Origin of the sequence: Bacteroides sp. ET489, assembly GCF_030518095.1 — a bacterium.
GTDB classification, from domain to species: domain Bacteria; phylum Bacteroidota; class Bacteroidia; order Bacteroidales; family Bacteroidaceae; genus Bacteroides; species Bacteroides ndongoniae.
This window is the reverse complement of record NZ_JAULLJ010000014.1, coordinates 57,672-106,202: the sequence shown is the minus strand read 5'-3', so window position 1 is coordinate 106,202 and position 48,531 is coordinate 57,672. Positions and strand designations below refer to the sequence as shown.

Annotated in this window: 36 protein-coding genes, 1 tRNA gene and 1 riboswitch (1 of these 38 cut by a window edge); of the genes, 28 read left to right on the top strand and 9 right to left on the bottom strand. The window is 49.2% G+C overall.

Annotation, left to right across the window (positions count from 1 at the left end):
* Positions 1-618: 618 nt before the first annotated feature.
* From sppA to Q3C19_RS09845, 5 genes are all read left to right on the top strand, one after another.
* Entirely contained in the window at positions 619-2,403 is a 1,785-nt protein-coding gene (gene sppA, locus Q3C19_RS09865; RefSeq protein ID WP_302729012.1) for a signal peptide peptidase SppA, read from the top strand.
* A gap of 23 nt (positions 2,404-2,426) precedes the next feature.
* On the top strand, positions 2,427-3,539 hold the full coding sequence (gene lpxK, locus Q3C19_RS09860) for a tetraacyldisaccharide 4'-kinase (protein ID WP_277121387.1): 1,113 nt from the start codon (positions 2,427-2,429) through the stop codon (positions 3,537-3,539).
* Positions 3,496-4,305 carry a purine-nucleoside phosphorylase gene (locus Q3C19_RS09855; RefSeq protein ID WP_071148843.1) on the top strand — a complete coding sequence of 270 codons (810 nt, stop codon included), beginning with the start codon at positions 3,496-3,498 and terminating at the stop codon, positions 4,303-4,305. The genes lpxK and Q3C19_RS09855 overlap by 44 nt, the downstream gene beginning before the upstream one ends.
* Before the next feature lie 33 nt (positions 4,306-4,338).
* On the top strand, positions 4,339-5,406 hold the full coding sequence (gene thiL, locus Q3C19_RS09850) for a thiamine-phosphate kinase (RefSeq protein ID WP_302729009.1): 1,068 nt from the start codon (positions 4,339-4,341) through the stop codon (positions 5,404-5,406).
* A 153-nt stretch (positions 5,407-5,559) separates the two neighbouring features.
* Positions 5,560-5,635: transfer RNA gene (locus Q3C19_RS09845), tRNA-Phe, on the top strand.
* An 869-nt stretch (positions 5,636-6,504) separates the two neighbouring features.
* On the opposite strand, the gene nrdG is transcribed toward Q3C19_RS09845, so the two are convergent.
* A complete protein-coding gene (nrdG, locus tag Q3C19_RS09840; protein ID WP_071148841.1) occupies positions 6,505-6,987 on the bottom strand; it encodes an anaerobic ribonucleoside-triphosphate reductase activating protein in 483 nt (160 codons plus the stop codon).
* A 31-nt stretch (positions 6,988-7,018) separates the two neighbouring features.
* Positions 7,019-9,136, bottom strand: a complete 2,118-nt coding sequence (nrdD, locus tag Q3C19_RS09835) for an anaerobic ribonucleoside-triphosphate reductase (RefSeq protein ID WP_302729007.1) — start codon at positions 9,134-9,136, stop codon at positions 7,019-7,021.
* A 168-nt stretch (positions 9,137-9,304) separates the two neighbouring features.
* Positions 9,305-9,504: riboswitch (cobalamin riboswitch) on the bottom strand.
* 511 nt (positions 9,505-10,015) lie between these two features.
* Between nrdD and Q3C19_RS09830 the strand changes: the two genes are divergently transcribed.
* A complete protein-coding gene (locus tag Q3C19_RS09830) occupies positions 10,016-10,336 on the top strand; it encodes a hypothetical protein (RefSeq protein WP_022164044.1) in 321 nt (106 codons plus the stop codon).
* A 58-nt stretch (positions 10,337-10,394) separates the two neighbouring features.
* Here the strand turns inward: Q3C19_RS09830 and Q3C19_RS09825 are convergent, their stop codons facing one another.
* Entirely contained in the window at positions 10,395-11,423 is a 1,029-nt protein-coding gene (locus Q3C19_RS09825) for an N-acetylmuramoyl-L-alanine amidase (protein ID WP_071148840.1), read from the bottom strand.
* Positions 11,424-11,567: 144 nt separating this feature from the next.
* Here Q3C19_RS09825 and Q3C19_RS09820 point away from each other — a divergent pair, with 144 nt between their 5' ends.
* The 4 genes from Q3C19_RS09820 (at position 11,568) to Q3C19_RS09805 (ending at position 18,406) form a co-directional block, all read left to right on the top strand.
* On the top strand, positions 11,568-12,848 hold the full coding sequence (locus Q3C19_RS09820; protein ID WP_022164042.1) for an O-acetylhomoserine aminocarboxypropyltransferase/cysteine synthase family protein: 1,281 nt from the start codon (positions 11,568-11,570) through the stop codon (positions 12,846-12,848).
* A 101-nt stretch (positions 12,849-12,949) separates the two neighbouring features.
* Complete coding sequence (locus Q3C19_RS09815; protein WP_071148839.1) at positions 12,950-15,238, top strand: NADP-dependent malic enzyme; 2,289 nt, start codon at positions 12,950-12,952, stop codon at positions 15,236-15,238.
* 365 nt (positions 15,239-15,603) lie between these two features.
* On the top strand, positions 15,604-16,941 hold the full coding sequence (locus Q3C19_RS09810) for an NADP-specific glutamate dehydrogenase (RefSeq protein WP_071148838.1): 1,338 nt from the start codon (positions 15,604-15,606) through the stop codon (positions 16,939-16,941).
* Between the two features lie 184 nt (positions 16,942-17,125).
* Complete coding sequence (locus Q3C19_RS09805) at positions 17,126-18,406, top strand: GTP-binding protein (protein WP_287642287.1); 1,281 nt, start codon at positions 17,126-17,128, stop codon at positions 18,404-18,406.
* Between the two features lie 491 nt (positions 18,407-18,897).
* On the opposite strand, the gene nadD is transcribed toward Q3C19_RS09805, so the two are convergent.
* The 4 genes from nadD to Q3C19_RS09785 all read right to left on the bottom strand — a co-directional run bounded on the left by nadD (position 18,898) and on the right by Q3C19_RS09785 (position 21,301).
* Positions 18,898-19,485, bottom strand: a complete 588-nt coding sequence (nadD, locus tag Q3C19_RS09800; protein WP_302729019.1) for a nicotinate (nicotinamide) nucleotide adenylyltransferase — start codon at positions 19,483-19,485, stop codon at positions 18,898-18,900.
* A gap of 49 nt (positions 19,486-19,534) precedes the next feature.
* A complete protein-coding gene (locus tag Q3C19_RS09795) occupies positions 19,535-19,774 on the bottom strand; it encodes a hypothetical protein (protein WP_302729002.1) in 240 nt (79 codons plus the stop codon).
* On the bottom strand, positions 19,771-20,334 hold the full coding sequence (gene gmk, locus Q3C19_RS09790) for a guanylate kinase (RefSeq protein ID WP_277121383.1): 564 nt from the start codon (positions 20,332-20,334) through the stop codon (positions 19,771-19,773). Before gmk ends, Q3C19_RS09795 begins: the two co-directional genes overlap by 4 nt.
* Before the next feature lie 88 nt (positions 20,335-20,422).
* Positions 20,423-21,301 (bottom strand): YicC/YloC family endoribonuclease, encoded by an 879-nt coding sequence (locus tag Q3C19_RS09785; protein ID WP_277121382.1) that lies wholly within the window; start codon positions 21,299-21,301, stop codon positions 20,423-20,425.
* A 93-nt stretch (positions 21,302-21,394) separates the two neighbouring features.
* Here Q3C19_RS09785 and tsaB point away from each other — a divergent pair, with 93 nt between their 5' ends.
* From tsaB to Q3C19_RS09705, 16 genes are all read left to right on the top strand, one after another.
* Complete coding sequence (gene tsaB, locus Q3C19_RS09780) at positions 21,395-22,087, top strand: tRNA (adenosine(37)-N6)-threonylcarbamoyltransferase complex dimerization subunit type 1 TsaB (RefSeq protein ID WP_022164032.1); 693 nt, start codon at positions 21,395-21,397, stop codon at positions 22,085-22,087.
* Between the two features lie 54 nt (positions 22,088-22,141).
* Positions 22,142-22,774 carry a DUF4290 domain-containing protein gene (locus Q3C19_RS09775; RefSeq protein ID WP_022164031.1) on the top strand — a complete coding sequence of 211 codons (633 nt, stop codon included), beginning with the start codon at positions 22,142-22,144 and terminating at the stop codon, positions 22,772-22,774.
* A 15-nt stretch (positions 22,775-22,789) separates the two neighbouring features.
* On the top strand, positions 22,790-24,094 hold the full coding sequence (gene murA / locus Q3C19_RS09770) for a UDP-N-acetylglucosamine 1-carboxyvinyltransferase (protein WP_071148831.1): 1,305 nt from the start codon (positions 22,790-22,792) through the stop codon (positions 24,092-24,094).
* Positions 24,095-24,099: 5 nt separating this feature from the next.
* The gene (gene rimM / locus Q3C19_RS09765) at positions 24,100-24,636 is read left to right on the top strand and encodes a ribosome maturation factor RimM (RefSeq protein ID WP_302728999.1); all 537 of its coding nucleotides are present in this window, start codon (positions 24,100-24,102) and stop codon (positions 24,634-24,636) included.
* Between the two features lie 54 nt (positions 24,637-24,690).
* Positions 24,691-25,557 (top strand): M23 family metallopeptidase, encoded by an 867-nt coding sequence (locus Q3C19_RS09760; protein WP_022164028.1) that lies wholly within the window; start codon positions 24,691-24,693, stop codon positions 25,555-25,557.
* 64 nt (positions 25,558-25,621) lie between these two features.
* Complete coding sequence (locus tag Q3C19_RS09755) at positions 25,622-26,779, top strand: 1-deoxy-D-xylulose-5-phosphate reductoisomerase (RefSeq protein ID WP_277121380.1); 1,158 nt, start codon at positions 25,622-25,624, stop codon at positions 26,777-26,779.
* Positions 26,780-26,825: 46 nt separating this feature from the next.
* Complete coding sequence (gene rseP / locus Q3C19_RS09750; RefSeq protein WP_022164026.1) at positions 26,826-28,160, top strand: RIP metalloprotease RseP; 1,335 nt, start codon at positions 26,826-26,828, stop codon at positions 28,158-28,160.
* A gap of 145 nt (positions 28,161-28,305) precedes the next feature.
* Positions 28,306-29,340: a two-component regulator propeller domain-containing protein gene (locus tag Q3C19_RS09745; protein WP_302728995.1), complete on the top strand. Its 1,035-nt coding sequence runs from the start codon at positions 28,306-28,308 to the stop codon at positions 29,338-29,340.
* The gene (locus Q3C19_RS09740) at positions 29,313-32,438 is read left to right on the top strand and encodes a response regulator (RefSeq protein ID WP_302728993.1); all 3,126 of its coding nucleotides are present in this window, start codon (positions 29,313-29,315) and stop codon (positions 32,436-32,438) included. Before Q3C19_RS09745 ends, Q3C19_RS09740 begins: the two co-directional genes overlap by 28 nt.
* A gap of 211 nt (positions 32,439-32,649) precedes the next feature.
* Entirely contained in the window at positions 32,650-35,709 is a 3,060-nt protein-coding gene (locus Q3C19_RS09735) for a TonB-dependent receptor (RefSeq protein WP_302728991.1), read from the top strand.
* A 19-nt stretch (positions 35,710-35,728) separates the two neighbouring features.
* Positions 35,729-37,336, top strand: coding sequence for a RagB/SusD family nutrient uptake outer membrane protein (locus Q3C19_RS09730; RefSeq protein WP_302728989.1), 1,608 nt, complete (start codon positions 35,729-35,731; stop codon positions 37,334-37,336).
* A 155-nt stretch (positions 37,337-37,491) separates the two neighbouring features.
* The gene (locus Q3C19_RS09725; protein WP_302728987.1) at positions 37,492-38,301 is read left to right on the top strand and encodes a glycoside hydrolase family 16 protein; all 810 of its coding nucleotides are present in this window, start codon (positions 37,492-37,494) and stop codon (positions 38,299-38,301) included.
* Between the two features lie 13 nt (positions 38,302-38,314).
* A complete protein-coding gene (locus Q3C19_RS09720; protein WP_302728985.1) occupies positions 38,315-39,826 on the top strand; it encodes a right-handed parallel beta-helix repeat-containing protein in 1,512 nt (503 codons plus the stop codon).
* A gap of 301 nt (positions 39,827-40,127) precedes the next feature.
* Positions 40,128-40,772: an HU family DNA-binding protein gene (locus Q3C19_RS09715; protein WP_277121374.1), complete on the top strand. Its 645-nt coding sequence runs from the start codon at positions 40,128-40,130 to the stop codon at positions 40,770-40,772.
* Between the two features lie 39 nt (positions 40,773-40,811).
* Entirely contained in the window at positions 40,812-42,791 is a 1,980-nt protein-coding gene (locus tag Q3C19_RS09710; protein WP_302728982.1) for a DUF3857 domain-containing protein, read from the top strand.
* A gap of 34 nt (positions 42,792-42,825) precedes the next feature.
* On the top strand, positions 42,826-44,457 hold the full coding sequence (locus Q3C19_RS09705) for a DUF3857 domain-containing protein (RefSeq protein ID WP_302728980.1): 1,632 nt from the start codon (positions 42,826-42,828) through the stop codon (positions 44,455-44,457).
* Between the two features lie 73 nt (positions 44,458-44,530).
* Here Q3C19_RS09705 and Q3C19_RS09700 read toward each other — a convergent pair whose 3' ends face one another.
* The gene (locus tag Q3C19_RS09700) at positions 44,531-45,430 is read right to left on the bottom strand and encodes a diaminopimelate dehydrogenase (protein ID WP_022163365.1); all 900 of its coding nucleotides are present in this window, start codon (positions 45,428-45,430) and stop codon (positions 44,531-44,533) included.
* 249 nt (positions 45,431-45,679) lie between these two features.
* Between Q3C19_RS09700 and ruvA the strand changes: the two genes are divergently transcribed.
* A complete protein-coding gene (gene ruvA / locus Q3C19_RS09695; protein ID WP_022163366.1) occupies positions 45,680-46,285 on the top strand; it encodes a Holliday junction branch migration protein RuvA in 606 nt (201 codons plus the stop codon).
* Between the two features lie 4 nt (positions 46,286-46,289).
* Positions 46,290-47,327 carry a DUF3843 family protein gene (locus Q3C19_RS09690; protein WP_302729017.1) on the top strand — a complete coding sequence of 346 codons (1,038 nt, stop codon included), beginning with the start codon at positions 46,290-46,292 and terminating at the stop codon, positions 47,325-47,327.
* A gap of 329 nt (positions 47,328-47,656) precedes the next feature.
* Here Q3C19_RS09690 and Q3C19_RS09685 read toward each other — a convergent pair whose 3' ends face one another.
* Positions 47,657-48,531: the 3' portion of a Xaa-Pro peptidase family protein gene (locus tag Q3C19_RS09685; RefSeq protein WP_302728978.1), read on the bottom strand. The gene runs 289 nt beyond the window's last position; only the last 875 of its 1,164 coding nucleotides appear in the window; its start codon lies off the right edge, out of view — the gene reads right to left on this strand; its stop codon occupies positions 47,657-47,659.

Sequence of the window (48,531 nt, the reverse complement as noted above, 5' to 3'; positions counted from 1 at the left end):
CATTTTCAGGGGTTCTTTGCGAAGCGTTGCTTGACAAAGATTACCGCCAAGCTTACTTTCCTTACAGAATGTAAGCAGAAAATGATCTCAAACTGCGAATCGTTTGTTCCGCATATCTCAGAATGTCATTTCGTCGCTGCTCTCGTTCTCGAAAGCGGGTGCAAAAGTAGTGGGTTTTTAATTATGCTCCAAATATATCCAGCACTTTTTTTCAACTTTTTGATGAAGTTTTTGCTAAATAGCTGATTTAGAGATATGTTGTAGAACATGTTTTTAAAGAAGGTATCGTAGGGAAAGGGAAAGGGGACACATTATATATTCACATGTGCGCGCGAAAGGAGAAAAAGATGCAGAAAAGGGATAAAAAGGGAAAAAGGGGGAAAGATAGGGACTAAAAGGCGCAAAGAAAAGGGCGAGGAAGGGAAAAGAAAACCTTAAAGCGGAGGAAAGGAGAGCTATCCATCGAAAGAAATAAAGACTTTACTCAAAAAGCATCAGTTAAAAACCGGAAACTCATTGTGACAAAACGAAAAAAGCGGCGACAGATATAGCAAATATCAATCCTATTATTTATCTTTGTTAGCTTAAAAAAGTTAGCAGTTTAAACGACTCAAAACAATGAAAGATTTTCTGAAATTTACATTAGCAACCATTACTGGTATTATTGTTTCAAGCGTGATACTGTTTTTTCTCAGTATTCTCGTGCTGTTCAGCATGGCTTCTACCACCGAATCGGAAACCATCGTAAAGAAGAACTCCATCATGATGCTCGATCTACAAGGGACACTATATGAGCGAAACCCGGAAGACCCTCTCAGTCTTCTGTTCAGTGATGACTATATCGTATATGGCCTGGACGACATTCTTTCGTCCATCAAGAAAGCCAAGGAAAACGAAAATATTAAAGGTATCTATATACAAGCCAACTACCTGACCTGCGGCTATTCTTCGCTGGAAGAAATAAGAGATGCCTTGCAAGACTTCAAAGAATCGGGCAAATTCATCGTTGCCTACGCCGATACCTATACACAAGGACTTTATTATCTGTCGAGCGTAGCAGACAAAGTACTGCTCAATCCTAAAGGTATGATTGAGTGGAAAGGCCTTGCCGCCTCCCCCATCTTCTATAAAGATCTGCTGGACAAAATCGGTGTCGAGATGCAGATATTTAAGGTAGGTACCTACAAATCGGCTGTCGAACCATTCATCGCTACTGAAATGAGTCCGGCCAACCGCGAGCAAATTACCGTCTACCTGAACTCTATCTGGGAACAGATAACCAAAGATGTAGCAGCTTCGCGCAACATCAGCGTCGACGAACTCAATGCCGCCGCCGACCGCATGATGCTCTTCCAACCTGCCGAAGAATCTGTCAAATGCGGTCTGGCCGACACCCTGATATACAAGAACGACGTACGCAACTACCTGAAACGTATGACTGGTATCGATGAAGACGATGATCTGCTCGTTCTGGGACTCGAAGCCATGACCAACGTCAAGAAAAACGTGCCGAAAGACAAAAGCGGTAACATCGTTGCCGTTTACTATGCAAGTGGTGAAATCATAGATTACGAAACTACTTCACCTCTGGCATCGGGAACCGAACCGATGATCGTAGCAAGCGAGGTTATCAAAGACCTTCGGAAACTGAAAGACGACAAGAACGTAAAGGCAGTCGTATTACGCGTCAACTCGCCCGGAGGAAGTGCCTACGGTTCTGAACAGATATGGTATGCCGTGAGCGAACTGAAAAAAGAGAAACCCGTCATCGTATCGATGGGCGACTATGCCGCATCCGGCGGTTACTACATCTCGTGCAATGCCGACACCATCGTAGCCGAGCCTACTACCCTGACCGGTTCGATAGGCATCTTCGGCATGTTCCCTAATGTAAAAGGACTGACCGACAAAATCGGACTGAAATTTGATGTCGTAAAAACAAATCAATATGCCGACTTCGGAGCATTGGGCCGCCCCATGAACGACGGAGAGAAAAGTCTGATGCAAATGTATGTGAATCAAGGATATGATCTCTTCCTGACACGTTGCTCCGACGGACGCGACATTAACAAAGAGGACTTGGACAAAATAGCCCAAGGCCGTGTTTGGACTGGTAGTACAGCCAAAGAACTGGGACTGGTTGACGAACTGGGCGGACTGGACAAAGCCCTCGAAATAGCCATCAATAAAGCCGGCATCGAAAGCGGTTACACCGTCATGTCTTATCCCGCCCCAAAAGGATTTTTCGAAAGCCTGATGGAAACCCGTCCGGACAATTACGTCAAAGCCCGTATGCTGAACGGAAAAATTGGTGAATACTATAAGCCTTTCAGCGTATTGGAAAACTTCGACAAGTGCGAACGTATCCAAGCACGTATTCCATTCGAGCTGAACATTCAATAATTCAACAGAGGCAACAAGAAAGCATGGAAGAAAGAACTACCCAAATAGATTACAAACTGCTTCCCCTATCATGGTTGTACAGAATGGGGACAGACATACGCAACAAACTCTTTGACTGGGGATGGCTCCAGTCAAAGAGTTTCGACTTGCCTGTAATCTGTATTGGGAATCTTTCGGTAGGAGGAACCGGAAAAACGCCGCATACCGAATACCTTATCAAGCTGTTGCAAAACGAAGGCTTTCACCCCGCTACGCTGAGCCGCGGCTACAAACGGCGCACAAAAGGCTATCTGCTTGCCTCGCCGAAAAGTACTGCCCAGCAGATAGGTGATGAGCCATGTCAGATGAAACAAAAGTTTCCCGACATACAGGTAGCAGTAGACGAAAACCGTTGCCACGGCATCGAACAGTTACTCAAACTGCAGTCACCGCCTGTCGATGTAATCCTTCTGGATGATGCTTTCCAACACCGCCATGTCAAAGCCGGACTTAACATTCTGTTGACAGACTATCACCGTCTGTTCTGCGATGACACGCTGTTACCCGCAGGACGTCTTCGCGAATCAGCCGACGGGAAAAGCCGGGCACAAATCGTTATCGTAACCAAATGTCCGGAAGACATCAAACCGATCGATTTCAACCTCATAGCCAAACGGTTGCATCTGTACCCTTACCAGCAGTTATATTTCTCTACTTTCCGCTACGGCATGCCTATGCCTCTTTTTCCGGAAGTAGCCAAAAGCCGCCAAACCCTTTCATCACTGACGGGAGCCGAACAAGTACTATTGGTAACAGGTATAGCCTCGCCTACCCCATTGCTGAACGAAGTGAAATCATACACACAGCATGTGCATCTGATGGCCTTTTCCGACCATCACGACTTCCGCTCGAAAGATTTGCAGGAAATCGTGGAAAAGTTCTATCAGTTAAAAGAATGGGAAAGGCTGATCATTACAACCGAGAAAGATGCTGTCCGACTGAAACATCATCCCGACTTGCCGGAAGAAATCAAACCCTACATTTATGTAGTACCGATAGAAATAGAGATTTTACAAAATCAACAACATAATTTTAATCAAAACATAATAGACTATGTTAGAGCGCATTCAAGAAACAGCAGCCTACCTGAAAGGTAAAATGCACACCCATCCGGAGACAGCAATCATCCTTGGCACAGGCCTTGGCAGTCTTGCAGAAGAAATCACCGAAAAATACGAAATAAAGTATGAGGAGATCCCCAATTTCCCCGTATCGACCGTAGAAGGCCATAGCGGCAAACTGATTTTCGGTAAACTGGGCAATAAAGACATTATGGCCATGCAAGGACGCTTCCACTACTACGAAGGATACTCTATGAAAGAAGTCACCTTCCCCGTACGGGTCATGCGCGAACTGGGCATCAAGACACTGTTTGTCTCCAATGCCAGCGGAGGAACCAATCCGGCATTCGAAATCGGCGACCTGATGATTATCACCGACCACATCAACTACTTCCCCGAACATCCGCTGCGTGGCAAAAACATTCCCTACGGCCCGCGTTTCCCGGACATGAGCGAAGCCTACGATAAAGAGTTAATTCGCAAGGCCGATGCCATCGCTGCCGAAAAAGGCATCAAGGTGCAGCACGGTGTCTACCTGGGAACCCAAGGCCCCACTTTCGAGACTCCGTCAGAATATAAATTGTTCCATATTCTGGGAGCCGATGCTGTCGGCATGTCTACCGTACCCGAAGTCATCGTTGCCAATCATTGCGGCATCAAAGTATTCGGCGTATCCGTCATCACCGACCTGGGCGTAGAAGGCAAGATCGTAGAAGTTTCGCACGAAGAGGTGCAGAAAGCAGCCGATGCCGCACAACCTCTTATGACTGAAATCATGCGCGAGCTTATCAACCGTGCCTGATGACATAAAAACAACCATTACATTGTATTAATAATGAGAACAGAAATAGCTACCCTCGGTGAGTTCGGACTGATAGACCACCTCACCGAAGGAATCGAACCTCAAAATGAATCTACACGGTACGGCATCGGCGACGATGCCGCCGTGCTGTCTTACCCGGCCGAGAAAGAAGTGTTGGTCACTACCGACTTGCTGCTCGAAGGCGTTCACTTCGACCTGACCTATGTTCCGCTGAAACACCTGGGCTACAAAGCTGCCGTAGTCAACTTCTCCGATATCTACGCCATGAACGGTACACCCAAGCAAATCACCGTATCACTGGGTCTGTCCAAACGCTTCAGTGTAGAAGACATGGAAGCACTCTATGCCGGCATCCGTCTGGCCTGCGAAGCCTACCATGTTGATATTGTCGGCGGCGATACCTGCTCTTCTTATACAGGGCTCACCATCAGTATCACTTGTATCGGCGAAGGGGAAAAAGGCAAGACCGTTTATCGGAACGGAGCCAAGGAAACCGACCTGATATGCGTCAGCGGTGACTTAGGTGCTGCCTACATGGGCCTCCAGCTGCTGGAACGTGAAAAGATTGCCCTCAAAGGTACCGACAAAGATGTGCAACCCGACTTTGCCGGCAAGGAATACCTGCTGGAACGCCAGCTCAAACCCGAAGCACGCCGGGACATCATCGAACGGCTGGCCGCCGCCGGCGTACAGCCCACAGCCATGATGGACATCTCCGACGGACTTTCGTCCGAACTGATGCACATCTGTAGCCAAAGCAAAGTCGGCTGCCGGGTCTACGAGGAACACATCCCCATCGACTATCAGACAGCTGTCATGGCCGAAGAGTTCAACATGAACCTGACCACCTGCGCACTGAACGGCGGAGAGGACTACGAACTGCTGTTTACCGTCCCCATAGCCGACCACGAAAAGGTGTCCGAAATGGAAGGTGTCAAACTGATAGGCCACATCACCAAACCCGAATTGGGTTGTGCCCTCATCACCCGCGACGGGCAGGAATTTGAGTTGAAAGCCCAAGGTTGGAATCCGTTAAAAGACGGCGGCAACACTACGCCTTCGTCCGAAACCGACATCTAAACAAAAGGTTTTCCTCCGAAAGTAACATTTATTTGACGTATAATAGACACTGATAATAAGGCACATACCTTTTTATCAGTGTTTTTTCTTTATTTTTCTCTTGCATAGTCCAAAACTTTCACTACCTTTGCAACCGCAAACCTCAAGAGAGATGGTGTCATAGCTCAGTTGGTAGAGCAAAGGACTGAAAATCCTTGTGTCCCCGGTTCGATTCCTGGTGGCACCACCAAAACAAATCGCTGACAGATACAAACAATCTGTTAGCGATTTTTCTTTTATCTAAATTCTGCCTTCACCCTGAATATTTTTCCAACCTTACTCTGCACATCCTCAACATGACGTTTCACCTCAACCTACTCAAAATAAACCAGTTACAGTGAAAGAAAACGATAAAACCGTCAGAAAAACAATATTATTGTCAGGGATTTGCCGGATGAAGTTTCACCATAAACTACTGAAGGTGAACAGATTGTGGTGAAAGATGAATACGCGGACTAAGCCGACAGGACGGATGAACGCGGATTTTTAAAGATTCTCTAAAATAAAGTGAAACTTTATCTTTCACCATATTCTACTGATTTTCAGTATAGAAAATTCCCGGTGAAAGCGTGAAGGCAATTTTCCCTTTTCTTCTTTTTATCCGTGTAAGTCCGTCTCTTCCGCTTAGTCCGCGTATCCATCTTTCACCCACTAAAGTCCCACATGGCGCCCATAATAACCTACTTTAGCAGCGTAACATTGATGGTTAGTCGGCGTAACAAGCAATGCTGCCGGGTATAACAAACAATATCGGCGAGATTTGAAAGCAATGCCGGCGGGTTTTGCCTGCAAAGTCCACGAGTTTTGCAAACAATTGCCTCGGGTTTCACAAGTAATTGCCCCGAGTTTTGCTTGCAACTCCCACGAGTATTGCTTGCATGGCTCGCGAGCCGTGCAAGTGTCGCTCACGAGCCACACAAGTGTTTCTCACGAGCCGTGCAAGCATCGCTCGCGAGTATTCCACACAGCAACTGCCGCCGGATTTTTTCCCAGTTAGGAAAAAAATATTGCCCAGTTAGGAAAAAATTATTGCCTAACTGGGAAAAAAATGGAGAAGAATTACCCGATGAGCCGGTTGCGATTCCAGAAGCAGGAAGTGATGTCTATCAATTCGTCGGCCGTACCTATCCTGTACAGGCGCTGATTGGTGGTAGGTTGGCGCAACCCTCCCAGATGCCGGATGTAGGGACCTATCTTGATATAGTCGAAACGGCTTCTGCAAATAGCTGGTGAAAGGATGGTGCGTCCGCTGTACCAGGCCACCTTCAGCTGCGGATAGCGTTGGCGCAGATAGCCCGCCAATCCGTTGACAGCAGCCGGATCGGAATCGCCTCCCATGAAACAGACACAGGTAATGTCCGAAGCATATTTCGCAAGAAACTCATCTAATGCCACAGGAGTCAGAGGTTTGCCGACATCGCCCCACAAGTACGAACTGTGACAACCCGGACAACGGCAAGGACAGTTGGACAGATTGATGGACAGCGTCACTTCATCGGGAATTTCCTGAAACACGATGCCGGCATTGACATACTTAAGCATAACTTATTTATTAACAACAAACTAAAAACTTTCAATCTAACTCGTTGCCGGCCACCGCATAGTAGCGCTGGGCGGCTTCGTGCTGACGGGCCTCGGAGAAATTGCTGACACGCTTCAGATAGCCGATGATGCGCGTCATGTAGTCTACGTTTCTGGAGTGGCAATGAGGACACTCGCGCAGGTAGCGCTTGTCGATGTAGCCACACTCGTTGCAGATTGTATTGGGGATGTTGAAGGTAAAGTAGTTGCATCCTTCTTCCGCCGCCACTTTCAGCAACTTCCGGTATTGTGCCTGCGAAAGGTACTCTTCGAGGTTCATATGCAGAGCCGAACCGCCCGTCAGGTGTTCGATGTAGGGAGCGCCGTGCAACCTGAACTTGTCGATGATGTTCAGCGAATCGTCCTCGACCACGTAAAAATAGCTGTTATAGCAGCTGCGGGGTACGAAATAGCCGTCTTCCAAGTCCCACTTGGCGTGCTTCACACCCACATTTTCGGCCGGAATCATCTCGCAGTTGAACAGGACATTCTTCGTCTGATACTCCTTGTTCTTCTTTTCGACCAGTCCGAGAATGGTCTGCACAAAACGCAGGTAATCGGGATTGTCGCTGATCTTGATTCCCATAAACTCGGCAGCCTCAACCAGACCGTTGACACCAATCGTCAGGTATTGCCGCCCCATATTGATGTAGCCGGCATCGAACAGGGGCAACATGCCATGTTCGTGCAACGCTTTCAGATTCTCGTTATAAGCCAGCTGCGCCCGGTGGCACAGGTCGATGACATCGGTCAGAAACGTTTTGTAGTCGAGCTGGTGATTGACGGCATACTGCACACAGCGGTTGATGTTCACCGTCAGCACGCTCTTCGAACCGGTCGAAACGCCACCCGCTCCCAAGGTGTAGCTGAAACCGTTGTCCTGTATCTCGTTGCGCAAGCGGCAGCAGCTGGACAGTGAGTCGGCACTGCTGCTCATATAGGTAAAGAAGGAATGCCCTTCGGCATACATTTCGGCTGTAAAATCGCCCCACTCCTGGTCCAGCACATCACCGTCCTTGCTCAGCAGAGCCACCGTCTCGACCGGAAAAGTCAGCACCGTCTTGGTACGTTCCCGGTTGAACCACTTCATAAACCGCTTTTGCAGCCAGTTCAGTCCCTCCCAGTCGGGCTTGCTTCCGTCGGGGAAAAAGAAGTCGCCGAACAGGCTTTCGAAATAGTAACGGTCGTAGTACGAAATGTTCCAGAAGACAGCCTGATAGTTGCGCGCTCCGGTAGGCTGATTGATGGAATAGACAATCTGTTCGAAGCAATCGGTAATGATTTTATCGACCGTACGCTGCTTCAGCGAAAGGTCCACCACCTTTTCCGGCTCCTTGTAATACTCGCGGCCGTACTCCAGCCCGATAAAATAGTTGAGATACATCAGAAACTCGGGCGTGGCACAAGCTCCGCTCAACATGCTCGAAACCATGAACACCATGTTGACGAAGCCCCCACAAAACGACTTCAGGTTGGTGGGTGCCGTCGAGTTGCCGCCTATCGACTTCGTACCGCCCGTCAGCCAGGGGTACATCGTGATGGAAGCACAATAATTGGCCAGACTCGTCTCGTCGTTCTTATATATAAAGTGGTGAGTCAGCAGGTCAAGGTACTGGTCCGCCAGTTCCTTGCCATACATTTTCTTCATCCGGTCGGTCAGCAACCGGCGGTTCAGGCGGATGAAGTTCGACTTGGGCAGTTCGCCAATCAGCGTGGCGATGTTTTTATGCTCCACATTGGCGTTGGCATCGTACTTCGAACCGGTAGCGGCATTGGTTGCCTCACAATAGTCAGACAAAAACTTCAGTTCGTCCATCACTTCGCGGTCCTCCGCATGGCGCTGCCGGTAGAGCATGAACGACTTTGCCACCCGATAATGCCCCTCGCGCATCAGGGCTTCCTCTACCAGATTCTGAATCTCTTCCACCTTGATGCCGTCGTACAGGTCGAGCCGGCTGATGATTTTCGAAACATTACTCAGGCTGACAGGCTCGTTCACCGAACGGAATGCCTTGATAATGGCATTCATTATCTTGTCGAGCGAGAAGCGGTCGGCCGATCCGTCCCGCTTCACAATTGTAAAGTCACTGGTTTCCTTCACTGTTTTCATTGTTTTTCCTGTTTTGTCCGGCCAATAAACCACTGTTCGCACACAATATGGCTTCCCGAAGGCTACAGCCGGCATTTTGCGGACACACCTCTTCCTCAGGTATGCCTTTCCCACAAAAAGTTTAATTACTGAATATTTTCGCACCGCTTTTCTATCCCACGAGTAAAAACGGCCTTTGATGAAAATGGCAGGTCTTCTGACTGACTCCCGCTCCGACACCTTCCCAGTTCAGTTGACCAGTGGCAAGAGTAATTGTCGGAACGTTGAATGGAGCTTCACAGCAGCGGGACTGTTCGGGACTTTCACCCGATTCCCTTTTAATTCACGAAGATGAATATCCGCATGAAACCAATTCGCGGCAAATATAGCAGAAAAAACAAAAAGGCAGAGAAAGAAACCGGAAGTTTTTTTCAGCCGAAAGATGGGAAACAAGGCGAAAGATACCGGCAAATGGGTAATTATTCCCCAACATTGTAGCACAAATTCTACAATATCCCCACTTCCAGTCAGCCAACCGTCTGCCCGATTTTTGCAGCAATATTGCTAACAAACGTAAGTACAGGCTAACATTTCTGAAAGCGATGCCCGAACTGCATATCCGGCACTGGAACACGCGGTATGGAAATAAAAAGAAAACATTTCTGCCCAGATAAGAGCCTAAAATGCCTGTTTTCAAACAATTCCCCTATCTTGTAAGAAACAACCCAAAAGGATTTTTATCATACAAACATACAACCGCATCGTCCAACAGAGCATAAACAGACATTAACAGACAAAATACAGTATGCCACAAATCGCTGTTTCTGTTGGCACTCCCTTTGCACTACAGTTTATGAGTGAGAAAATAAAACCTGAATATTCACCTAAACTTAAACGATTATGAAAAAGGTATTAGTAACAGTAGCGATGATTCTCGGAGTAAGCACTTTTGCAACGTTTGCACAAGAAGTAACCCCACCTGTAACAGAAAACGCAACGGAAGCTACCGCTCCGCAAGATGAGTTTGTAAAAATGGATCCTTCAGCACTGCCGCAATCCCTTGTCGAGAAACTGGCAGCAACAAACGAAGGCGCAAGTGTGAAAGAAGCCTATGTGAAAGAAACAGAAGGCAAGAAAATCTACAAGTTAGTTCTCGTCACGACAGACGAACAAGAGTTGACAGTCATTTTGGACGAAAATGGTGAGCCTGTCAAAGAATAAACTCTTCAGAATGTAAATACCCCTATTGGCAGTCCCGGTTCGCGATGAATCGGGATTGCTATTTCGAACGTTTGTAATCTGCGATAAAGCCTTCCATCATCCACTTGGCCAAAGCCTGACGGTTGGAACTAAGAACAAAACGACGCTGGTCGAAAGCATTCTGAATATTGCCCAGTTCGACAAACACGGCTGTCGGCGAAGCATTGAGCAGCACATACAGACGACGCGAGCTGACAGTACCTTCGAAACCACGGTTAGGCTGATGCCGGTCGTATTTCGATTCGAAAGTATTCTTCATCCCCGTAGCCAGCCGCTTACCCAGCGTGCTCTGCGGAGCATAATAAAAGAACACATCAGTCTGTGCACTCTTGCTACGGCTGTCTACATGCAGAAAAATTGCCCGGCAATATTTATACTTTTTACGATCCTTGCGATAGTATTCGTTGATTTTCGCACAACGTTGTTGCAGCCTTGCTACCTGGTTCAAAGGAATCGGATCGCCCATACAGGTCTCACGTTTGCTGTTCGACAGATAACGGTCGTTGCGGATACCGTCCTTGGCGTCTTGTATGATGATACGCACCTCGGCTCCTTCCTGCATCAGGTTGCGTGCCAGTCGCAGCGCTACATCGTATGCATACTCGTCCTCGTGCAGCTCGGTTTTCCCAATCCGACCTATCGCACCCGGATCAGGACCTCCGTGTCCACTCACTACATAGAAGCAGGCTCCTTGCAGACGGTTGCCTGTCACCTTTACATCCGCCAGTCTCTTCCCGAAAAGCGGCTCGTGAATCACACTTTTCCTGTTACCCGATTTCCGGTGCCTGCTATCTTCTCCTCCTCTGCTACCTTTTGCATGCAAAGGCGGCAACTGATATTTCACGCCCAGACGCAGCTCTTCCTTACCACGCAAGGCCTTTTTATTAAGTTCAAGAAATTCTTTATAATAACTTCTTCCCGGTCGGCCGTTGCGCTCAAGAAATGTCGAAATACCTTCACCAGCTTTCGGAGTGTCGCACTGCTCCTGCGCCGAAACCGCAAAAGAAAATACAACCAAAAGAAAGGATACGAACAGAATACGAATCATAAATCTACAATCAATATTTTGGAACGGTTGTGCACCAATAAATTATCATTTAACCTTCATTGCGGACAAAATTACATTATTTTCCTTACTTTTGCGAGCAGTTACATGTTAATTGATAAGAAACTAAAAAAAATAGATAGCATTATGGCAAAACAATTCAAGCCCGAGACCCTCTGCGTACAAGCCGGATGGTCTCCTAAAAAAGGAGAGCCGCGGGTGCTCCCTATCTACCAGAGTACAACCTTCAAATACGAAACCAGCGAGCAGATGGCGCGTTTGTTCGACCTCGAAGAAAGCGGATATTTCTATACCCGTCTGCAAAACCCTACCAACGATGCCGTTGCCGCCAAGATTGCTGCCCTTGAAGGAGGTGTAGCCGCCATGCTGACGTCCAGCGGACAGGCTGCCAACTATTATGCCATCTTCAACATCTGCGAAGCGGGCGATCACTTTGTCTGCTCGTCGGCCATCTATGGCGGTACATTCAACCTGTTTGGTGTCACCATGAAGAAGCAGGGTATTGACGTTACTTTTGTCAATCCAGATGCCAGCGAAGAAGAAATCTCCGCCGCTTTCCGTCCCAATACGAAAGCCCTGTTTGGCGAAACCATCTCGAACCCTGCTCTTGAGGTGCTCGACATAGAAAAGTTTGCCCGTATTGCACACAAACATGGTGTGCCCCTGATAGTGGACAACACCTTCCCTACTCCCATCAACTGCCGTCCGTTCGAATGGGGAGCCGACATCGTGGTTCACTCTACCACCAAGTACATGGACGGACATGCCACCAGCGTAGGCGGCTGTATCGTAGACAGTGGAAACTTCGACTGGGATGCCCATGCCGACAAGTTCCCCGGACTGTGTACGCCCGATGAATCGTATCACGGACTGACGTACACGAAAGCATTCGGCAAGATGGCCTACATCACCAAAGCCACTGCACAGCTGATGCGCGACCTGGGTAGCATCCAGTCGCCCGAAAATGCTTTCCTGCTGAACCTCGGTCTCGAAACCCTGCACCTGCGTATGCCCCAACACTGCAAAAACGCACAGGCCGTTGCCGAATACCTGCAAAAGAATGAAAAAGTGGCATGGGTGAACTATTGCGGCCTGCCCGACAACAAATACTACGAACTGGCACAGAAATACATGCCCAACGGTTCGTGCGGTGTTATCTCCTTCGGTCTGAAGGGTGGACGCGATGTAGCCATCCGGTTCATGGACAACCTGAAGTTGGCTGCTATCGTTACTCACGTAGCCGATGCACGTACCTGCGTGCTGCATCCTGCCAGCCATACACACCGCCAACTCACTGATGAGCAACTGATCGAAGCTGGCGTACGTCCTGACCTGATCCGTTTCTCGGTCGGAATAGAAAATGTGGACGATATTATCGCCGATATCGAACAGGCACTGAATGCCTGACATAACCCTCTTCCATCGGCATCGCATTTCAAAGCCATGCTGATGGAATAAATACAAATACAATTATACAATATTCATTATTCATCAACATCAATCAGACTATGGTAAAGATTACAAAAGAAGCTGCTTTGCTCTATCACTCGCAAGGCAAACCTGGAAAAATAGAAGTAGTCCCCACAAAGCCCTACAGTACACAGACCGACCTTTCGCTGGCCTATTCGCCCGGCGTAGCCGAACCCTGTCTGGAAATAGAGAAAAACCCGGAAGATGCTTATAAATATACAGCTAAAGGCAATCTGGTAGCTGTTATATCCAACGGTACAGCTGTGCTGGGACTGGGCGACATAGGCGCCTTGAGCGGTAAACCCGTTATGGAAGGAAAAGGACTGCTCTTCAAGATATATGCCGGTATCGATGTGTTCGACATCGAAGTAAACGAAAAAGATCCCGACAAGTTTGTAGAAGCTGTAAAAGCCATCGCACCGACTTTCGGCGGTATCAATCTGGAGGATATCAAAGCTCCCGAATGCTTCGAAATAGAACGCCGGCTGAAAGAAGAGCTGGACATCCCCGTCATGCACGACGACCAGCACGGTACAGCCATTATCTCCAGTGCCGGACTGCTGAACGCTCTGGAAGTGGCCGGGAAGAAGATTGAAGACGTGAAAATAGTAGTAAACGGTGCAGGTGCTTCGGCAACTTCGTGTACCAAACTGTACGAAGCACTCGGCGCACGTCGCGAAAACATCCTGATGCTGGACAGCAAAGGTGTCATCACCAGCGACCGCGAGAATCTGACCGAACAAAAACGTTACTTTGCCACCGACCGCCGCGACGTACACACCCTGGCCGAAGCCATCAAGGGAGCGGATGTATTCCTCGGACTTTCCAAAGGCAATGTGCTGACACAGGACATGGTACGCAGCATGGCCGACCACCCCATTGTGTTCGCTTTGGCCAATCCCACTCCGGAAATATCTTACGAGGATGCCATGGCTGCACGTCCCGACGTACTGATGTCAACCGGACGCAGTGACTATCCTAATCAGATAAATAACGTTATCGGTTTCCCTTACATCTTCCGCGGTGCACTCGATACACACGCCCGTGCCATCAACGAAGAAATGAAACTGGCTGCCGTACACGCCATAGCCGACCTGGCCAAACAGCCAGTACCCGACGTCGTAAACGAGGCTTACCATGTGAACAACTTTACTTTCGGTCCCGACTACTTCATCCCGAAACCGGTAGACCCGCGCCTCATCACCGAAGTATCGTGTGCCGTAGCACGCGCTGCCATGGAAAGCGGAGTAGCCCGCAAAAACATCGAAGACTGGGATGCCTACAAACTGCAACTGCGCGAACTGATGGGACAGGAAAGCAAACTGACCCGCCAGCTCTACGATACAGCCCGACGCAACCCGCAACGCGTAGTGTTTGCCGAAGGCATTCACCCCAACATGCTGAAGGCTGCCGTCGAAGCCAAGGCCGAAGGCATCTGCCATCCTATTATATTAGGTAACGACGAGGCTATCAAAAAACTCGCCAAGCAACTCGACCTCAGTCTGGAAGGTATCGAGATTGTCAACCTGCGCCATCCCGACGAAGCACCGCGCCGTGAACGTTATGCACGCATCCTGGCCGAAAAACGCGCACGCGAAGGTGTCACCTACGAGGAAGCCAACGACAAGATGTTCGAACGCAACTACTTCGGTATGATGATGGTAGAGACAGGCGAAGCCGACGCTTTCATCACCGGACTGTACACCAAATACAGCAATACCATCAAAGTGGCTAAAGAAGTCATCGGCATACAGCCCTGTTACTCCCACTTCGGCACCATGCACATACTGAACTCCAAGAAAGGTACTTACTTCCTGGCCGACACACTGATCAACCGCCATCCGGATGCCGAAACCCTGATAGACATCGCTCGTCTGGCCGACCAGACCGTACGTTTCTTCAACCACACTCCGGTGATGGCCATGTTGAGTTACTCGAACTTCGGTGCCGATCAGGAAGGAAGTCCGGTAAGCGTGCACCAGGCTGTAGACTACATGCAACAGCATTATCCCGATCTGGCTATCGACGGTGAAATGCAAGTTAATTTTGCCATGAACCGTACGCTGCGCGATGCCAAGTACCCGTTCACCCGACTGAAAGGCAAGGATGTCAACACACTTATCTTCCCCAACCTGAGTTCGGCCAATGCAGGCTATAAACTGTTGCAGGCCATGAACACGGAAATGGAACTGATAGGCCCGATACAGATGGGACTGAACAAGCCGATTCACTTCACCGACTTCGAAAGTTCTGTCCGCGACATCGTCAACATCACGGCAGTAGCCGTTATCGACGCCATCGTGGACAAAAAGAAAGCTTGCCAATGAGACGTCCGTTATCAAAAACACAAATAGTATGCATTGTGCTGCTTTGGGCAGCACTTTGCTACCTTGTTCTGGTATATGCCGAACGAATTGACGGTCCTGTAATCGTAACGCTTGCACTTTCGGCAGCGTTCGTATTCCTGCCTGTCTTTCAGTCTATCAAAAAGAATAAATAATATCTTTTTATTCCATTATGCGGGATAAAACAACAAAAATGTTGGTTTATCCCGCATTTTCTTTATAAAATGTTTGCAGGTTCCAATTTTATGTTTACTTTTGCAACTGCAATCAGCAATAAAGAAGAAGTTAGTAAGCAATATATTGTTTTAGGTAACATATAGTAAAAACCAATAAAAGAAAAATAGATTATGAATGCAGCTAAGGTATTAGAAGATCTGAAAAGACGTTTTCCCAACGAACCGGAGTATCATCAGGCAGTAGAAGAGGTACTGTCGACCATCGAAGAAGAATACAACAAACATCCCGAGTTCGACAAAGCTAATCTGATCGAACGTCTTTGCATCCCCGACCGCGTATATCAGTTCCGCGTAACGTGGGTTGACGACAAAGGCAACGTACAGACAAACATGGGTTATCGCGTACAGCACAACAACGCCATTGGCCCGTACAAAGGTGGTATCCGTTTCCATGCATCAGTCAATTTGGGTATTCTGAAATTCCTTGCTTTCGAACAGACATTCAAAAACTCACTGACTACACTGCCGATGGGTGGCGGTAAAGGTGGTTCCGACTTCTCACCGCGTGGCAAGTCAAATGCTGAGGTAATGCGTTTCTGCCAGGCATTCATGTTGGAACTGTGGCGCCACATTGGTCCCGATGTAGACGTACCGGCTGGTGATATCGGTGTAGGCGGCCGCGAAGTAGGCTTCATGTTCGGCATGTACAAGAAGCTGACACGTGAATTCAGCGGCGTGCTGACAGGTAAAGGCCGCGAATTCGGTGGTTCACTGATCCGTCCCGAGGCTACCGGTTACGGTAACGTATACTTCCTGATGGAAATGCTGAAGACCAAAGGCTGGGATCTGAAAGGCAAGTCTGTCCTCATCTCAGGTTCTGGAAACGTTGCCCAATATACAGCTGAAAAAGTACTGCAACTGGGTGGTAAAGTATTGACCATGTCCGATTCTGACGGTTATGTTTACGACCCCGAAGGTATCGACCGCGAGAAACTGGATTACATCATGGAACTGAAGAACCTCTACCGTGGACGTATCCGCGAGTATGCCGAACAATATCCGGGTGTGAAGTATGTAGAAGGCGCACGTCCTTGGGGCGAAAAAGCCGACATCGCACTTCCTTCGGCCACTCAGAACGAAATTGACGGCGACGATGCACGCAAGCTGATTGCCAACGGTGTGATTGCCGTATCCGAAGGTGCCAACATGCCTTCTACTCCGGAAGCTATCCGCGTATTCCAGGAAGCCAAGATTCTGTACGCTCCGGGTAAGGCTGCCAATGCAGGTGGTGTATCGGTATCGGGTCTGGAAATGACACAGAACTCCGAACGTCTGTCATGGAGCGCCGAAGAGGTAGACGCCAAACTGCACTACATCATGGAGAACATCCACGAGAACTGCGTGAAGTATGGTACCGAACCCGACGGCTACGTGAACTACGTGAAGGGTGCCAACGTGGCAGGCTTCATGAAGGTGGCTAACGCCATGATGGCTCAAGGCATTGTATAAGAAACAAACGCAGCCATAGATACTCAATACAACTAAAGAATCTCTTCTGTCGTGCATGCACGGCAGGAGAGATTTTCTTTTATACACCTTTCATCTACTTTACATCTTATTATCAGAGAAATCGGCTAATTTTGCGCCGCATTATTCAAACAATGGACAAAAGAAACTAAAAATAACAATCCTCATGAATACAAAAGAAGTTCCGGTACTGCTGCTCACCGGTTATCTGGGCAGTGGAAAGACCACACTGGTCAACCAGATTCTGGCCAACAAACGCGGCATCAAGTTTGCCGTCATCGTCAACGACATCGGCGAAGTAAATATCGACGCCGACCTCATCCAGAAAGGCGGCGTTGTAGGCAAGAAGGACGACAGCCTGGTAGCCCTGCAAAACGGCTGCATCTGCTGTACGCTGAAGATGGACCTGGTAGAACAGATAGGCGACATACTGAAGATGCAGCGCTTCGACTACATCGTCATCGAAGCAAGCGGCATCTGCGAGCCCGAGCCTATTGCCCAGACCATCTGCTCCATACCGACGATGGGCGGCATGTATACCCGATACGGCATCTGCCGGCTGGACAGCATCGTTACCGTAGTCGACGCCCTGCGCATGCAGAGCGAGTTTGCCTGCGGCGACAACCTGACGCGCAAGCACATCGACGAGGAGGATATCGAAAACCTTATCATCCAGCAAATCGAATTCTGCAACATCATTCTGCTGAACAAGGCTTCGGAAGTGAAACCCGAAGAACTGGGACGCATCAAGCAAATCATCAAGACCCTGCAGCCGGCTGCCGAAATCATCGAATGCGACTACGGACGCATCGACCTTGACCGCATCCTCAACACCCGTATGTTCAACTTCGAACGCGTGGCTACTTCTGCCGGATGGATACGCGAGATAGAACGTCAGGCCACTCCCGAAGAAGAACGGGAAGCCCACAGCTACGGCCACCACGACCACGAGGAGCACGAGCACCATCATGATGAAGAACATGAACATCACCACGACGAGCATGAACATCACCATGACGAGGCCGACGAGCACGGACACCATCACCACCATCATCACGACCACGAAGGCGGTGAGGTGGAAGAATATGGCATCCAGACGTTTGTCTACTACCGCCGACCGGCATTCAACATCCACAAGCTCGACCAGTTCATCGCTACCCGCTGGCCCCGCAACGTCATCCGTACCAAGGGCGTGTGCTACTTCAGCCACAACCGCGACATGTCGTACCTCTTCGAACAGGCCGGCGTGCAGAAGAAGCTGACCGAAGCCGGACTGTGGTATGCCACTGCTCCCGAAGAAGACCTCATCGAACTGATGAAACAGGAACCGGGACTAATGCGCGACTGGGACGAGAAGTATGGCGACCGGATGCAAAAGCTGGTCTTCATCGGTCAGCATCTGGACAAAGAACAGCTGACGCGCGACCTGGATGCCTGTCTGGAGTAACTAACATTTTGACACTTTGTATTTCACCTGCGGCGAGAATGCGATATTTCCGGCCGCAGGTGTTTTTGTTTCCATTTTGCGAAGCGTTTTTCCGCATCCGTCTCTTCTACAACACGATAGCGAAATATTGACATTCAGAATAGAAGAAAAACAATCCGCCCGACGGAGAAAAACCATGATTTCGGTTCCGAAACACCATGTTGACGAACGCAACAAGCAATGTTGGCGAGCCAAACAAGCATTCCACAGAAGCGGAACAAGCAATCTGCGAGAGCCGAACAAGCATTCCGGAAGCAGCAGACATGCATTTTCACCTCCAAAAGACACTATTTTCGACTATTATCTGCATATATATGCAATCCAAGGAAAGTTTTCTTCCGGTTCAACTTCTATTTCGAAAGTTTCAGAAAAAGACTGTGTCAGCCAATACGGCTTAATCTTATCATTTTGAAAGGAGAACAAGTGAAGAAGGCGTTCTTCTGTCACTCCAGCTACTCAGCTTGAGAAACCGCACGATTATCCTCTTTGCACAACGCCTCGTACACCCGCGGATGGAGGAAATAACGGATGTCGCGTCCCTCAGCAATGGCTTGCCGGATAAAGGTGGAGCTGATTTCGAAAACGGGAGCCGATGTCATCCTCACCGTCGGAGGAAGTGTCTGTGGGTCGACCGGATAGCCCGGACGCGGATATATGATGAGCGGAGTAGTGGCCAGAATACGTTCCGACTCGCGCCAGCGCGGGAACAGTAGCCAGTTGTCCGACCCGATAATCAGATGAAAGACGTGCTGAGGATAAGCACGCCGAAGCTCGTCGAGCGTATGCACCGTGTACGAAGGCCGCGGCAAACGAAACTCGAAGTCGGACACCCAAAACTTAGGATAGCCCTCGACGGCAAGCTGAACCAGCTTCAGACGCAACGAGTCGTCCATCAGTTCGTCGACCTCTTTCAGCGGATTGCGGGGGCTAACCATAAACCATACCTGGTCCAGTCCCTCGTACTCGCAAAGGTAGTTGGCCAAAGCCAGATGTCCGATATGAACGGGATTGAAGGAGCCGCTGAAAATGCCGATGTTCATCTGTTTCACTGAGATTAAAGATTTAAACAAGGATGTCCGTCACGATGCCCTATTTCTTCCTGCCACCACGCAAAGTGCGCCCCACCAAAAAGGCGTTATAGCCTGTAACAAGCGCCATGAGCAACATGCATACCGTCAGTTCGTAATCCGAATAACAGTAGTAGCCCACCGCCAGACCAATCGATGCAAGGCAGAGCACAATGTTGATAACCAATAACACCTTGTTCTGTTTCGGATGCTCCGATAAGGGCGCCGGCCGGTTGCCTGAACCTCCGATATACGGCTTCATGACTGCAGGAATTGAGTGATTACTTCCAAGGCTTCGGCTTTAGCCTTCTCCAAGTCGTCGTTCACAATCACCTTGTCGAACTTCGGAGCAAACGAAAGCTCGTACTGGGCCTTTGCCACGCGGTCTTCGATTACTTCGGGCGTATCGGTGCCCCGTCCTACAAGGCGGCGACGAAGTTCTTCCACCGAAGGCGGCTGGATGAATACCGACAAGGCACGGTCGCCATAGAACTTCTTGATGTTGCATCCGCCCACAACGTCGACGTCGAACACCACGTTCTGTCCGTCGGCCAGTTGCTTTTCGACCTGTGCTTTCAGCGTGCCGTAGAAGCGGTCGTGATAAACCTCCTCGTACTCCAGAAACTCATCGTCTGCAATACGACGGCGAAACTCTTCCGGCGTCAGGAAAAAGTATTCTACACCGTCGCGTTCGGTTCCACGCGGCGGACGGCTGGTAGCCGATATGGAAAAAGCCAGATTCAGGTTCTGTGTCAGCAAATAATTGATGATGGTTGACTTGCCCGAACCCGAGGGGGCTGAAAAGATAATCAGTTTAGCCACAACGATTCTATTAAGAATTAAAATATTTAAGTAGTTAAATTAAGAAAGGAAGAATTCTTCATTCCTCATTCTTCATTTTTCATTTCCATCACATCACGTTCAGGACCTGTTCCTTGATCTGCTCCAGTTCGTCCTTCATCTGAACGACAATCTTCTGCATCTCGGCATGGTTGGACTTGCTGCCCAGCGTATTGATTTCGCGTCCCATTTCCTGAGCGATGAATCCTAGCTTCTTGCCTTGTCCGCTGCCACTTTCCAGTGTGCTGATGAAGTATTTCAAGTGATTAGCCAGACGTTGTTTCTCTTCGTTGATGTCGAGCTTTTCGATGTAGTAGATAAGTTCCTGTTCCAGACGGTTCTTGTCGTAATCCACGCTTAACGTCTTTTCCAATGCCTCCGTAATGCGGTCCTTTATTTTAGCCACCCGTTCCTTCTCGTAAGGCTCTACAGTTTCGAGCAGATGAGTAATGTTAGCTATTTTCTCACGGAATTTCTTTTCGAGGGCGGCACCTTCCTGCTTGCGGAAGTCCACCAGATGCCCGATGGCATCGCGTACGGCGGCAGCTACCACGCTCCACTCCTCGTCGGTCACCTCGACCGTCTCGTTCTTGGTCATCACGTCCGGCATGCGAAGCAAAGCTGCAAACCAGTCTTCGGGCTCGGGAATACCCGTCGCAGCCGATATTTCCTTTATCCGATTGTAGTAAGCCGTCACCAGTTCCTGATTGATGGGAGTAGCCAGTTGTTCGGCATCTTTCTTCTCAATCCATAAGCTGAAATCCACCTTTCCGCGCTCCAGCGTCTTGGCTATTTCGTTACGGATTTCCATCTCTTTCTCTCGGTAAAGCGGGGCAATGCGTGTAGACAAATCCATTGCCTTGCTGTTAAGCGATTTTATCTCAACGTTCACTTTTTTATCGGGCAGTTCGACTGTTGCCTTGCCATAACCCGTCATTGACTGTATCATAATGCTTCTTAAGTTTTGCGCAAAATTACACGATTATTTTAAATACTGAAAATAATCATGTATTTTTGTCTGCTGATTAAAAGATTAGAAACTATGTCATGTATCTTACATATTGAGACGTCTACTTCCGCCTGCTCGGTGGCAGTCAGCGAAGACGGACAAAACGTATTTACAAAAGAAGACCTGAACGGCCCATCTCACGCCGTTTCATTGGGAGTATTTGTCGAAGAAGCCCTGTCGTTTGCCGACAGCCATGCCATGCCGCTCGATGCGGTAGCCGTCAGCTGTGGCCCGGGCTCGTACACCGGCCTGCGCATCGGTGTGTCCATGGCCAAAGGCGTGTGCTACGGACGCGACCTGAAACTCATCGGCCTGCCTACGCTGAAGGTGCTTAGTGTCCCCGTGCTGCTCTATCACGACGAGCTGCCCGACGATGCCCTGCTGTGCCCCATGATCGACGCCCGCCGCATGGAAGTTTATGCCGCCATCTACGACCGCGCCCTCAGACCCGTGCGCGACATTGCCGCCGACATTGTGGACGAAAACTCGTACACGGAATTTCTGAACGAACATCCCGTATACTTCTTCGGCGACGGAGCCGCCAAGTGCAAGGAGAAGATAACTCATCCCAACGCGCACTTCCTTGACGACATCCGTCCGCTGGCCAGCATGATGTTTCCGCTGGCCGAAAAAGCTATAGCCGAACAGGACTTCAAGGACGTAGCCTACTTCGAACCCTTCTACCTGAAAGAGTTCGTGGCCAGCATGCCCAAAAAGTTGTTGTAAGCCAACGCCGTGAAAGAAAAAGACATTACCCAACGTCAATTATCCATTAACAAAATGCAATATAACACTCAACAGAAACGGATGCCTCTTCCCGAATACGGACGCAGCATCCAAAACATGGTAGACCACGCTCTGACCATCGAGAACCGTGCCGAGCGCCAACGCTGTGCCAACACCATCATCAACATCATGGGAGGTATGTTCCCGCACTTGCGCGACGTGCCCGACTTCAAGCACAAGCTTTGGGATCACCTGGCCATCATGTCCGACTTCAAGCTCGACATCGACTATCCTTTCGAAGTCATCCGCAAGGACAAGCTGGACAACAAACCCGAGCCCGTTCCCTACCCCAACACCAAGATACGCTACCGCCACTACGGACGCACGCTGGAAATACTGATCCAGAAAGCTTGCGAATTTCCCGAAGGCGACGAGAAGCGCAATCTGGTAGCCCTGATCTGCAACCACATGAAGAAGGACTACATGACGTGGAACAAGGACACGGTAGACGACCGCAAGATAGCCGAAGATCTTTTAGAACTGTCGAACGGAAAACTGCAAATGACCGACGACATCGTACGCCTGATGGCCGAACGCATCGAGCAGAACTACCGTCCCAACAAGGCTAATAATAACAACAACCGGAACAACAATAACAACCGGAACAATAATAAACGGAAATACTAAATACCCTGCAACACCATGGCATCATTTGTAATAGAAGGAGGTCACAGACTTTCGGGCGACATCTATCCCCAGGGAGCCAAAAACGAGGTACTGGAGATTATCTGCGCCACTCTGCTCACACCCGAGGAAATCATCGTGCACAACGTCCCCGATATTCTGGACGTCAACAATCTGATTCAACTGATGCGCGACATGGGCGTCACCGTGTCCAAGCAAGGGATAGATACTTACAGCTTCAAAGCCGAGAACGTCGACTTAGACTATCTGGAAAGCGACGCCTTTCTGAAGAAATGCTCCAGTCTGCGTGGCTCTGTCATGCTGGTAGGTCCCATGGTGGCACGATTCGGCAGAGCGTTGATTTCCAAACCCGGAGGCGACAAGATAGGACGCCGCCGACTGGACACACACTTCATCGGCATACAGAACCTGGGCGCCGACTTCACCTATAACGACAAGCGCGAAATCTTCGAGATTACCGCCCGCGAGTTGAAAGGCACCTACATGCTGCTCGACGAAGCGTCCGTCACCGGTACCGCCAACATCGTCATGGCTGCCGTGCTGGCCAAAGGCAAAACAACCATTTACAACGCAGCATGCGAGCCTTACGTACAACAGCTGTGCCGCATGCTGAACCGTATGGGGGCCAGGATAGAAGGCATTGCCTCGAACCTGCTCACCATCGAAGGCGTAGAAGAGCTGCACGGAACGGAACACACCGTACTGCCCGACATGATCGAAGTGGGCAGCTTCATCGGAATGGCTGCCATGACAGGAAGCGAACTGACCATCAAAAACGTGTCGCACCAGAATCTGGGCATTATTCCCTACAGCTTCCGTCGACTGGGCATCCAGATGGAGCAACGGGGCGACGACATCTACATTCCTGCTCAGGACAGTTACGAAATAGAATCATTCATCGACGGCTCCATCATGACCATTGCCGATGCCACGTGGCCGGGGCTTACTCCTGACCTTCTCAGTGTGATGCTTGTAGTAGCCACACAGGCCAAAGGCAGTGTGCTCATCCACCAGAAGATGTTCGAAAGCCGTTTGTTCTTTGTGGACAAACTGATAGACATGGGAGCACAAATCATCCTTTGCGACCCGCATCGGGCCGTTGTCATCGGTCACAACCACAACTTTAAGCTGCGCGGAGGCAATCTGACTTCACCCGACATCCGGGCAGGTATCGCCCTGCTGATAGCAGCCATGAGTGCCGATGGCATCAGCCGCATCCACAACATCGAACAGATAGACCGCGGCTACCAGAACATCGAAGGACGACTCAATGCACTGGGAGCACGGATAACGAGAATATAAACAATATGATCAAACGAGAAGAAGTATATAAAATAGGTATATTCAACAAGCCCCACGGCATCCACGGCGAATTGCAGTTCACCTTCAGCGACGACATCTTCGACCGTGTGGAAGCAGAATACATCATCTGCCTGTTGGACGGCATCCTCGTACCCTTCTTCATCGAAGAGTACCGCTTCCGTTCGGACACCACAGCCCTGATGAAACTCGAAGGAATCGATACCGCCGAACGGGCACGCATGTTCACCAACGTTGAGGTCTACTTCCCCATAAAACATGCCGAGCAGGTTGCGCCGGACGAACTGACGTGGAACTACTTCGTAGGGTTCCGTATGGAAGAAATACACCACGGACACTTGGGTGAAGTAACCGATGTGGATGACTCTACCCTCAACACCCTCTTCATCGTAGACCGCCAGGGAGAAGAACTGCTCATTCCTGCACAGGAAGACTTTATCGTCGACATCGACCAGCAGCATAAAGTCATTACGGTAGACTTGCCACAAGGCCTGCTGAACCTTAATGAAGCAGAAGAGGAATAAAACGAGAAAAGCCTGGTTTACAAAAAAACAATACTGAATAAACAGGATCGAATCATGATAAAGAAAAACAGGAAACGAAGAAAAGCCTTTTGGAAGGACATCAAATTCAAGTACAAACTGACCGTCATCAACGAAAATACGCTGGAAGAGGTCTTCGGCTTGCACGTGTCCAAACTGAACGGCATCTCCGTACTGCTTTCCGTACTTACTGTCCTGTTTCTGATTGCGGCCCTCATCATAGCTGCCACACCTCTGCGCAACTATTTGCCTGGTTATATGAACAGTGAGGTCCGTGCACAGGTCGTAGAAAACGCCTTGCGGGTAGACTCCCTACAGTTATTGGTCAACCAGCAGAACCTCTACATCATGAACATCCAGGACATCTTTCTGGGGAAAATCAAAGCCGACACCGTACGTTCCATGGACTCACTGGCCATTCTCCGCGAGGACTCGCTGATGGAACGCACCCAACGCGAAACCGACTTCCGCAAACAGTATGAAGAGGCCGAAAAGTACAACCTGACCAACATCACCGCTCACACCGAAGCCGATGGACTGATCTTCTACCGCCCCACCCGTGGTATGATTTCGGCCAAGTTCGATGCCGAACAGCAACACTTCGGCACCGACATTGCCGCCAATCCCGGTGAAAGCGTTTTGGCTACCCTCGACGGCACGGTCATACTGAGCACTTATACCACCGAAACAGGGTACATGATAGCCATACAACACAGCCAGGAGTTCGTTTCAATATATAAGCATTGTGGTTCGCTGCTCAAGAAAAGCGGCGATAAGGTGAAAGGCGGCGAAGCCATTGCACTGGTAGGAAATACCGGGCAATTGACTACTGGCCCACATCTGCACTTCGAGCTGTGGCACAGAGGCAGGGCCGCCGACCCGGAATTATTCATTGTATTCTAAACCGAACAACTGAAATATACATTATATATAAGTATAGAGAAATACTCAAAAAACGAATCTGAAAATGATAAAGAAACAGATTGCCATATTAGGTTCTACCGGCTCCATCGGGACGCAAGCCCTGCAAGTCATCGAAGAGCACCCCGACAAATACGAGGCCTACATACTGACGGCCAACAACCGTGTCGAGGAACTCATCGCACAGGCGCGCAAGTTTATGCCCGAAGCCGTAGTCATAGCCAACGAGTCGAAATATCCGCGACTGAAAGAAGCACTGGCCGACCTGCCTATCAAGGTATATGCCGGCGAAGAGGCTCTTTGCCAGATTGTTGCCGAAAAACCCGTTGACATGGTACTGACTGCGATGGTGGGCTATGCCGGACTGAAACCTACCATCAACGCCATCCGTGCCCGTAAAACCATCGCTTTGGCCAACAAAGAGACACTCGTCGTAGCAGGTGAACTGATCAACGACCTGGCACGCATGAACCGCACATCCATTCTTCCTGTCGACTCGGAACACTCTGCCGTATTCCAGTGTCTGGCCGGTGAAAACGGAAACGCTATCGAGAAAGTCATTCTTACCGCGTCGGGAGGCCCCTTCCGCACGTTCACTCACGAGCAACTGAAAACCGTGACTAAAGAACAGGCTCTGCATCATCCCAATTGGGAGATGGGCGCCAAGATTACCATTGATTCCGCTTCGATGATGAACAAAGGATTCGAAGTAATAGAAGCCAAATGGTTGTTCGGCGTACGCCCGGATCAGATAGAAGTAGTTGTACATCCGCAATCGGTCATTCACAGCATGGTACAGTTTGAAGACGGTGCCGTAAAAGCACAGCTCGGTATGCCCGACATGCGCCTGCCTATTCAGTACGCATTCTCCTATCCCGACCGTCTGCACGCCTCGTTCCCACGTCTGGACTTCACCAAATGTACGGAACTGACTTTCGAGCAACCCGATACCACCCGTTTCCGTAACTTGGCTTTGGCTTACGAAGCCCTGCACCGGGGTGGAAACATGCCCTGCATTGTCAATGCAGCTAACGAAGTGTGCGTAGCCGCTTTCCTACACGACCGCATCTCCTTCCTCGGCATGAGCGATGTGATTGAAAAGACCATGGAACGTGTATCTTTCATCAGCAAACCTACCTACGAAGACTATGTAGCCACCGATGCCGAAGCGCGCCGTGTAGCCGAAAGCTTCATCAATGGATAATTGAAAATTAATAATTAATAGTTGAATTTTAATAGTTGGATAAATAATGGAAACATTCTTGATTCGTGCCCTGCAACTGATTATGAGCCTTTCATTGCTCGTCGTCATACACGAAATGGGGCACTTCCTCTTTGCCCGCCTCTTCAAGACGCGAGTGGAAAAGTTCTGCCTCTTCTTCGACCCCTGGTTCACGCTGTTTAAGTTCAAACCTAAGAACAGCGAAACAGAATACGGTATCGGCTGGCTGCCTTTGGGTGGTTATGTCAAGATAGCCGGTATGATAGACGAGTCAATGGATACCGAACAGATGAAGCAACCCATGCAGCCATGGGAGTTTCGCGCCAAACCGGCATGGCAACGACTGCTCATCATGGTGGGAGGTGTGTTGTTCAACTTCCTGCTGGCCCTGTTCATCTACTCCATGATACTCTTTGCCTGGGGTGACTCTTACATTCCTGTACAGAAAGCCCCGCTCGGTATGGACTTCAACGAAACGATGCATCAGGCAGGCTTCCGCGACGGTGACGTATTAATCTCAGCCGACGGCGTACCCTTCGAGCGTATGGGTAGCGATCTGCTGACCGCTATTGTTGATGCTCGCCAGGTGACTGTATTGCGCGACGGTAAAGAAGCATCCGTCTACATCCCCGAAAACCTGATGGACCGACTGCTGGCCGACAGTACACGCTTTGCCGACTTCCGCTATCCGTTTGTTATCGACAGTGTCGTAGCCGGGCGTCCTGCCGCACTGGCCGGACTTCAACCGGGCGACAGCATCACCCAACTGGACGGACGAAACATTGCCTATTTCGACTTTAAGGAAGAAATGATGAATCGCCAAAAGGACGGACAAGCCTCACACGATATCCGTCTGACCTATGTACGTAACGGCGTTACTGATACCCTCAGCCTGACAACCGATTCACTTTACGAAATCGGAATTACGGCTGAAATGCGTACCGCACGCCTGTTGCCAGTGGTACAGAAAGAATACTCGTTCTTCTCTTCATTCCCCGCCGGAGTAGCTTTAGGTATCAACACACTGAAAGGCTACGTAGGCCAAATGAAGTATCTCTTCTCTAAGGAAGGAGCCAAACAACTGGGTGGCTTTGGAACCATCGGCAGTATCTTCCCCGCTACATGGGATTGGCATCAGTTCTGGTACATGACAGCTTTCCTCAGTATCATTCTGGCCTTTATGAACATTCTGCCTATCCCAGCCTTAGATGGTGGACACGTTCTGTTCCTGCTCTATGAGATTATTGCACGCCGTAAACCGAGCGACAAGTTCATGGAACACGCACAGATGGTGGGTATGTTCTTGCTCTTTGCCCTGCTTCTTTGGGCTAACTTCAACGACGTACTGAGATTCTTATTCTAAAAGAATCTCGTATAAAATAAAAAGAATTGCACGTATGCATGACTGAGTCATGTATACGCGCAATCCTCCCTCTTAGGTTCACCATACTTTGAAAATACATCTATTCAAACGTGGCCTTATATCTGAACAAAAAAAGTCAATAGCTATGATACACACCATTTCCTTACCTAAACAACTCTTTCTTTTTCTACTATTGATTCTTTTGGCAAACATCCGTTACAACCTGCATGCCAACGATCTACAATTCATCCCGTTGAATTCCTCATCTTTACCGACCAACGAAGTGCGGAATTTATATCAGGACAATGATGGTTACATCTGGATTTCAACCTATAACGGCTTACTGCGCTTTGATGGCTACTCTAATATAGTCTATCGCCCTAATGGTATCGACCCCACACACAATATAAACGGCTTTGTAAACATTGTATCCGAAGACAACAACCACAAGCTATGGATAGGTACAAACAACGGCTTGTACGTACTTGACAAACAAAAGGGGAATATTAAAAAGATCATCTCTCCCCTCCTCCAAGTAAGCCATATTGAGGCCTTGGAATGTACCAGCAAAGGAGAAATATGGGTAGGAGCCAATAAAGGTATTTTCAGGAAAAGGGCAGGAAGTAATACTTTTGAATTATGTGATTCACAGATTCAAGAAACAAATAGTCCGTATTTTGATGTCAAATCCATCATTGAGGACTCCAACGGAAACATATGGATAGGAACGTGGGCTCAAGGGTTACTTCGTTACGATCCGAAAAGCGACCGATTCTATACCTACAGAAACATCAACCCGTCACAATCAGCACATACCTTATTCGAAGACAACAAAGGTAATATATGGATAGGGACATGGCGACATGGCCTGATCAAAATGGAAAATCCATACGACATGGATAACTTCTTAAACACTTCAAACATGAAGAAAACCGGGAAGAAAGTCTGTGCGATAATATCATATATACAATCACACAAGACCGTAATACCGGAAAATTATGGATTGGCGCACGTAGCGGACTCAGTATTCTTGAGTCGGAAAACGGAAACGGTACATTCAGCAACTATCTGCCCAACAAAGGAAAAAATCCATTACCTTTCAATGAAGTCAATGCTTTACTATACAGCCGGGACGGACTCATGTGGATTGGTATGCTTGGAGGAGGTGTCTATACTGTAAACACCAGAAAAAAACTGTTCAACTATGACCCGATAGCTCCATTACTACAACGTTTTCCCACCAGTTCGGTACGCAGTGCTTTTCCTGCAAGCGAACAATCCATTTATATGGGAATTATGGGATACGGACTCATTGAATACAACGTTGCCGAACAAAAAGTAATACATTACAAACAACATCCCGCATTCAGTCATCTTCCCTATATATCGACCGTCAACGATATAATCCGTCTGTCCGACGGCACCTTCTGCTTTGCAACGTGGGATGACGGAATATGGTTATACAACGATAAAGAGACAAAAGTAGTCAATACGCAAACACATCCTGCTCTGACCGATGTATGCATCTATTCGTTATTGGAAGACAAACGAGGCAACCTCTGGATTGGAACACGAACCGGACTGTGTATGCTCGACCCTAAAGGAAAAATGTGGACCATAGACATGCTAATCCCCAACGAAAAACAGGCGTGGGCACAAGTTCCCGTTTTCAAAATAGTAGAAGACAAAAACTGTAATATATGGATAGCGACTCCCAACAATGGCATTTGGCGTCTGACATACGATGGAAACAAATACAGTGGGAAAATTTACGCCGCCTCGCATAACAACTCTCAATCAGTAGGTGCCATGACTATGTGTGTCGACAGCCATAACCAAATATGGGCAGGCACTAATGGAAACGGGCTTGATCTGTATGACGAGAAAACTGACCGTTTCCTGTCCGTGTTTAATGAACAATTCGAACCGGGCGATGTCGTGTTTTCAATGATTGAAGACAATTCAGAAGGACTGTGGCTGACCACCAATACCAAAATGTATCACATTAATATTAACCATATTGATGCTGCACATATTCATACCCATACCATGGAGGAAGGATTACAAGACCATATATTCAACCGTAATGCCTGTTTCAAGAAAGAAGACGGCACCTTATACTTCGGAGGTGCACGAGGACTGAACAGCTTCCGTCCGGATCAGATCAGCTACGACAACACTTCCTATCCAGTTGTTATTACCGACCTGCAAATACACAATACCTCCATCCGGCATTTACCTCAGGCAGAAGTAGAAAAAATACTCAACGCCCCATTGGATTATGCCACGCATATCGTACTACCTTACGATAAAAACAATTTCAGTCTCGACTTTTCAATACTGAGTTATATCAATCCACAACTAAACAAATACAAATATCAACTGGAAGGATACGACCCTAAATGGATTTCGACCAATGCCCGCCGTCATTTTGCCTACTACAACAATTTACCGGCCGGCGACTATATATTCAAAGTAAAAGGAGCTAATCCCAATGGGAACTGGTCGAATCAGGAACGCAGTATCCATATCACTATTCTGCCTCCACCCTGGTTGTCCTGGTGGGCTTATTGTCTGTACATTCTGCTGGCCATAGGCATATTTGTATACCTTTATATTACAATACGGAAACGTATGCTGATGAGACGTGCCATCGAAATGGGGAAATTACAACGACAAAAACTCGAAGAAGTGAACCATGCCAAACTGCAATTCTTCACCAATATTACCCATGAATTGCTTACTCCTCTTTCGGTCATACAGGCTTCGGTAGAAGAACTGAATTTGCAATATCCACGTATGAAAAGCCAGCTAAGAGGTATATCTGACAATTCCATGCGCCTCATCAGGCTTATACAACAAATTCTGGAGTTCCGGAAAGTAGAAAATGCCAAGCAACAACTGCGTGTATCCGAAGGCAACATCACCCTGTTCATCAAACGTTCAGTCATAGCTTTCACTCCGCTCGTCCGAAAAAAGAAGCTATACATCGCATTAGAAAACTTCGACACTCCCTGTACGGGTTATTTCGATTCGGACAAGCTTGACAAGATTCTCTATAACCTGTTGTCAAATGCGGCTAAATACACTCTCGAAGGAGGGACAATCACTCTAAGACAAAGTATTGATCCTAACAACCAGCGTTATACATTCAGTATAAACAACCCGGGAACACCTATTCCCGCAGAGAAAATAAATCACCTTTTCGAACGTTTTTACGAAGGAGAGTACCGTAAATTCCATACTATAGGTACCGGAATTGGATTATCGCTTACCAAAGACTTGGTCAAACTGCATCACGGTGATATCCGCGTAACCAGCACCTTGGAAGAAGGTACCACATTCACCGTAGAAATTCCTTTCGGCCGTAATGTCTTCAGCAATGAAGAAGTAGACGATTCACTAAACAACTATCTGGATGCCGAAACCGAAAATCTTGATCACGAAGAAGCAGACACTCTGGCTGATAGAGAAGATAACATTCCTTCATCGCCCAACCATAATATACATGTACTATTGGCCGAAGACAATGAAGAACTGCGGAAAAGTATGGCAAGGATATTGTCGGCACATTTCCTTATATCAGAAGCAAAAGATGGCCGGGAAGCATGGCAAATGATCGGACAAGAAAAAATAGACTTAGTAGTAACCGACATCATGATGCCCGAAATCAACGGTATAGAGCTGTGCAAACAAATAAAATCGACATTCGAGACAGCCCATATTCCCGTCATCCTGATTACTGCACGCATCAGCGATGCCGACCGTGTAGAAGGATATGAAGCCGGTGCCGACGGTTATATCTGCAAACCATTAAAGATATCAGTACTTACTGCCAAAATAAACAACTTACTTAAAAAACAAGAATTAGGTAAGAACAACGATGCACGCAAGAAACTGGTATTCGAAGCTAAAGAAGTCGATTATACACCACAAGATGAAGAATTCCTGAAAAAAGCACTGGATATTGTAAACAGTCATCTGGACGACCAGCAGTTCGATACCACAGCTTTCACCAACGAGATGGGTATGGCACGTACCACCTTCAACGAAAAAATGAAGCAACTGGCCGGAGTCACTCCTGCCGTATTCATATCGAACGTACGTTTACAAGCTGCTTTCCGACTTATACAGGAAAACAAGAAAATAAGAATATCGGAACTAGCTTATAGTGTAGGATTCAACGATCCAAAATACTTCAGTCTTTGCTTTCGCAAAAAATTCGGCATATCACCCAAAGACATGAAAAGCGAAGGAGAAAAAACGAACGAAGAATAATCATTGCTACATTTTAATACAATAACCACTTTGTACTGATTCATCCTAAGGATGATACAAGACTGCAAAGTGGCATCAAAAAGGTCGAAAAACAGCCAGAAAAGGTCAAAAAAACGCCATTCATCCTTTTCTGGCAGTTATTCGACCTTTCATTTTGCTCATTAATATACTTTTGCAACGAACAATTCATTTTAATCTTAAAAACAATATTATGAACAGTAAAATTCTAACCAAAAGCAAAGCCTTAGGATTATTACTATTAGCGCTTTGCTTCTTCATCTCCCCGATGAATCTGTTTGCAAGTACCCAACAATCCGGAAACTATCGCGTAACCGGTATCGTAAAAGACGCCACTGGTGAAAGTATCATAGGTGCCAGCGTTTTGGAAAAAGGTACTAACAATGGTATCATTACCGACATCGACGGTAACTTCTCACTTTCAGTTACTCCCAATTCTACAGTGGTTATTTCCTTTATAGGATATGCAACCCAGGAATTCGTCATCAACCAAGACAACATGCAATTAAATGTTACTCTGAAAGAAGATAGCAAAATGATCGACGAAGTAGTAGTAGTAGGTTACGGCACACAAAAAAAAGTAAACTTGACTGGTTCTGTTTCAGCCATTTCGGCCAAAGACATTCAAGACATTCCAACATCCAACACAGCCTCCCTATTGCAAGGACGTATGCCAGGTCTTATGATCAGTCAGAATGGTGGACAGGCAGGTAAGGAAGATATGGAAATCAGAGTCCGCGGTGTCGGCACGTTTGGTAACAACAATCCGATGGTACTGATTGACGGCGTGGAAGGAACACTCTCGCAAATGAGTGACATCCCTGCTGCCGATATCGAAAACATCTCCGTACTGAAAGATGCCGCCTCGGCTGCCATTTACGGTGTGCGTGCCGCCAACGGTGTCATCCTCATCACTACCAAGAGCGGTAAGGCTGGAAAAGTGACCGTTAACTATTCGGGCAACTACACTATCCAGAAAGCCATATTACCTACATATGTGGACGCTTACAACTGGGCGTTGATGAAAAACGAAACCAAACCCGGTACTTATGACGCTACTGCTTTGCAGAAACTACAAGACGGCTCCGACCCCGACCATTACGCTAACACCAACTGGTTGGACGAAGTATTCAGAGTAGCCGGTATGCACCAACACCACCTTTCTGTATCGGGCGGAAACGAGAACACGCACTACATGACTTCGATTTCTTACTCCAACCAAGAAGGTATCATGAAAAAGACCAGTGCGGAGAAATTTGCTTTCCGGTCGAACGTAGACAGTAAACTGAACCGCTTCAACTTCGGTCTGAACATATCTGGAAACAAAAACAATATCGACCAGCCCGCTTATATTTCGCCGAGCGGCGAAAGCAGTGTGATGCGTTACTTGTCGTGGTTCTCAAGGCCGACTGTGCCAGTACAATACTCCAACGGGCACTATGGCTTTGTCGATGGTTCACTGAAAGACAATGAAATGATGAAGAACCCTGTACAATATATGAACCTAGGTTACCGCAAGGACGAATCTTGGCGTTTCAACGGCAAAGCATACGCAGGTATCGATATCATTGACGGATTGAGCTTTAAAAGCAGTTTCGCATATGCATTCTACTTGAATGCTATCAAGACTTACAAGCCCAAAGATCTAGGCCGTTATGATGCAGAAGGCAACGAACTGAAGATCCCCGGACAAAACAATAACTTACAGGATTATTACTGGAGAGAATCCACTTGGACGAACGAGAATATCCTTACTTATTCCAAAAAATTCGGTCTACATAGCTTTAACGCCTTGCTGGGACACTCGCTCATCAGCTTTACACGTTCCACGACCACCGCAGGCAAAGACGGTTTCCCCACTGAAAACATTTTTGAGTTGGATGGCGGTTCCAAGAACCCGTCCGCTTCAGGGAACAGCAACGAATACCGATTGCAATCATTCTTCGGCCGCATCAACTACAGCTATGCCGACAAGTATCTGCTGGAATTGAATGTGCGTCACGATGGTTCTTCACGTATGCCCAAAAGTAACAGATACGCTACATTCCCATCGGTGTCTGCTGGATGGGTATTCACCAATGAAGAATTCATGAGCGACTACCAATGGTTATTTGGTAAGTTACGCTTCTCTTGGGGTAAGTTGGGTAATCAGGAAATCGGTAGCTACGCTTATTTGGCCAGCTTGGGGGCATCTGGTAACTACTACTTCAACCAAGGTGGCGACCCAACCACTGGTATGGTACAGACCTCCATCCCTAATGAGAACATCAAATGGGAAACAACCCGCACTATCAACGCTGCAATCGATTTAGGTTTCTTCAATAACAAGATTCAAACTACTTTCGAGTGGTTCGACAAGAAGACCTCGGATATCCTGATGCAATTGGCCATGCCTAACATCTTCTTAGGTTCGTTGGGCGCTCCCTACCAAAACGTAGGTACAGTACGCAACAGAGGTTGGGAATGGAACGTGAACTACAACGACAGCCACGGGAACTGGACTTGGTATGCAGGCTTCAACATCTCGCACGTGAAAAACAAGATTCTTTACATGGGTGGTTTGGACGAACGTATCAGCGGAAGAACCATCAACCGTGTGGGCGAGCCCATCGGCGCGTTCTATGCCTACAAAGCAATCGGTATCTACCGTACCGAAGCTGACCTGAACCGCACTAACTCCAAAGGCGAGGTCATCAAACAGCACGGCGTGATGCCCAAACTGGGCGACATCATGTATGCCAACCTGAACGACGATGACAATATCACTCCCGAAGACCGAACCATCATCGGTAACCCGTTCCCCAAATACACCTACGGTTTCACGTTGGGCGCAGGCTGGAAAGGTTTCGACATATCTACATTCTGGCAAGGTGTAGCAGGTATCTACCGCTACAACTGGGAAACGACAACAGATATCCGCGGTAACTTTACAGACAGATGGTTGGATCGCTGGTCTGAGAACAACCCCAACGGCTCCATGCCAGCACTGGGCAACACCATCAATGACCAAGACTCTTCCTTCTGGCTGGAAAACGCAAGTTACCTGCGTCTAAAGAATTTGGAATTCGGCTACACATTCGGAGAACTGCCCCGCATTGGCGTTTCCAAACTCCGTCTCTACTTCACCGGCACCAACCTGCTGACCTTTACCAAACTCAACAACTGGGATCCGGAAAAAGGCGCTGGAGATAACAGAAACGACAACTATCCCAACTCGAAAACATTCTCATTTGGTGTAAATGTAACTTTCTAACCTAAAAATAACGGACATTATGAAACTTAAATATATATATAAAGGAATATTGTTATCAGGTCTGATACTGGCTTCTACCTCTTGTTCAGACAGTTTTCTCGACTTAGACAATCCTAATCAAGTATCAAACAACTCATTTTGGCAGACAGAAAATGATGCTGTAATGGCTTTAGCCGCCTGCTACGATGCCTTACAATCAGGCAATTTCTACAACGACAACGTAGACGGATGGTGTTTTGGTTTCTTGGTACGTGAGACTTGTACCGACAATGGAGACCACACTTGGGGTGATTGGATGTTAGGAAGTACCATATCCAAAGGGACATCAGCCACAACCGACGAACAATTCTCTATGTACTGGAACGCCAACTACGAACTTATTAAGCGTTGCAACTTGCTGATATCCAAAATAGATGGGATTACCATGGACGAAAAGAAAAGGAACATAATCAAAGCCGAAGCCATTGCCTTGCGCGCTTTAGGCTATTGTAACCTGACATCAGTATTCAGGGATGTTCCTTATCTGACCGAACCCCTTACATTGGAAAATCCCGAAGCACCTAAAGAACTGAAGGCCAACATCGCCCAAAGTGTATTAAATGACCTGAAGGCCAATCTTCCCAATCTACCAAGCAAAGGTTCGGAAGAAGTTGGCAGAATGACCCGTGAGGCCGGATATGCTATCATGGGACGTATGGCACTTTTCAACCAAAAATGGGACGATGCCATTGAAGCTTATGACCAAGTAATAGGTAAAGTACAGCTGTTCAAATCGGGTGACGGTTCAAACTACGAAGCCAACTTCAGAAACTTGTTCACCGAAGCCAACGAAACTTGTGACGAAGTATTACTTAGCGTACATTATAGAGGTCCCGGACTAAAAGAAGGAAATACATTCGGTGTATGCTGGGGAGCACCCATGAACGCCATCGAAGCTTCCATGAACCTGTGCGATGATTTCTATTGCATAGACGGACTTCCCATCGACAAATCTCCTTTATTTAAGGGTAGTCTGGAAAAAGGTGGACATACTAAAGATAAACCAGACTATGCACGTTACGAAAACCGCGACCCACGCATGAAAGCTACCCTATTCCTACCGGGTATGGAGTGGAACGGTAAAAAGTTCACTAACAACCTGCCCGCCACCTCTACGGCTTGTATTCTAAAATGGTACACTCCCGAAAATACAGCCAACGAATACGACGGTAGCTTGGATTTTTACATTGTGCGTTATGCAGAAGTACTGCTCTCTATGGCTGAAGCCAAAATAGAAAAAGGGATGCCGCAAAGCGAAGTGACCCCATACATCAACGAAGTACGTGCTCGTGTAGGAATGCCGTCAGTAGAAGAAGCTGAAGGTAACAACCTGACCACCGATCAGCTAAGAGCCATTGTACGCCACGAACGTCGCGTGGAGCTGGCTTTCGAAGACTTGCGTTTTGCCGACCTCTACCGCTGGAACGACTGGGAGAATAGCATCAAGCGCATGCAACATGATAAGGAGTTCTATGGATTCGGATGCTATGACCGTCAGGTACGCGGTGCACAAGATACCGTATGGCCCATTCCACAAGGCGAAATAGATACAAACAGCCTGCTCATACAGCATGATGAATGGAAATAAGCACACAATAGGTATCATTCCATAAAACGATGAAAGACCATAAAGCTTTCATCCACAAAAGGCTGTGTCAAAATAGAAAAACAGAACATCTCGATTTCTTTTTTTGAGGCAGCCTTTCTTATATCCTGTCGTATCAACTAAAAAACAGCAGAATTATGTCTATCATATTGCAACTATCTTTGGGAATAGTATTAAGCATCGTTTCTCCTATACACAACAACCATGAACCCACAAGTGATGAGAAAATCATCTTCACAGACGAATTCGAACAAGAAGCCGCCATCCCCGATACAACTGTCTGGAGACTCTGCCAGTATGGCAACAACGCGTGGGCGCAACACTTTAAGCACGTCGATGGTTACGAGAACGTGCGAGTAGAGGACGGAGTGCTGAAACTAAAAGCCTCAAAAGAGAACGGCACCTATAAGAATGGAGGCATACGTACCCGGATAGGCTTCCCTTGCGGTACCCGCCTAGAAGTAAAGGCAAAACTGGCCAAAAGAATAAGAGGTGGATTCCCCGCCATTTGGCAAATGCCCATTAACGCACCGCAATGGCCACGCGGAGGTGAAGTAGACTTAATGGAATGGGTGCAAGGTACACCGATGGATATTTATCAGACCGTACACACGTACTTTATCAATGGCGAACAAGATTCTTCTGGCATGACCAATCCTGACCGACCTACCAACTTCGATGTAACCGACTATCATATCTATGCCGCCGAGCGTACCGAAGATGCTGTCATCTTCTACATTGACGGAAAAGAGACTTGGAGATACGCCAACCAGTATCTGCCAAAGGAACAAATGCAATATCCATTCTGTGACTATATGTACGACATCATACTGAACTTCTCATTGGGAGGAGAACTGAACGGAAACAGCACTTGGCCAGGCAAAATCCATGATGAGGACTTACCTGGTGAAATGTGGATAGATTGGGTAAGAATTACACTACTATAAATGATATTCACACATGAAAAAAGTATTTATCAAACTCTTTTGTCTCGCAACATTGCTTAGTGCCTGCAACACGTCCCCAAATTACTACATCGACCCCGTAGCCGGAAACGATGCCAACTCCGGCCGATCGGCCGACAAGGCCTGGCAAAGCCTGAAGAAAGTCAAGGAAATCACCCTTGCTCCCGGCGAACAAGTGTTGCTGAAACGGGGAGCCACCTTCAACGGGCAACTCGAAATCAACGGAAAAGGTACCCCCGCACAGCCCGTCATCGTAGGAGCCTACGGAGACGAAACACTGCCCCAACCCTGCATTGTAGGCGACGAAACCTCGCTCTATGCCGTACGTATCTTCAATTCGGAATACCTTACCATGCGCGACCTCGAAATCGTAAACACAGGCAAGCAACCCCTGCCCCTGCGTACGGGTCTGAAGATAGAATGCCGCGACTACGGCGTGGCGCGCAACATCTGCATCGACGGACTCACCATCCGCGACGTCAACGGGTCGCCCGTCAAGGAACTGGGCGGAGGCAGCGGCATCTACATCGTCAACGAAGGCGAACAGATACGTTCGTGCTTCGACAGCCTCGTCATCCAGAACTGCCACATCATGCGCTGTACGCGTAACGCCATGATCTGGAAAGGCTATTACGACCGCCGCAACTGGTTCCCCAGCAAGCATACCGTAGTGCGCTACAACCTTATCGAGGAAGTGCCCGGCGACGGTATCGTTCCCATCGGTTGCGACAGCACCCTCATCGAGTACAACGTGATGCGCAACTGCCCCGACGTACTGCCCATGACCGAAGCCGCCGCAGGTTTCTGGCCCTGGAGCTGCGACAACACCACGATTCAGTTCAACCACGTCAGCGGCCACAAGGCTCCCTGGGACGCACAGGCTTACGACTGCGATTATAACTGTACGAACACCGTCATCCAGTACAACTACAGCCACGACAACTACGGCGGTCTGGTACTGGTATGCGACTCGGGCAACGAACGCGACTACAGCCTGGGCAACCAGCGCAGCATCGTGCGCTACAACATCAGCATCGGCGACGGCATCCGGCCCAAGCCCACCCGTCAGGGTATGTTCTCACCCAGCATCCACATTGCCGGACAGGTAGAGGATACGCGCATCGAGCGCAACATCATCCACGCCAACGTCAAGCCGGGCAAGGACATCGACCGCAGCATGATCGTGTCCGACAGCTGGGATGGCTATGCTGCCCGCACCACCTTCAGCCAGAACATCTTCTACACTGCCGAGCCCTCGCGCTTCGATCTGACCAAGTCCACAGACAACACGTTCAGCGGCAACTGGTACCTGGGCAACTACACCGCCCTGCCCGACGACCCCGAAGCGAAAACCGCCTGTCAGCAGTACGAAGAACAGATACTCTCTGCCGGAAGCGACGACCGCCACGGCTTAGAGAAGCTGATGAAGCAACGCGACGTATGCGGCACTTCCTTCCTCTTCATCGACAAGGACCGCATCGAGACCTTCTTCGAACAACTGCAATAAATACGTATACCACTAGTCAGGGGCTGCATCCACTTCGGGTGCAGCCCTTATTTCGTTATTCAGTACCAACTACTTGCATTTCCCAAGGAAAAGTTATATCTTAGCTGCTGGGATGTACATCCCGCGTGCCGGGACACACATCCCAAGCCGCGAAATGTACATCCCGGCACGCGAGATGAAAGCAGCGTCAGCAGAAAGACCTATTTACCCCACGGCATACCGGCAAAGCATTCCATGAATAAGGTCGACCAACTGCCTACCCTGCATAAGTTTAATCCATCACAAGAAAGGACGAAACACCATGGCCGAATATCAGATGCAGGAACTGACCCTGCCCAACGAAGAAGGAAAGAAAGTGACCTACCCGCGCATCAAGCTGTGGGGACAAGTGGACTTGGAGTACCTGGCCCGACACATCAACTACGCCAGTAGCTTCACCCCCGGCGACATCATCGGGCTGGTGCGTGCGCTGACCGAATCCATCGCCTACGAAATGGCGCAAGGACGCTCCGTCAAGATAGACGGACTGGGCATCTTCACCCCCTCGCTCGGGCTGCGCCCGCAGGCCGAAGAGCAACGCGACCTGCGCGAAAGCGAAGGAAAGGAGTACCGCATCAGCGCCGCAAGCATCTACCTGCGCGACATCAACTTCCGCGCCGACAAGGAACTCATCCAGCAAACCGGACAAAAATGCCACCTGAGCAAGTCGGAATGGAAAGCACGCCGCTCCTCGCAGCGCTATACTGCCGAACAACGTCTGCAACTGGCTCAGGACTACTTGAAAGAGAACCCCATGCTGCGGGTAAAGGACTATTGCGCCCTGACCGGCCTGTTGCGCAATGCCGCCGCCAGCGAGCTGAAGCGATGGAGCGAAACGCCCGGCAGCGGCATCGGCCACATGGGCACAGGCAGCCACAAAGTCTACGTCCGGAAAGAAAACGGATAACCGATCATTAACCATTCACCATTAATCATTCATCACTGCATGAAAAAGACAACTGCTACCCTGGCCGCCGTCCTGCTATGCGGAGCGACGGCCCTTCAGGCCCAGTCGTGGAAGCCCCTCGAACAGAAGGCTCTACAGGATGAAGCCTACGCCCGACACGATTGCGTCAACCTGCTGGACAGCACCAGCGTCACAGTACAACCCACCGGACAAGGCTCGTTCGCCGTGTGCCGCGCCGTCAAGGTGCAGACACCTGCCGGTGCCCTGCGCCAACGCGTACTGAAGTACGACTATGACCCGCTGACAGCCGCCGCCCGCTTCCGTCGGGTCACCATCCATCATGCCGACGGCACGAAGACCGAAGTGGACGTGACGAAAACCCAGGACTATGCCGCACCCGCCCGTGCCATCTACTGGGGTGCCCGCCAGATTATGATCGAACTGGGACAACTGAAACCCGGCGACGTCATCGACTACGAGATTGACAAGAAAGGATTCACCTACGCCCTGCTGGCCGATACGCCGCAAGAGGACGACGACTCACGTTTCATCCCGCCCATGCGTGGCCAGTTCTACGACATCGTACCTTTCTGGAGCAGCGACCCGACGGTACGCAAAGTCTACCGCGTTAGCCTGCCTGCCGACAAGGACATGCAGTTCCAGTTCTACCAGGGCAGCTGCGCCTCGTCACTGCGCTACGAGGACGGACGCAAAGTCTACACCTTTGCCTCGGACGGTCTGATGCCTTTCCAGCGCGAGCCGAACATGGTGGACTTCTACGACGCTGCCCCCAAACTGATGATGTCCACCACTGCCGACTGGCGTGACAAGTCGCGCTGGTTCTACGGCGTCAACGAAGACTACGGCAGCTTCACCGCCATCCCCGAAGCCCAGCGAAAGGTGGACGAACTGATACGCGGCAAAAAGACCGACCTGGAGAAAATAGCCGTACTGACCCACTGGGTGGCCGACAACATTCGCTACGCCGGCATCACTATGGGCAAGGGCGAAGGCTTCACCCTGCACAACCTGAAAATGAACTATACCGACCGCTGCGGTGTGTGCAAGGACATTGCCGGTACGCTTATCGCCTTCCTGCGCATGGCGGGCTTCGAAGCCTATCCGGCCATGACGATGGCAGGCAGCCGCGTAGAGACCATCCCTGCCGACCACTTCAACCACTGCGTAGCCGTGGTGCGCCTGCAGGACGGCACACTGATGCCCCTCGACCCTACATGGGTACCCTTCTGCCGTGAGCTGTGGAGCAGTGCCGAACAACAGCAGAACTACCTGCCGGGCACACCCGAAGGAACCGACCTCTGCCTGACACCCGTCTCTGCCCCCGAGAATCACTACGTACGCATCAATGCCGACAACCGCCTTTCTGCCGACGGCACCCTGCGAGGCAGCTTCACCATCGAAGCCGAAGGACAGAGCGACAGCAACATACGCCGCATCTTCACCACCGGCTTCCAAAGCGAATGGCAGAACACCATGGAACGCCAACTGCTCAACGTTTCGCCCAAGGCACGTCTCCTCAGTGTAGACTACGGACGCAATCCGAAAGACTATCAGAAGGCACCCATCCGCATCACCTTCCGCTACGAAATACCCGACTATGCCATGAAAACGGACGAAGACGGAATGGTCTTCAAACTGTTTGTGATGAACAACCTCTACACGCAAGTGATGTCCTATCTGCGCATCGACATCAGTCTGGAGACACGCCAATATGGCTTCAAGGACGGCTGTTCGCGCCTGGTAGAACTGAACGAAACACTGCGCCTGCCCGACCACTACCTGCTGAAAGGAAAACAGTCGACAGAAACGACCGAAAATACAGTAGGAGCAGCCGCCAGTTTCGAGGGCAACATCAAAGGAGAGGGCAACCTCGTAACGGTAAAGACCACCCTCAAGCTAAACAAACGTGTGTACGAAGCATCCGACTGGTTCTCTTTCCGCAAAGCTGTTAATATGGCCAAGAGTTACAACCGCTACTTCGTTGCCAAAAAGAGATAATAACAATGTCCACCAATAAATCCAAGTGAATCAAATGAAAACAATCCATTTATATATAGGTGTACTTGCCCTGCTCCTGTCCGTGACCCTCACCGCGCAGGCAGCCTCCGAAGCCCGCTTCGGCAAACTGTCGAAGACCTACACCTTGCACGCCGACGGCAGTCAGGAACTCCGCGTGCAGAAAGAACTGACCCTCTATACCCACGCCGCCATGAACAGCCTCTACGGCGAAACGTTCATCGTCTACGATCCGCAATACCAGCAGCTCGAAATACACGATTCGTACACGCGGCAGAAGGATGGTACCGTCATCCGTACCCCCGACAACGCCTTTGTCGAAGTGTTGCCCTCCGCAGCCGCCAATGCTCCGGCCTACAATCGGCTGAAAGAAATGGTAGTAGTACATACCGGCCTGGAGCTGGGTGCCACCATTTATTTAGATTACTCTATCAAGAGCCGTGCCGGCTATCTACCCGAACTGGATATCTGTTGCCCGGTGAAGGAACTGTCGCCCATCGACGAGTTCACCTGCCGCATCGAAGTTCCCGAAAGCAAGACGCTGCACTATGAATTGCTGAATGCCTCCGCCCGTCCGGCAGAAGCAAACAAAGATGGCATGAAATCCGTCACCTGGAAACTGAAAAACGTAGAGCCGCGCCCCTACTCTTACCCTTCACTGCGAGGCAGTCTGGGCATGGTGCAGCAGGTAGCTTCCGGCATGATGCCTGTTATCATGGCTTCTACATGGGCAAGCTATGCCGACGCACTGAAGTCACTTGCCCAGCAGTTCACCCCCGGCGACCGCACAGTCATTGAAGCCCAACTGAACGAACTGAAGCAGGCAGCACAGCAAGACAGCACCGACCTGCGCACAGCCATCGCCACCTACATGAACAGACTGTACACCTCCAGCCAGTGCAAAGTGTCGCTGCAAGAAGCAGGATACCGCCTGCGTCCGGCATCGGAAGTCATCCGTAGTGCCTACGGTACACAGGCCGAACTGGTCAACCTGGATGTCGCCCTGCAACAGGCAGCCGGAATGAAAGCCGAAGCAGCCATCTGCGCTCTCCGCCCGTCAGAAGCAGATAACCGGGGACTTGCTTCCATCGTTTCCCTCATAGCCCAATCCGAAAATGCTCCCCAAAAAGGAGCGGCCGTACAAGGGACAGGCGAATCCCGACTACAAGACTACATGACGGTGACTACCCTGCAGGCACAGCCCCTGAAACTGGCGGTAAACACAGCTCAAGACACTCAGAAAGACGTATTGGAAGTCAATGCCGACAACTCGCAGACACTGCCCGACGGATGGCAGGTTGTCACCCTGAAACCGGTATCGGCCGCCTTACCTTTATATACATACGCTACCAATACCCGCATCCGCGAAAACATCCTGCTTCCACAAACCGTGGAAGTGACCTGCGAAACATTGGTCAAGCTGCCCGAAGGTACCACCTGGAGTCAGAAAGCCGACAAGACGCTGACCCGTCCATGTGGCAAGGTATCGTTCAGCTATAAGCAAGGATCAGAGGGAGTAACCGTGACACGAAGCCTCAGCATCACACAACAATTATTCACTCCTCAGACCTACCGCGACTTCTATGCCCTGATGGCCGAATGGCGCGACAGCAACAACCACACACTGCTGTTGAAACCAGTGAAGTAAGACGAAAAAACAAAACGAGGGCGCATCCAAAACGGACGCGCCCTCGCTATTCTCCTATATAATACAGGTAAGATTATACCAGATGTGAAATCCACTCTTCACGCTCACCCGGCAGCAAGTCGATGACAGGAATCTCGATCATCGTGTAGCAGCCCGGTTGCTGACGCATAGCTGCACGTGCCACGCAAACCAATACCTGAGCAGTCAAAGCCGGATTGTTGATACGCATGTTGAACTCGAACAGCTGGTTCTGCGTCTTGCCCGAAACACCCTTACGAGTCAGGTTCACACCGTGTCCCATGTCGAGCAGTGCGTCTACGCTGGGCACGAGTTTCACGTGTGTTTCGTCGTTCACGAAGTAAGGATCGGCCTTAATGGCAGCAGCCACCTTGTCGAAATCGTAACCTTCGTTCAGTTCGATGTATACCATACGGCGATGGATGCCCGTACCGGTAGGAATCGTCATGGACAATGCAGCCTTCACACCTTCAATGGCCTTTACGGCTACTGTGTGTCCCATACTCATGCCCGGTCCGAAGTTGGTATACGTGATGCCTTTCGGTGCAATAGCTTCGAGCAACGTACGTACTACAGAATCGCTTCCCGGATCCCATCCGGCCGAGATGATGGAAACTGTATTGTGAGCCTTGGCCTCAGCATCGAGCGTACGGCGCAGATCGGCAATGCCTGTATGGATGTCAAAGCTGTCTACTGTATGGATGCCCAGTGCCAGAATCTCTTTGGCATATTTCTCTACACTGCGGGTCGGTGTACAAAGAATGGCCACGTCCACTCCTTCCAGTTCTTTAATATCTTTCACGACAGGATAATCGTTCAATTCAGCCGGACGGTTCTCGGCACCTGCACGGCGTACAACACCGGCAATTTCGAAATCAGGCGCAGCCTGCAAAGCCTGGAGCACATAGTGCCCGATATTGCCATAACCAACGATGGCAGCTCTTACTTTTTTCATACTTTTATCCAATTTAGTTATCAGTTTTCTTTTTAGTGGGTGCAAAAATACGCATTATTCATCAAATAGCGTACAAAACGGTGCAATCTTCCATTTTCTTTTTTTCTTTATTAAGACTATTTTATAGCCAATGGATATTTCGTACATTTGCACCGGACATATAACAAACCAGACATGGCATTTGTTCCGACCCCGAAGACGAAAGAGCTTCCAAACCAACAACTCAAGAACTCATAAACTCATAAACATATGATAGAATACCTCCGAGGCGAACTTGCCGAACTTAGTCCGGCAACCGCTGTCATCGACTGCAACGGCGTAGGCTACATAGCCAGCATTTCGCTCAACACCTACTCGGCCATACAGGGCAAGAAGACATGCAAGCTCTACATCTACGAAGCCATCCGCGAAGATACCTACCAGTTATACGGCTTTGCCGACAAGCAGGAACGCGAACTCTTCCTGCTGCTGATCACCGTATCGGGCATCGGAGGCAATACGGCACGAATGATTCTCTCGGCCTTGTCGCCCACCGAACTTATCAACATCATCAGCAACGAAAATGCCAATCTGCTGAAAACAGTGAAAGGTATCGGACTGAAAACCGCCCAACGCATCATCGTAGACCTGAAAGACAAGATAAAGACCGGAGCCGTAGCAGCCGCCATGGGTGTAGAACCGGGACTTCCGCTGGCAGGCATGGCCAACAGCGAACTGCAAGAAGAAGCCGTAGCAGCCCTCACCATGCTGGGATTTGCACAGGCTGCCTCGCAAAAAGTGGTTCTGGCCATTCTGAAAGAAACGCCCGATGCTCCGGTAGAACAGGTTATCAAACTGGCACTTAAACGACTCTGACATGATGAAGACAAAGAAAATATATATGAATGACTGGCTGACAGCCAACGCCCGGAACCAGACACAGCCGGCCGACAAATGGTATGTAGACTTTGCCAACCGTCTGCTTCCCCTGATCGACAGCTCTCCTCTGTATGCCGGTCATACGTTTTACGACCTGACCAAAACAGCCATCCGGGTAAGTCTGTACTTCTACGATACCATTGCCCAGTCTGGCGGCTGGAAAGTTTTCTGTGACAAATACCGACAGCTCTACCACCAGACGTTACCTTTCTACGAGTGTACCGATTACATTGACGACGAAATCAACCTGCCCGATGTATGCCTGCTGTTATGGGACAGCCTTTCGCAACCGGCTCTCCTCCCGGACGAAGACCATCCGGAATTGCAAGCTTTCGCCGATCTTCACGCTCCTTTTCATTTCCAGAATCCTTATGACAAGGAACTGTTGGCACTGGCCGGAAAACTGTATGATGAAATGGACAGCCTGTTCGAAGAAGCACCTATTGGCGAAATACCTTCACCCGACTCGTGGATGAGGAACAGCCAAGTACTGGAAACTCCTTCGCTTACTTTACCCGAAATCACTCCCGACAGCCGGCTGACCAAGGACGTGGAACGCTGCCTGAAGTACAGCAACGGCTATCCCCTGCTTTATTTCGCCACCTACCGCGAACTGCACACCTTCCTGACTCAAGAACTGAAGTGGGAAGACCATCCCGATGGCCTGCTGGCCGACTTGAAAGACGAAAAGAACTTTGTGATCTATGCCAACGCTAAAGGCATGCTGATGGCTCCTGGTGTGGCAGCCTGCTTCTGCGATGCCCGCAATGCAGCCTACAATGCTTCGACGGCTGCTGCCGAAGCATACAAGCTGTTCTGCCTGCCCGGCCATTGTCCGTTCGACCTGTTAAAGTATGGTATACAGCACGGACTTCTGCCTGATGCCCAACTTCCCTTCCCGCAAGGAAAAGAAGTACTGCAGAACAACTGGGATTTCATAACACGATACTTTTTAGACGAATATTATGAGGGGGAATAAGAATACACATACTCGTCCGCGGCGGACCAGCAGCAAAAAAAAGCCGACAGGAAAAAGAATAGGCAAGTCGAAACCATCGAAAGCCAACAACCAGCTGAACAGAAGGGTAAAATAGGATCTGCCTGCAAGTAGCAGAAAAATAGAATACCACACACGAAACAATATAAAAGAAGTGCAAACATACTGTCATTTCCTCGACTCTGAACGGAATGGCAGCATATTTGCACTTCTTTTTTATGTGCCCTTATTTTCTAAGGATACAAGAGGGTATATCAAATTAAGGAAGCGTTTTCCTTTAGACACCCTCCTTCTCACGAAAGATTTCTTTCTTAAAGCTCGATAATTTCTTCGTTGCACACGGTCAGTTTCTCCACTCCTTCGGTAGTTACCAGCCATGAGTTCTCTATACCTAACGGACCGACACCCGGCAACACAATCTTCGGTTCCAAAGCAAATACCATGCCCGGCTCCAGCTCCTGCTTCATGCGGGGAGCGATAACAGGTGCTTCGTTTATTTCCAAACCGATGCCATGACCGATGAATTTAGCCTTCTGTCCTACTCCCATGAAATAATCGGCAAATCCGGCTTCCTCCACCATCTTGACAGCCGTATTGTACAAATCTTCGCACGCTACGCCCGGCTTCGCCATATTGGCAATGGCTTCTTGCACTTCCAGACACGTCTGGTGTGCCGCATACGCCTTTTCCGGTAATTTACCGATAGAGAATACACGACTCATATCACCCATATAGCCGTAGAAGTTACCGCCCATATCTACCATCAGGCTCTGTCCTGCCTGCAACAGTGAACCGTTTGCACCTCCCGGCAACGAAGGATCGAGTCCCTCACCACCCAAGGCAAAATCGTAGGGAGAAGGAGCAGCAGCATTGTCACCTGCCAGCAGACTACCCATAAAAATTTCCATACTCTGCCCAAACACACGGAAAATGCCCAGACAGCCTTCCAGACGCATCAACCGTTCTATCTCGATGGAAAGCTGACGGTCGGTCATGCCCGGACGATAAACAGACGATATCTGTTCGTAAGCTTTGGCATGCGCAGCTCCCGAACGACGGAAAATCTCAATCTCCATCACCGTCTTGATGCTGCGTGCCTGACGAATCAGCGACGAACCGCACGGCACAACTTCCGCTTCGGGGAAACAGGCTGCCAGCCGATTGTACTCAGTAAACGACAATTCAT

Excerpts from the sequence above, each read along its gene's own strand:
- sppA (WP_302729012.1), top strand. The coding sequence starts at position 619 with ATGAAAGATTTTCTGAAATTTACATTAGCAACCATTACTGGTATTATT.
- lpxK (WP_277121387.1), top strand. The coding sequence starts at position 2,427 with ATGGAAGAAAGAACTACCCAAATAGATTACAAACTGCTTCCCCTATCA.
- Q3C19_RS09855 (WP_071148843.1), top strand. The coding sequence starts at position 3,496 with ATGTTAGAGCGCATTCAAGAAACAGCAGCCTACCTGAAAGGTAAAATG.
- thiL (WP_302729009.1), top strand. The coding sequence starts at position 4,339 with ATGAGAACAGAAATAGCTACCCTCGGTGAGTTCGGACTGATAGACCAC.
- nrdG (WP_071148841.1), bottom strand. The coding sequence starts at position 6,987 with ATGCTTAAGTATGTCAATGCCGGCATCGTGTTTCAGGAAATTCCCGAT.
- nrdD (WP_302729007.1), bottom strand. The coding sequence starts at position 9,136 with ATGAAAACAGTGAAGGAAACCAGTGACTTTACAATTGTGAAGCGGGAC.
- Q3C19_RS09830 (WP_022164044.1), top strand. The coding sequence starts at position 10,016 with ATGAAAAAGGTATTAGTAACAGTAGCGATGATTCTCGGAGTAAGCACT.
- Q3C19_RS09825 (WP_071148840.1), bottom strand. The coding sequence starts at position 11,423 with ATGATTCGTATTCTGTTCGTATCCTTTCTTTTGGTTGTATTTTCTTTT.
- Q3C19_RS09820 (WP_022164042.1), top strand. The coding sequence starts at position 11,568 with ATGGCAAAACAATTCAAGCCCGAGACCCTCTGCGTACAAGCCGGATGG.
- Q3C19_RS09815 (WP_071148839.1), top strand. The coding sequence starts at position 12,950 with ATGGTAAAGATTACAAAAGAAGCTGCTTTGCTCTATCACTCGCAAGGC.
- Q3C19_RS09810 (WP_071148838.1), top strand. The coding sequence starts at position 15,604 with ATGAATGCAGCTAAGGTATTAGAAGATCTGAAAAGACGTTTTCCCAAC.
- Q3C19_RS09805 (WP_287642287.1), top strand. The coding sequence starts at position 17,126 with ATGAATACAAAAGAAGTTCCGGTACTGCTGCTCACCGGTTATCTGGGC.
- nadD (WP_302729019.1), bottom strand. The coding sequence starts at position 19,485 with ATGAACATCGGCATTTTCAGCGGCTCCTTCAATCCCGTTCATATCGGA.
- Q3C19_RS09795 (WP_302729002.1), bottom strand. The coding sequence starts at position 19,774 with ATGAAGCCGTATATCGGAGGTTCAGGCAACCGGCCGGCGCCCTTATCG.
- Q3C19_RS09785 (WP_277121382.1), bottom strand. The coding sequence starts at position 21,301 with ATGATACAGTCAATGACGGGTTATGGCAAGGCAACAGTCGAACTGCCC.
- tsaB (WP_022164032.1), top strand. The coding sequence starts at position 21,395 with ATGTCATGTATCTTACATATTGAGACGTCTACTTCCGCCTGCTCGGTG.
- Q3C19_RS09775 (WP_022164031.1), top strand. The coding sequence starts at position 22,142 with ATGCAATATAACACTCAACAGAAACGGATGCCTCTTCCCGAATACGGA.
- murA (WP_071148831.1), top strand. The coding sequence starts at position 22,790 with ATGGCATCATTTGTAATAGAAGGAGGTCACAGACTTTCGGGCGACATC.
- rimM (WP_302728999.1), top strand. The coding sequence starts at position 24,100 with ATGATCAAACGAGAAGAAGTATATAAAATAGGTATATTCAACAAGCCC.
- Q3C19_RS09760 (WP_022164028.1), top strand. The coding sequence starts at position 24,691 with ATGATAAAGAAAAACAGGAAACGAAGAAAAGCCTTTTGGAAGGACATC.
- Q3C19_RS09755 (WP_277121380.1), top strand. The coding sequence starts at position 25,622 with ATGATAAAGAAACAGATTGCCATATTAGGTTCTACCGGCTCCATCGGG.
- rseP (WP_022164026.1), top strand. The coding sequence starts at position 26,826 with ATGGAAACATTCTTGATTCGTGCCCTGCAACTGATTATGAGCCTTTCA.
- Q3C19_RS09745 (WP_302728995.1), top strand. The coding sequence starts at position 28,306 with ATGATACACACCATTTCCTTACCTAAACAACTCTTTCTTTTTCTACTA.
- Q3C19_RS09740 (WP_302728993.1), top strand. The coding sequence starts at position 29,313 with ATGCTTGGAGGAGGTGTCTATACTGTAAACACCAGAAAAAAACTGTTC.
- Q3C19_RS09735 (WP_302728991.1), top strand. The coding sequence starts at position 32,650 with ATGAACAGTAAAATTCTAACCAAAAGCAAAGCCTTAGGATTATTACTA.
- Q3C19_RS09730 (WP_302728989.1), top strand. The coding sequence starts at position 35,729 with ATGAAACTTAAATATATATATAAAGGAATATTGTTATCAGGTCTGATA.
- Q3C19_RS09725 (WP_302728987.1), top strand. The coding sequence starts at position 37,492 with ATGTCTATCATATTGCAACTATCTTTGGGAATAGTATTAAGCATCGTT.
- Q3C19_RS09720 (WP_302728985.1), top strand. The coding sequence starts at position 38,315 with ATGAAAAAAGTATTTATCAAACTCTTTTGTCTCGCAACATTGCTTAGT.
- Q3C19_RS09715 (WP_277121374.1), top strand. The coding sequence starts at position 40,128 with ATGGCCGAATATCAGATGCAGGAACTGACCCTGCCCAACGAAGAAGGA.
- Q3C19_RS09710 (WP_302728982.1), top strand. The coding sequence starts at position 40,812 with ATGAAAAAGACAACTGCTACCCTGGCCGCCGTCCTGCTATGCGGAGCG.
- Q3C19_RS09705 (WP_302728980.1), top strand. The coding sequence starts at position 42,826 with ATGAAAACAATCCATTTATATATAGGTGTACTTGCCCTGCTCCTGTCC.
- Q3C19_RS09700 (WP_022163365.1), bottom strand. The coding sequence starts at position 45,430 with ATGAAAAAAGTAAGAGCTGCCATCGTTGGTTATGGCAATATCGGGCAC.
- ruvA (WP_022163366.1), top strand. The coding sequence starts at position 45,680 with ATGATAGAATACCTCCGAGGCGAACTTGCCGAACTTAGTCCGGCAACC.
- Q3C19_RS09690 (WP_302729017.1), top strand. The coding sequence starts at position 46,290 with ATGAAGACAAAGAAAATATATATGAATGACTGGCTGACAGCCAACGCC.